The sequence below is a fragment of the Nocardia lasii genome (genome assembly GCF_042658545.1).
Lineage (GTDB): Bacteria > Actinomycetota > Actinomycetes > Mycobacteriales > Mycobacteriaceae > Nocardia > Nocardia lasii.
In genome coordinates, this window is the sequence record NZ_JBHSQN010000009.1 from 193,989 (window position 1) to 250,473 (window position 56,485).

Annotated in this window: 56 protein-coding genes (1 of these 56 running past the window's edge); 38 read left to right on the forward strand and 18 right to left on the reverse strand. The window is 70.0% G+C overall.

What is annotated here, in order from left to right; translation table 11 throughout:
• The first annotated feature begins 7 nt into the window (after positions 1–7).
• Together ACFP3H_RS14075 and ACFP3H_RS14080 are read left to right on the forward strand one after the other, a co-directional pair.
• Positions 8–364 (forward strand): arsenate reductase family protein, encoded by a 357-nt coding sequence (locus tag ACFP3H_RS14075; protein ID WP_378605536.1) that lies wholly within the window; start codon positions 8–10, stop codon positions 362–364.
• A gap of 166 nt (positions 365–530) precedes the next feature.
• The gene (locus ACFP3H_RS14080; protein WP_378605268.1) at positions 531–839 is read left to right on the forward strand and encodes a hypothetical protein; all 309 of its coding nucleotides are present in this window, start codon (positions 531–533) and stop codon (positions 837–839) included.
• Between the two features lie 120 nt (positions 840–959).
• Here ACFP3H_RS14080 and yidC read toward each other — a convergent pair whose 3' ends face one another.
• Together yidC and ACFP3H_RS14090 are read right to left on the reverse strand one after the other, a co-directional pair.
• Positions 960–1,844 carry a membrane protein insertase YidC gene (gene yidC, locus ACFP3H_RS14085; RefSeq protein ID WP_378605271.1) on the reverse strand — a complete coding sequence of 295 codons (885 nt, stop codon included), beginning with the start codon at positions 1,842–1,844 and terminating at the stop codon, positions 960–962.
• A gap of 93 nt (positions 1,845–1,937) precedes the next feature.
• Positions 1,938–2,237, reverse strand: coding sequence for a DUF6412 domain-containing protein (locus tag ACFP3H_RS14090; protein WP_378605274.1), 300 nt, complete (start codon positions 2,235–2,237; stop codon positions 1,938–1,940).
• A gap of 84 nt (positions 2,238–2,321) precedes the next feature.
• Here ACFP3H_RS14090 and ACFP3H_RS14095 point away from each other — a divergent pair, with 84 nt between their 5' ends.
• A complete protein-coding gene (locus tag ACFP3H_RS14095) occupies positions 2,322–3,053 on the forward strand; it encodes a TetR/AcrR family transcriptional regulator (protein ID WP_378605277.1) in 732 nt (243 codons plus the stop codon).
• Between the two features lies 1 nt (position 3,054).
• Here ACFP3H_RS14095 and ACFP3H_RS14100 read toward each other — a convergent pair whose 3' ends face one another.
• Positions 3,055–4,227 carry a DUF418 domain-containing protein gene (locus tag ACFP3H_RS14100; protein ID WP_378605280.1) on the reverse strand — a complete coding sequence of 391 codons (1,173 nt, stop codon included), beginning with the start codon at positions 4,225–4,227 and terminating at the stop codon, positions 3,055–3,057.
• A 138-nt stretch (positions 4,228–4,365) separates the two neighbouring features.
• Between ACFP3H_RS14100 and dop the strand changes: the two genes are divergently transcribed.
• The 5 genes from dop to pafA all read left to right on the forward strand — a co-directional run bounded on the left by dop (position 4,366) and on the right by pafA (position 9,310).
• Positions 4,366–5,865, forward strand: coding sequence for a depupylase/deamidase Dop (dop, locus tag ACFP3H_RS14105; protein ID WP_378605282.1), 1,500 nt, complete (start codon positions 4,366–4,368; stop codon positions 5,863–5,865).
• Positions 5,866–5,984: 119 nt separating this feature from the next.
• Positions 5,985–6,179, forward strand: a complete 195-nt coding sequence (locus tag ACFP3H_RS14110; RefSeq protein WP_019047503.1) for a ubiquitin-like protein Pup — start codon at positions 5,985–5,987, stop codon at positions 6,177–6,179.
• A gap of 65 nt (positions 6,180–6,244) precedes the next feature.
• Complete coding sequence (gene prcB / locus ACFP3H_RS14115) at positions 6,245–7,021, forward strand: proteasome subunit beta (RefSeq protein ID WP_378605287.1); 777 nt, start codon at positions 6,245–6,247, stop codon at positions 7,019–7,021.
• Positions 7,018–7,785 (forward strand): proteasome subunit alpha, encoded by a 768-nt coding sequence (gene prcA / locus ACFP3H_RS14120; RefSeq protein WP_378605290.1) that lies wholly within the window; start codon positions 7,018–7,020, stop codon positions 7,783–7,785. Before prcB ends, prcA begins: the two co-directional genes overlap by 4 nt.
• A 166-nt stretch (positions 7,786–7,951) precedes the next feature.
• Entirely contained in the window at positions 7,952–9,310 is a 1,359-nt protein-coding gene (gene pafA, locus ACFP3H_RS14125; protein ID WP_378605293.1) for a Pup--protein ligase, read from the forward strand.
• Between the two features lie 161 nt (positions 9,311–9,471).
• On the opposite strand, the gene ACFP3H_RS14130 is transcribed toward pafA, so the two are convergent.
• Positions 9,472–10,107: a TetR/AcrR family transcriptional regulator gene (locus tag ACFP3H_RS14130; RefSeq protein ID WP_378605296.1), complete on the reverse strand. Its 636-nt coding sequence runs from the start codon at positions 10,105–10,107 to the stop codon at positions 9,472–9,474.
• A gap of 127 nt (positions 10,108–10,234) precedes the next feature.
• On the opposite strand from ACFP3H_RS14130, the gene ACFP3H_RS14135 reads away from it, so the two are divergent.
• From ACFP3H_RS14135 to ACFP3H_RS14175, 9 genes are all read left to right on the forward strand, one after another.
• Positions 10,235–11,386, forward strand: coding sequence for an acyl-CoA dehydrogenase family protein (locus tag ACFP3H_RS14135; protein ID WP_378605299.1), 1,152 nt, complete (start codon positions 10,235–10,237; stop codon positions 11,384–11,386).
• A 24-nt stretch (positions 11,387–11,410) separates the two neighbouring features.
• A complete protein-coding gene (locus ACFP3H_RS14140) occupies positions 11,411–12,568 on the forward strand; it encodes an acyl-CoA dehydrogenase family protein (RefSeq protein ID WP_378605302.1) in 1,158 nt (385 codons plus the stop codon).
• Between the two features lie 47 nt (positions 12,569–12,615).
• Positions 12,616–13,611, forward strand: coding sequence for a helix-turn-helix transcriptional regulator (locus tag ACFP3H_RS14145; RefSeq protein WP_378605305.1), 996 nt, complete (start codon positions 12,616–12,618; stop codon positions 13,609–13,611).
• Positions 13,608–14,591 carry a helix-turn-helix transcriptional regulator gene (locus ACFP3H_RS14150; RefSeq protein WP_378605308.1) on the forward strand — a complete coding sequence of 328 codons (984 nt, stop codon included), beginning with the start codon at positions 13,608–13,610 and terminating at the stop codon, positions 14,589–14,591. The genes ACFP3H_RS14145 and ACFP3H_RS14150 overlap by 4 nt, the downstream gene beginning before the upstream one ends.
• Positions 14,588–15,616, forward strand: a complete 1,029-nt coding sequence (locus ACFP3H_RS14155; RefSeq protein ID WP_378605311.1) for a 2-dehydropantoate 2-reductase — start codon at positions 14,588–14,590, stop codon at positions 15,614–15,616. Before ACFP3H_RS14150 ends, ACFP3H_RS14155 begins: the two co-directional genes overlap by 4 nt.
• Positions 15,617–15,708: 92 nt before the next feature.
• Positions 15,709–15,981, forward strand: a complete 273-nt coding sequence (gene tatA / locus ACFP3H_RS14160; protein ID WP_378605314.1) for a Sec-independent protein translocase subunit TatA — start codon at positions 15,709–15,711, stop codon at positions 15,979–15,981.
• A gap of 105 nt (positions 15,982–16,086) precedes the next feature.
• On the forward strand, positions 16,087–17,040 hold the full coding sequence (gene tatC, locus ACFP3H_RS14165; RefSeq protein ID WP_378605317.1) for a twin-arginine translocase subunit TatC: 954 nt from the start codon (positions 16,087–16,089) through the stop codon (positions 17,038–17,040).
• Between the two features lie 3 nt (positions 17,041–17,043).
• Positions 17,044–19,743, forward strand: coding sequence for a DEAD/DEAH box helicase (locus tag ACFP3H_RS14170; RefSeq protein WP_378605320.1), 2,700 nt, complete (start codon positions 17,044–17,046; stop codon positions 19,741–19,743).
• A 120-nt stretch (positions 19,744–19,863) separates the two neighbouring features.
• The gene (locus tag ACFP3H_RS14175; RefSeq protein ID WP_378605323.1) at positions 19,864–20,616 is read left to right on the forward strand and encodes a DUF4333 domain-containing protein; all 753 of its coding nucleotides are present in this window, start codon (positions 19,864–19,866) and stop codon (positions 20,614–20,616) included.
• 239 nt (positions 20,617–20,855) lie between these two features.
• Here ACFP3H_RS14175 and ACFP3H_RS14180 read toward each other — a convergent pair whose 3' ends face one another.
• On the reverse strand, positions 20,856–21,830 hold the full coding sequence (locus ACFP3H_RS14180) for a 5'-3' exonuclease (protein WP_378605539.1): 975 nt from the start codon (positions 21,828–21,830) through the stop codon (positions 20,856–20,858).
• Positions 21,831–21,983: 153 nt separating this feature from the next.
• On the opposite strand from ACFP3H_RS14180, the gene ACFP3H_RS14185 reads away from it, so the two are divergent.
• On the forward strand, positions 21,984–23,111 hold the full coding sequence (locus tag ACFP3H_RS14185) for a M24 family metallopeptidase (protein ID WP_378605326.1): 1,128 nt from the start codon (positions 21,984–21,986) through the stop codon (positions 23,109–23,111).
• Between the two features lie 16 nt (positions 23,112–23,127).
• Here the strand turns inward: ACFP3H_RS14185 and ACFP3H_RS14190 are convergent, their stop codons facing one another.
• A complete protein-coding gene (locus tag ACFP3H_RS14190; protein WP_378605329.1) occupies positions 23,128–23,526 on the reverse strand; it encodes a TIGR03618 family F420-dependent PPOX class oxidoreductase in 399 nt (132 codons plus the stop codon).
• A gap of 140 nt (positions 23,527–23,666) precedes the next feature.
• Here ACFP3H_RS14190 and ACFP3H_RS14195 point away from each other — a divergent pair, with 140 nt between their 5' ends.
• The 3 genes from ACFP3H_RS14195 (at position 23,667) to ACFP3H_RS14205 (ending at position 26,700) form a co-directional block, all read left to right on the forward strand.
• Positions 23,667–24,419, forward strand: a complete 753-nt coding sequence (locus tag ACFP3H_RS14195; protein ID WP_378605332.1) for an SDR family NAD(P)-dependent oxidoreductase — start codon at positions 23,667–23,669, stop codon at positions 24,417–24,419.
• A 77-nt stretch (positions 24,420–24,496) separates the two neighbouring features.
• Positions 24,497–25,738 (forward strand): precorrin-6y C5,15-methyltransferase (decarboxylating) subunit CbiE, encoded by a 1,242-nt coding sequence (gene cbiE, locus ACFP3H_RS14200; protein WP_378605542.1) that lies wholly within the window; start codon positions 24,497–24,499, stop codon positions 25,736–25,738.
• A gap of 194 nt (positions 25,739–25,932) precedes the next feature.
• Positions 25,933–26,700 (forward strand): cobalt-precorrin-6A reductase, encoded by a 768-nt coding sequence (locus ACFP3H_RS14205; protein WP_378605335.1) that lies wholly within the window; start codon positions 25,933–25,935, stop codon positions 26,698–26,700.
• Positions 26,701–26,702: 2 nt separating this feature from the next.
• Here ACFP3H_RS14205 and ACFP3H_RS14210 read toward each other — a convergent pair whose 3' ends face one another.
• The 5 genes from ACFP3H_RS14210 to ACFP3H_RS14230 all read right to left on the reverse strand — a co-directional run bounded on the left by ACFP3H_RS14210 (position 26,703) and on the right by ACFP3H_RS14230 (position 30,928).
• On the reverse strand, positions 26,703–27,236 hold the full coding sequence (locus ACFP3H_RS14210) for a PadR family transcriptional regulator (protein WP_378605338.1): 534 nt from the start codon (positions 27,234–27,236) through the stop codon (positions 26,703–26,705).
• Between the two features lie 153 nt (positions 27,237–27,389).
• Positions 27,390–27,992 (reverse strand): ubiquitin-like domain-containing protein, encoded by a 603-nt coding sequence (locus tag ACFP3H_RS14215; protein WP_378605341.1) that lies wholly within the window; start codon positions 27,990–27,992, stop codon positions 27,390–27,392.
• A 248-nt stretch (positions 27,993–28,240) separates the two neighbouring features.
• Entirely contained in the window at positions 28,241–29,800 is a 1,560-nt protein-coding gene (cobJ, locus tag ACFP3H_RS14220; protein WP_378605545.1) for a precorrin-3B C(17)-methyltransferase, read from the reverse strand.
• Positions 29,801–29,805: 5 nt separating this feature from the next.
• Complete coding sequence (locus ACFP3H_RS14225) at positions 29,806–30,441, reverse strand: precorrin-8X methylmutase (RefSeq protein ID WP_378605344.1); 636 nt, start codon at positions 30,439–30,441, stop codon at positions 29,806–29,808.
• A gap of 49 nt (positions 30,442–30,490) precedes the next feature.
• The gene (locus ACFP3H_RS14230) at positions 30,491–30,928 is read right to left on the reverse strand and encodes an Lrp/AsnC family transcriptional regulator (RefSeq protein WP_378605347.1); all 438 of its coding nucleotides are present in this window, start codon (positions 30,926–30,928) and stop codon (positions 30,491–30,493) included.
• A 131-nt stretch (positions 30,929–31,059) separates the two neighbouring features.
• On the opposite strand from ACFP3H_RS14230, the gene ddaH reads away from it, so the two are divergent.
• Positions 31,060–31,923 (forward strand): dimethylargininase, encoded by an 864-nt coding sequence (gene ddaH / locus ACFP3H_RS14235; RefSeq protein ID WP_378605350.1) that lies wholly within the window; start codon positions 31,060–31,062, stop codon positions 31,921–31,923.
• Between the two features lie 36 nt (positions 31,924–31,959).
• Positions 31,960–33,150 carry a low temperature requirement protein A gene (locus ACFP3H_RS14240; protein WP_378605353.1) on the forward strand — a complete coding sequence of 397 codons (1,191 nt, stop codon included), beginning with the start codon at positions 31,960–31,962 and terminating at the stop codon, positions 33,148–33,150.
• A gap of 118 nt (positions 33,151–33,268) precedes the next feature.
• On the opposite strand, the gene ACFP3H_RS14245 is transcribed toward ACFP3H_RS14240, so the two are convergent.
• Together ACFP3H_RS14245 and cobG are read right to left on the reverse strand one after the other, a co-directional pair.
• Complete coding sequence (locus ACFP3H_RS14245) at positions 33,269–34,360, reverse strand: RNA ligase (ATP) (RefSeq protein WP_378605356.1); 1,092 nt, start codon at positions 34,358–34,360, stop codon at positions 33,269–33,271.
• Positions 34,361–34,629: 269 nt separating this feature from the next.
• Entirely contained in the window at positions 34,630–35,859 is a 1,230-nt protein-coding gene (cobG, locus tag ACFP3H_RS14250) for a precorrin-3B synthase (RefSeq protein ID WP_378605359.1), read from the reverse strand.
• Positions 35,860–36,156: 297 nt separating this feature from the next.
• Here cobG and ACFP3H_RS14255 point away from each other — a divergent pair, with 297 nt between their 5' ends.
• From ACFP3H_RS14255 to ACFP3H_RS14275, 5 genes are all read left to right on the forward strand, one after another.
• The gene (locus ACFP3H_RS14255; RefSeq protein ID WP_378605362.1) at positions 36,157–36,831 is read left to right on the forward strand and encodes a hypothetical protein; all 675 of its coding nucleotides are present in this window, start codon (positions 36,157–36,159) and stop codon (positions 36,829–36,831) included.
• Positions 36,832–36,864: 33 nt separating this feature from the next.
• Positions 36,865–38,223, forward strand: a complete 1,359-nt coding sequence (locus tag ACFP3H_RS14260; RefSeq protein WP_378605365.1) for a DNA polymerase III subunit beta family protein — start codon at positions 36,865–36,867, stop codon at positions 38,221–38,223.
• Positions 38,220–38,696: a hypothetical protein gene (locus tag ACFP3H_RS14265; RefSeq protein WP_378605368.1), complete on the forward strand. Its 477-nt coding sequence runs from the start codon at positions 38,220–38,222 to the stop codon at positions 38,694–38,696. Before ACFP3H_RS14260 ends, ACFP3H_RS14265 begins: the two co-directional genes overlap by 4 nt.
• A gap of 315 nt (positions 38,697–39,011) precedes the next feature.
• On the forward strand, positions 39,012–42,872 hold the full coding sequence (cobN, locus tag ACFP3H_RS14270; protein ID WP_378605371.1) for a cobaltochelatase subunit CobN: 3,861 nt from the start codon (positions 39,012–39,014) through the stop codon (positions 42,870–42,872).
• A 33-nt stretch (positions 42,873–42,905) separates the two neighbouring features.
• Positions 42,906–43,316 (forward strand): cupin domain-containing protein, encoded by a 411-nt coding sequence (locus ACFP3H_RS14275; protein ID WP_378605374.1) that lies wholly within the window; start codon positions 42,906–42,908, stop codon positions 43,314–43,316.
• Between the two features lie 12 nt (positions 43,317–43,328).
• Here ACFP3H_RS14275 and ACFP3H_RS14280 read toward each other — a convergent pair whose 3' ends face one another.
• Complete coding sequence (locus ACFP3H_RS14280; RefSeq protein WP_378605377.1) at positions 43,329–43,784, reverse strand: hypothetical protein; 456 nt, start codon at positions 43,782–43,784, stop codon at positions 43,329–43,331.
• A 239-nt stretch (positions 43,785–44,023) separates the two neighbouring features.
• Between ACFP3H_RS14280 and ACFP3H_RS14285 the strand changes: the two genes are divergently transcribed.
• The 3 genes from ACFP3H_RS14285 to ACFP3H_RS14295 all read left to right on the forward strand — a co-directional run bounded on the left by ACFP3H_RS14285 (position 44,024) and on the right by ACFP3H_RS14295 (position 48,282).
• Entirely contained in the window at positions 44,024–46,429 is a 2,406-nt protein-coding gene (locus ACFP3H_RS14285; RefSeq protein ID WP_378605380.1) for an MFS transporter, read from the forward strand.
• Between the two features lie 184 nt (positions 46,430–46,613).
• Positions 46,614–47,564 (forward strand): ParA family protein, encoded by a 951-nt coding sequence (locus ACFP3H_RS14290; RefSeq protein WP_378605383.1) that lies wholly within the window; start codon positions 46,614–46,616, stop codon positions 47,562–47,564.
• Positions 47,557–48,282 carry a hypothetical protein gene (locus ACFP3H_RS14295; RefSeq protein ID WP_378605386.1) on the forward strand — a complete coding sequence of 242 codons (726 nt, stop codon included), beginning with the start codon at positions 47,557–47,559 and terminating at the stop codon, positions 48,280–48,282. The genes ACFP3H_RS14290 and ACFP3H_RS14295 overlap by 8 nt, the downstream gene beginning before the upstream one ends.
• An 8-nt stretch (positions 48,283–48,290) precedes the next feature.
• On the opposite strand, the gene ACFP3H_RS14300 is transcribed toward ACFP3H_RS14295, so the two are convergent.
• Positions 48,291–48,554 carry a helix-turn-helix domain-containing protein gene (locus ACFP3H_RS14300; RefSeq protein ID WP_378605389.1) on the reverse strand — a complete coding sequence of 88 codons (264 nt, stop codon included), beginning with the start codon at positions 48,552–48,554 and terminating at the stop codon, positions 48,291–48,293.
• Between the two features lie 195 nt (positions 48,555–48,749).
• Between ACFP3H_RS14300 and ACFP3H_RS14305 the strand changes: the two genes are divergently transcribed.
• Together ACFP3H_RS14305 and map are read left to right on the forward strand one after the other, a co-directional pair.
• Complete coding sequence (locus ACFP3H_RS14305; RefSeq protein ID WP_378605392.1) at positions 48,750–49,559, forward strand: mycofactocin-coupled SDR family oxidoreductase; 810 nt, start codon at positions 48,750–48,752, stop codon at positions 49,557–49,559.
• A gap of 58 nt (positions 49,560–49,617) precedes the next feature.
• A complete protein-coding gene (gene map, locus ACFP3H_RS14310; protein ID WP_378605395.1) occupies positions 49,618–50,379 on the forward strand; it encodes a type I methionyl aminopeptidase in 762 nt (253 codons plus the stop codon).
• On the opposite strand, the gene ACFP3H_RS14315 is transcribed toward map, so the two are convergent.
• Both ACFP3H_RS14315 and ACFP3H_RS14320 read right to left on the reverse strand, forming a co-directional pair.
• Positions 50,369–51,151 carry a 2-phosphosulfolactate phosphatase gene (locus ACFP3H_RS14315; RefSeq protein WP_378605398.1) on the reverse strand — a complete coding sequence of 261 codons (783 nt, stop codon included), beginning with the start codon at positions 51,149–51,151 and terminating at the stop codon, positions 50,369–50,371. The two genes, map and ACFP3H_RS14315, sit on opposite strands and share 11 nt — an antisense overlap.
• 93 nt (positions 51,152–51,244) lie before the next feature.
• Positions 51,245–52,012: an AraC family transcriptional regulator gene (locus ACFP3H_RS14320; RefSeq protein WP_378605401.1), complete on the reverse strand. Its 768-nt coding sequence runs from the start codon at positions 52,010–52,012 to the stop codon at positions 51,245–51,247.
• Positions 52,013–52,067: 55 nt separating this feature from the next.
• On the opposite strand from ACFP3H_RS14320, the gene ACFP3H_RS14325 reads away from it, so the two are divergent.
• Positions 52,068–52,643, forward strand: a complete 576-nt coding sequence (locus ACFP3H_RS14325) for a class I SAM-dependent methyltransferase (RefSeq protein WP_378605404.1) — start codon at positions 52,068–52,070, stop codon at positions 52,641–52,643.
• A 271-nt stretch (positions 52,644–52,914) separates the two neighbouring features.
• Here ACFP3H_RS14325 and ACFP3H_RS14330 read toward each other — a convergent pair whose 3' ends face one another.
• Positions 52,915–53,523 (reverse strand): TetR/AcrR family transcriptional regulator, encoded by a 609-nt coding sequence (locus ACFP3H_RS14330; protein WP_378605407.1) that lies wholly within the window; start codon positions 53,521–53,523, stop codon positions 52,915–52,917.
• Between the two features lie 86 nt (positions 53,524–53,609).
• On the opposite strand from ACFP3H_RS14330, the gene ACFP3H_RS14335 reads away from it, so the two are divergent.
• The 4 genes from ACFP3H_RS14335 to ACFP3H_RS14350 all read left to right on the forward strand — a co-directional run.
• The gene (locus tag ACFP3H_RS14335) at positions 53,610–54,506 is read left to right on the forward strand and encodes a sterol desaturase family protein (protein WP_378605409.1); all 897 of its coding nucleotides are present in this window, start codon (positions 53,610–53,612) and stop codon (positions 54,504–54,506) included.
• The gene (locus ACFP3H_RS14340; RefSeq protein WP_378605412.1) at positions 54,503–55,006 is read left to right on the forward strand and encodes a DoxX family protein; all 504 of its coding nucleotides are present in this window, start codon (positions 54,503–54,505) and stop codon (positions 55,004–55,006) included. Before ACFP3H_RS14335 ends, ACFP3H_RS14340 begins: the two co-directional genes overlap by 4 nt.
• A gap of 9 nt (positions 55,007–55,015) precedes the next feature.
• A complete protein-coding gene (locus ACFP3H_RS14345) occupies positions 55,016–55,396 on the forward strand; it encodes a PPOX class F420-dependent oxidoreductase (protein ID WP_378605415.1) in 381 nt (126 codons plus the stop codon).
• A gap of 78 nt (positions 55,397–55,474) precedes the next feature.
• Positions 55,475–56,485, forward strand: the 5' portion of a protein-coding gene (locus ACFP3H_RS14350) for an acetyl-CoA C-acyltransferase (protein ID WP_378605418.1). The gene runs 279 nt beyond the window's last position; only the first 1,011 of its 1,290 coding nucleotides appear in the window; its start codon is at positions 55,475–55,477; its stop codon lies beyond the right edge, outside the window.

Here is a 56,485-nt window from a genome sequence, read left to right on the forward strand (position 1 = left end):
TGCCGTCATGACCGAGATCTGGCACAACCCGCGCTGCACCAAGAGTCGTGCGGCCACCGCCCGGCTGGACGCGACCGGCGTGGCATACACCGTGCGCCGCTACCTCGACGATCCGCCGACGGTCGAGGAACTGCGCACGGTCCTGACCCGCCTGGGCGCCGAACCGTGGGACATCACCCGCACCGGCGAACCGATCGCCAAGGAGCTCGGCCTGGCCGGGTGGGGACGCACCGCCGCCGATCGGGAGCAGTGGCTCGACGCCTTGGCGCGGCACCCGAAACTCATCCAGCGCCCGATCGTGCTCACCGCCGACGGGGGCGCGGTGCTCGCCCGCGACGAGGCCGCCCTGCGCTCGCTCGGCTGATTCGCACGTTTGCCCAGAGGTAACTATTCGGGCACGGGCGTAACATCGTGAGCCTTTCTCATGATGTAGCTCACATCAGCGGGACATCGCGTCCCGGCGTGAACATCGAACCGAGCGTGGTCAGCCGCGAGTTTCGGGAGCGGACAACCCACGCAGGGAGGTTGTCATGAGATCGCTTCGCAAAATCGCAGTCGGTGCCACGGCCGCCGGGTTGATCGGCGCGTCCACCCTGCTCGCCGTCCCGGCCGAGGCCACGCCACCGGGCCGCTGTTCGGTCAACCCGATCGCGGGCACCGGCGCGTTCTCCCAGTGCGGTGACCCCGTCTGGCATCAGGTGCGGGTGACCTGTTGGGCCTGGTGGAACTGGTTCGGCAGCTATGAGCGCTACGGCCAGCCCGCGCACGGCGGCTACCACTCCGAAACCGCCTGTGACCTGCCGTTCAGTATGCAGACCTGGTCTGTGGTCGTGTACTGATCGCGGCGTCGGGGGCCGTCGTCGGCCAGGAGTGACAACGACGGGCCATGCCGGATCACCCCGATCCACCGACAGCCGTCCGTGCGCGCGGGCGGCTGCCGGGTGCGCGGACCGGTCGAGTCACCGCTTGCGGCGCTGTGGTTTCACCCCCGGACGCGGTGCGGCGGCGCGGGCGGCGGTGACGGCCACGGACTTGCGGCGGTCGGCTTCGGCGTCGAGGGTTCGCCGGATCAGGACCTGTTGGCCGCAGGTCCACACCGCGTTGGTCGCGAAATAGGCGAGCACGACCACCGGCAGGATCGCGCCGCTGATCAGCGCGCCCGCCGGGAACACCCACAGCGACAGGTGCCGCATGATCGTGGCCGTGCTGTTGTCGGCGACGACCGGCGCGAACCGCGCGGTGAGGTGCGTCGCGAGCGCGGCGATCAGCACCAGCGGCACCGCGAGCACCGCCACCGCGACGAACACCTCGCCCGCCCCCGACAGCGTCGCCGCCAGCGGGGCGCCGAACAGGCGCGCCTCGAGGAACGCGCGCACCTCCGTGGCGCCGAACAGGTAGTTCGCGGTGGCGCTGTTGGCCTCGATCGAGAGCGGATGCGCCGTCGCGGTGAACGGGCCGACCGCGAAGGTGTCGGTGCGGTCGAACGAGCGCAGCACATGGAACAGACCGAGGAAGACCAGCGCCTGGGCGATCAGCGGGACGAACCCGGCGAACATGCTGACACCGTGTTCGCGGTGCAGTTGCCGGATCTGTTCGGCCTGGGCGCGAGGATCCTCGCGATGGGCGCGACGGATGCTGTCCATGCGGGGTTGCAGCGTGCGCAACACCGCCTGGGAACGGGCCTGGCGCAGGGCCGGGACCACCAGCAGCGCCCGAACGGTGACGACGAGGGCGATGACGGCGAGCAGCCAGGCGAGGCCGCTCGCGGGGCCGAGCGGGACGGCGAAGAGACGGTGCCAGCACCACAGCACCGCCGACACCGGGAAGTACACGAAATCGAGCATGACGGAACGACCTGTCCGTGAGCGTGCGCGAACGCACGAAAAGGGGGAGGGGATCACGAGATCCGACAGGCGGCGCCGAGGGCGCGGCACCCGTCAGACGTGATCGATCCCCGGTGCTCGTGGACGTGGCCGACCGGCGGAATCCGGATTGCTCTGCGGCAGGAAAGAACCCCGCAGGCGACGCTGCGCCGACCGCGGCGGCCCCGCGCTCGCCACCCGCACCGGCATCGGGGTGCGCCCGGTGACCGCGATGAGCGCGCACACCATGGTCGCGGCGACGGCACCGAAGGCGAGCACGCGCGCGGCCTCGCCGCCGGGGGTGGAGATGAGCACGAAGGCGGGCAGCACGCACGCGAGTACCGCGTACGCCATCACCATCGCCCGTGCCTGCATGCCGCCCAGCATACCGGCGCCCGGCCGAACCGTTTAGTGTTACTCCATGTCAGAGTCAATATCGGCGCGGGTATCGTGGGCGGGGTGACTGCCCCTTCCGCGCACGCCGAGCAGACCGCCGGCGATGGGCGTGCCACCCGCTGGCACGGCCACAAGGCGCGCCGCCGTGCGGAGATGATCGATGCCGCGATCGAGGTGATCGAGGAACACGGCCTCGAGATCTCGGTGCAGTTGATCGCCGAACATCTCTCGCTGCCCCGGCCCGTGGTGTACCGCCACGTCGGCGGGCGGGCCGAACTCGACGCACTGGCCCGGCAGCGGATCCTGGAACTGCTGCTCGCCGAACTGCTGCCCGCGCTGAACTCCGACGGCACCCTGAAGGAGGCCGTGCGCGGCGCCATCGGGACCTACCTCGGCTGGATCGACCGCCACCCCAACCTGCACCGCTTCCTCGGCGACGCCGCGCCCCAGGGCGGATCCTCGACCACGCTCAGCGAAGCGGGCCGCGCGGTGGGACGCCAGTTGGCCGATATCTTCGCCGCCACCCTGGCCCGGTTCGGTATCGATCCCGCGCGCGGGCGGCCGATGGCGTTCGGCATGATCGGCCTCGTCGACGGGGTGGTGGCCAGTTGGCGCTCCGACCCCACGCCGGCGCTCACCACCGAGCAGGTGCAGGGCATCCTGACCGAGTCGGTGCTGTCGCTGTTCGAGGGCAACGCGCGCAGTCTCGGCGTTCCGCTGCAACGGGATTCGCTGGTCTCGGATCTGCTCATCGCCCCCGACGCCGCCCCGCCGCCCGCCGAACGCCTGCACTGAGTCAGCCGCCCAGCGCCCGATAGGTGCGCTGCCACACCCACTCCACCGGACCGCGTTCGAACCGGCGCGTCCACAGGTGGGCGAAGGCGAGCACGGCCGCGGTGACGACCAGGTAGATCGCGACGGTGAAGGGCACCCGCGCCGACTCCGACACCCGCGCGGCCAGGCCGAAACCCCAGCCGTAGCACAGGATTCCGGCGATCAGGTTCTGCAGGATGTAGCAGCTCAGCGCGGTGCGACCGACCTCGCTCAGCCGCGCGCCCACGACTCCGACGCGGCCTACACGCAGGTAGAACTCCGCGACCAGCGCCAGGAGGGCGAGGGCGACGAACGGCGCCGTGCCGTAGCGGGTGAACAGCACGACGTCGCCACCGAAGCCGATTCCGGCGCCGAGATCCAGCGGCGCGGCCACACCGAACCCGATCACCATGAGCCACCGGCGAATTCGCGCGCCCGCCGGAGCGAACACCCCGGCGCGATACAGGCGCGCGCCGACCAGGAACAGCGCGATCGACATCGGGAGGATCAGGATCGTCTCGGTCCGGAAGGCGAGCACGTGGTCGAGGCGGAACCGCACCAGATCCCAGAACGAGCCGTCCGCATAGGGATTGGGGTCCAGGGTGCTCGGCGCGGTGTCGCGAGCCGGCGCGGCGGTGAGCGCGACGGCGATCAGGGTCAGCAGCAGAACGTGGACGGCGGCGGCACCGATCAGCCAACGGCGTTGTGCCCGTCGGCTCGTCGCCAGCAGGTAGGCGACCACCAGACCGGTCAGCGCGTACCCCATCAGCACGTCGAATTCGGCGACGAGCACGAAATTCAGCAGCCCGTCGAGGAACAGCAGACCCGCCCGCACGGGATAGCGCCCCGGCCAACGGCGACCACCGCGGTGCGCCGAATCCTGCTGGATGGCCAGGCCGATGCCGAACATCAGCGTGAGCAGGCCAAGGAATTTGCCCTGCGCGAGCTGCTGGAGCGCCCGTTCGGTCCACATCCAGGCGTTCTCGGGGGTCGCGCCGAGCTCGTCGAGGTAGCCGACCATGCCCGCCGGGTTCGTGAAGATCCAGATATTGGTGGCCAGGGTGCCCAGAATCGCGATGCCGCGCAACACATCGAGGGCGAGCAGCCGCGCGGGACGTGGGGCGACGGGTACGGCGGTGGTGCTGATTTCGGTCACGTGTCGAGTATCAGCGCGGGGACGGGTCCACCGGATCGGTCGCGAGGACCATCTCGTATCCGTCTCTCGGGGGACCCCGGCGGCCCCGCTGGGCCGAGATGCGGGTGCACCCCCGGCGCGTCGCCTAGGCTCGACAGCATGCAGCGCATCATCGGAATCGAGGTCGAATACGGCATCTCGACCCCCACGGAGCCGACGGCCAACCCGATCCTCACCTCCACCCAGGCCGTTCTCGCCTACGCCGCGGCGGCGGGGGTCCCGCGAGCCAAACGGACCCGGTGGGACTACGAGGTGGAATCCCCGCTGCGTGACGCGCGTGGATTCGACCTGAGCCGGATGAGCGGGCCCGCCCCGGTCATCGACGCCGACGAGGTCGGCGCGGCCAATATGATCCTCACCAACGGCGCCCGGCTCTACGTCGACCACGCCCACCCCGAGTACTCCGCGCCCGAGGTCGTCGACCCCCTCGACGCGGTCATCTGGGACAAAGCGGGCGAACGGGTGATGGAGGCCGCCGCCCGGCATGCCTCGAGCGTGCCGGGAGCGCCGCGACTACAGCTGTACAAGAACAATGTCGACGGCAAGGGCGCCTCCTACGGCACCCACGAGAACTACCTCATGAGCCGCGACACCCCGTTCAGTCAGATCATCGCCGGGCTGACCCCGTTCTTCGTGTCCCGGCAGGTCATCTGCGGCGCGGGCCGGGTCGGCATCGGCCAGTCCGGCGACCACGCCGGATTCCAGCTGTCCCAGCGCGCCGACTACATCGAGGTCGAGGTCGGGCTCGAGACCACGCTCAAGCGCGGCATCATCAACACCCGCGACGAACCGCACGCCGACGCCGACAAGTACCGGCGCCTGCATGTGATCATCGGCGACGCCAACCTGGCCGAGATGTCGACCTACCTCAAGGTCGGCTCCACCGCGCTCGTACTCGACCTGATCGAGGCGGGCGAGGACCTCTCGGAGTTCCAGCTCGCCCGCCCGGTCACCGCGGTGCACCAGATCAGCCACGACCCCACGCTGCGCGCCACCGTCGCCCTGGCCGACGGCCGCGAGCTGACCGGCCTTGCGCTGCAACGGCTCTACCACGAACGCGTCGCCAAGTTCGTCCAGCGCGAAGGCAACGAGGACCCGCGCGTGCTCGACATCATCGACAACTGGGCGATGGTCCTCGACCTGCTCGAGCGCGACCCGCTCGACGCCGCCCACCTGCTCGACTGGCCCGCCAAACTGCGCCTGCTCGAAGGCATGCGCAGCCGCGAGGGCCTTGGCTGGGCCGCGCCGAAACTGCACCTGATGGACCTGCAGTACTCCGATGTGCGCCTGGACAAGGGCCTCTACAACCGCCTGGTCGCGCGCGGCTCGATGAAGCGCCTCGTCACCGAACAGCAGGTGCTCGACGCGATGACCAATCCGCCCACCGACACCCGCGCCTACTTCCGCGGTGAGTGTCTGCGTCGCTTCGGCGCCGATATCGCCGCCGCCAGTTGGGATTCGGTGATCTTCGATCTGGGCGGCGACTCCCTGGTGCGGATTCCGACCCTCGAACCCCGCCGAGGCACGAAAGCGCACGTCGGGAAGCTGCTCGACGCCTCGCGCACCGCCGCGGAGCTGGTCGACCAGCTCACCCACTGACCAGCAATTCACACCCACCGCGCGACAATCCGATCGCTATCGACCACCTTGTCGGATCCGCTCGGTAGGGTTGTGGGACACACACGATCATCGTGATGAGGAAGAGGAGGTCGGCTGCCATGGCACAAGAGCAGACCAAGCGCGCCGGGGGTGGCGACGAGGACGAGGGCCCCGAGGGCGTAGACGCGGCAGGGCAGGAACGCCGCGAGAAGCTCGCGGAGGAAACCGACGACTTGCTCGACGAGATCGATGACGTGCTCGAGGAGAACGCCGAGGACTTCGTGCGGGCATATGTGCAGAAGGGCGGCCAGTGACCCCAGGTGACCCCTTGCGCCTCCACGCGGGGCGGGCTCTCTCCTCGTTCACCGAACATCTCCGCATGCACGCGCCGGACCTGTTGCCCGCCAACAGGTTCCCGGCCTCGGATCTGACCGCGACGAAGGACCTGGCGCCACACGGCACCACCATCGTCGCGGTCACCTACCGGGGCGGCGTGCTGATCGCGGGCGACCGCAGGGCCACCATGGGCAACCTGCTCGCCAGCCGCGACACCGAGAAGGTCTACATCACCGACACCTACTCGGCGGCGGGCATCGCGGGCACCGCGGGCATCGCCATCGAGATGGTGCGGTTGTTCGCGGTGGAGCTGGAGTACTACGAGAAAATCGAAGGCGTACCGCTCACCTTCGACGGTAAGGCCAACAAACTGTCGAAGATGGTTCGCGACAACCTCCCCGCCGCCATGCAGGGACTCGCCGCGATCCCGCTGCTGGTCGGCTACGACGACCAGATCCTCGACCTCGATCGGTCCGGGCGCATCGTGTCCTACGACGTGGTCGGCGGTCGCAGCGAGGAGCGGTTCGGCTACACCGCGGTCGGTTCCGGTTCGCTGTTCGCCAAGTCCTCGCTCAAGAAGCTCTACCGGCGTGGACTCGACCAGGACCGGGCGTTGCGGATCGCGGTGGAGTCGCTGTTCGACGCCGCCGACGACGACACCGCCACCGGCGGTCCCGACCTGCTGCGCGGGATCTTCCCGACCGCGGTGGTGATCGACGCCGACGGTGCCGACGAGGTCGGCGAGGATCGTCTCGCCGAGATCGCCGCCGCCGTGATCGCCGACCGGGAAGCCGCCGAAGAAGGGGGCGCCGTCCTATGACGCTGCCGTATTACGCCTCGGCCGAGCAGATCATGCGCGACAAGACCGAGCTCGCCCGCAAGGGCATCGGTCGCGGTCGCAGTGTGATCGTGCTCGTCTACGCCGACGGGGTGCTGTTCGTCGCCGAGAACCCCTCGGCGACCCTGCACAAGGTCAGCGAGCTCTACGACCGCGTCGGCTTCGCCGCGGTCGGCAAGTACAACGAGTTCGAGGCCCTGCGTCGGGGCGGCATCCTGCAGGCCGATCTCAAGGGTTACCAGTACGACCGGCGCGATGTCACCGGGCGTGGGCTGGCCAACCTCTACGCGCAGACGCTCGGGTCGATCTTCACCGATCAGCTCAAGCCCTACGAGGTGGAGATCTGCGTCGCCGAAGTGGGCTATCCGGAACAGTCACCGACCTCGGTGCTGTACCGGATCACCTTCGACGGGTCCATCGTCGACGAACGCGAGTACGTCGTCATGGGCGGCACCACCGAGCCGATCCTGACCGAGCTCAAATCCACCTACAAGCCCGGACTGTCCCTCGACGACGCGCTGAAGGTGGCGATCGGCGCGCTCAAGGCCGGACAGCCCGAGGCCGACAAGGACAAGCGCGCCCTGGGCGAGGCTTCCCTCGAGGTCGCCACGCTCGAGCAGCAGCGTCCGCGTCGGGCCTTCCGCAGGCTGCAGGGTCCCGCCCTGCAGTCGGCGCTGGCCGCCTCCACACCCAAGCCGGTGACCGAGGCGACCCTGCCCGAACCCGACGACGGCTCGGGAGCGTAACCCGCCGTCACGATCACCATCGGGCCTGCGAACCGCATCGGGTTCGCAGGCCCGATATCGTCGTGTTCGCCGCCGTCACGGCGGTGTCGAATCGTTGTGAACACGTAGGCGAATGGGATGTCGGGAGCGCCGCGCGCGCACTGGTCATGGCTGTACTGTCGAAAGGGTGCAGCGACGAATCATGGGGATCGAGACCGAGTTCGGTGTGACATGCACCTTCCACGGTCACCGTCGGCTGTCCCCCGACGAGGTAGCCCGGTACTTGTTCCGCCGGGTGGTGTCCTGGGGCCGCAGCTCCAATGTCTTCCTTCGCAACGGTGCCAGGTTGTACCTCGACGTCGGATCGCATCCGGAGTACGCGACCGCCGAATGCGACAGCCTGGTGCAGTTGGTCACCCACGACCGGGCCGGTGAGCGCGTCCTCGAGGACCTGCTCATCGACGCCGAACAGCGGTTGGCCGAAGAGGGCATCGGCGGCGACATCTACCTGTTCAAGAACAACACCGACTCCGCGGGCAACTCCTACGGCTGCCACGAGAACTTCCTGGTGGTGCGCGCGGGCGAGTTCTCCCGGATCTCCGATGTGCTGCTGCCGTTCCTGGTGACCCGCCAGCTCATCTGCGGTGCGGGCAAGGTGCTCCAGACGCCCAAGGCCGCCACGTTCTGCCTCTCGCAGCGTGCCGAGCACATCTGGGAGGGCGTCTCCTCGGCGACCACCCGCTCGCGCCCGATCATCAACACCCGCGACGAACCGCACGCCGACGCCGAGAAGTACCGGCGCCTGCACGTGATCGTCGGCGACTCCAACATGGCCGAGCCCACCACCATGCTCAAGGTGGGCACCGCCTCGCTGGTGCTCGAGATGATCGAGGCCGGGGTCTCGTTCCGCGACTTCGCCCTCGACAACCCGATCCGGGCCATCCGCGAGGTCAGCCACGACCTCACCGGCCGTCGTCCGGTGCGCCTGGCCGGTGGTCGACAGGCCAGCGCGCTCGAGATCCAGCGCGAGTACTACGCGCGCGCCGTCGAGCACCTGCGCAATCGCGATCGCGATCCGCAGGTCGACGCCGTGGTGGACCTGTGGGGTCGCACGCTCGACGCGGTCGAGGCCCAGGACTTCGCCAAGGTCGACACCGAGATCGACTGGGTGATCAAGCGCAAGCTGTTCCAGCGCTACCAGGATCGCTACAGCATGGAGATGTCCGATCCCAAGATCGCCCAGCTGGATCTGGCCTACCACGACATCAAGCGCGGACGCGGGGTCTTCGACCTGCTCCAGCGCAAGGGTCTGGCCAAGCGGATCACCGAGGACGACGCCGTGGACGCCGCGGTCGACACCCCGCCGCAGACCACCCGCGCCAAGCTGCGCGGCGACTTCATCACCGCCGCCCAGGACGCCGGCCGCGACTTCACCGTCGACTGGGTCCATCTCAAGCTCAACGATCAGGCGCAGCGCACCGTGCTGTGCAAGGATCCGTTCCGGTCGGTCGACGAGCGCGTCGACCGATTGATCGCCTCGATGTAGGCGAACCCCTCAGACGGGGGGCGTGACAGAACCGGTGGCGCATGGGAGCGATTGCGTAGGCGCCACCGGTTCTGTTTTTTGGAGCGCTGGCGCGCTCGAGTCGCGGCCCCGAGGGGCCGCCCTTCGGGCCGCTGCTCCCCAGGGGTCGCAGGTGGTGGCCGTCAGTTCGCGGTGACTACTTGGGCGTAGGTGGCGTGTAGGCCCGCGATGAAGGCTGTGAGGGCCAATTCGAAACTGTCGGTGTCGATTTCGTCGGCGACGGCGGCCAGGCGGTGGGCCTGGTTGAGGTGGGGGTAGCGGTCGCGGTAGACCTGGATGTCGTCGGCGAAGCCGCCGGCGAACGAGCCGACCGTGGATCCCATGACCAGGTAGCGGGTGGCGGCGCCGATCATGGTGGCGTAGCGCGGGGGCCAGCCCGCGCCGACCAGGCCGCCGTGGACGGCGTCGGCGGCGCGCAGGTTCTCGGCGCGGTGGCCGGGGCCGGTGGCCAGGTAGGGCACGAAATTGGGGTGGGTGGACAGGGCGGTGCGGTAGCTGCGCGCCCAGGCGGCCAGGGCCAGGTCCCATGCCGCGGTGTCGAAGGCGGAGGTGTCGACCGCGGCCATGATGCCGGCGGCGATGTCGTCGAACAGTTCGTCCTTGTTCGGGTAGTGGCCGTAGAGGGACGCGGCCCGCACGCCGAGTTCGGCGGCCAGTTTGCGCATGGAGACCTCGGCCAGGCCGTCGCGGTCGACCAGGACCAGCGCGGCGTCGCGGATGCGTTCGCGGCTCAACAGCGGTACGCGTGGGCGCGCCATGCACCTTCCCCTTCTCGTCGGACACCGAACCGTATCACCGATGGCGAAGCACCCTCTTGAATAACCGAACGCTGTTAGGCTACGGTGCCCGAGTAAACCTAACGCCGTTCGGTTCAGGAGTTGTCCCGTGGATTTCCAGCTCACGCCCGCCCAGTCCGACCTGCGCGAACTCGCCCGCACCTGGGTGGACAGGGAGGTCGTGCCGCACGCCGCGCAGTGGGATCGCGACGAGTCGGTGGACCCGGCGATCGTCGGCAAGCTCGGCGCGCTGGGCTTCCTCGGCATCGGGATTCCCGAGCAGTACGGCGGCTCCGGCGGCGACACGGTCGACTACTGCCTGCTGCTCGAGGAGCTCGGGCGCGGCGACAGCGCGGTGCGCGGGATCGTGTCGGTCTCGCTGGGCCTGTTCGGCAAGTCGATCGCCGCCTACGGCACCGAAGAACAGAAGCAGCGCTACCTGCCGGGGATCTGCGACGGCTCGCAACTGGGCTGCTTCGCGCTGACCGAGCCCGGCACCGGTTCGGACGCGGCGAATCTGGACACCCGGGCGATCCGCGAGGGGGCGGACTGGGTCTTGTCCGGCACCAAGGTCTTCATCACCAACGGCACCTGGGCCGATCACGCGCTGGTGTTCGCGCGCACCGGCGGACCGGGGCCCAAGGGCGTCACCGCGTTCGTAGTGCCCACGGACGCACCGGGTTTCGGTCGCACCGAGATCACGGGCAAGCTCGGCCTGCGCGGCCAGGCCACCGCCGAACTCGTCCTCGACGGAGTCCGCGTGCCCGACGACGCGCGTCTGGGCGAGCTGGGGCAGGGCTTCCGGATCGCGATGTCGGCACTGGACAAGGGGCGCATCGGGGTCGCGTCCGGGTGCGTCGGGGTGGCCCGCGCCTGCCTCGAGGCCGCGGTGCGCTACGCCGGTGAACGCACCCAGTTCGGCAAACCCATCGCCGGGTATCAGCTGGTCCAGGAGCTGCTGTCCGATATCGCCGTCGAGACCGACGCCGCGCGCCTGCTCGCCTGGCGCGCCGCCGATCTGGCCGATCGCGGCGAATCCTTCGGCACGGCCGCGTCGATGGCGAAGCTGTTCGCCTCCGAGGCCGCGGTCAAGGCCGCCAACAACGCCATCCAGGTGTTCGGCGGCTACGGCTACATCGACGAGTACCCCGTCGCCAAGTACCTGCGCGACGCGCGCGTACTGACCCTCTACGAGGGCACCACCCAGATCCAGAAGCTGCTCATCGGCCGCGCCCTCACCGGCGTCAACGCCATCGTCTGACCCCTACCGAAGTGTGAGATCACCATGCAGCGAACCATTTTCACCGACGAGCACGAGGCGTTCCGCAAGACCGTGCGCGCGTTCATCGAGGCGCAGGTCGTGCCCGTGTACGACCAGTGGTACGAGGCGGGCATCGTGCCGCGCGAGTTCTACCGAACCCTCGCGGAATTGGGCGTGTTCGGGATCGAGGTGCCCGAGGAATTCGGGGGCGCCGGGATCGACTCGTTCAAGTTCCAGGCGATCCTGATCGAGGAAACCGCCCGCGCCGGAGTCTCTTTCGGCGGTTCGGGGGTGCACGTCGGACTCTGCCTGCCCTATCTCAAAGCCCTCGCCACCCCGGAGCAGAAGCAGCGCTGGCTGCCGGGCTTCGTCTCCGGCGACCTCATGTTCGCCATCGCGATGACCGAACCCGGCACCGGCTCGGACCTGGCCGGAATGCGCACCACCGCACAGCTTTCCGCCGACGGCACCCACTACGTGCTCAACGGAGCCAAGACCTTCATCACCGGCGGTGTGCAGGCCGACCGCGTGATCGTGTGCGCGCGCACGGCACCGCCGTCGGACACCGATCGCCGCCACGGCATCTCGCTGCTCGTCGTCGACACGACCTCGCCCGGCTACACGGTCGGGCGCAAGCTCGACAAGCTCGGCCTCAAAGTCTCCGACACCGCCGAACTCTCGTTCACCGACGTGCGCGTCCCTGTCGCGGACCTGCTCGGCGAACAGCACCGCGGCTTCGCCTACCTCGGCCAGAACCTCCCGCAGGAACGCCTCTCGATCGCCGTCGGCTCCTACGCCCAGGCCCGCGCGGCCATCCGCTTCGCCCTGGACTACACCAGGGACCGCACCGTCTTCGGCCAGGCCGTGGCCCAGTTCCAGAACACCAAGTTCGAACTGGCCGCCTGCCGCGCCGAGGTCGACGCCGCCGAAGCCGTCGTCGACCGCGCGCTGGAAGCCCTCGACGCGGGCGAGCTCACCCCCGCCGACGCCGCCTCGGCCAAACTCTTCTGCACCGAGGTCGCCGCCCGCGTCATCGACCGCTGCCTGCAACTGCACGGCGGCTACGGCTACATCACCGAGTACCCGGTGGCCCGCCTCTACGCCGACAATCGCGTCAACCGCATCTACGGCGGCACCAGCGAGGTGATGAAGCTGATCATCGCCAAGGACATGGGGATGTGAGCCTGCCGACGCGCGCGGGCACGGGCTCGCCCATTACCCTCTAACGGGTGGCGATATCCAAGGTCGAGCGGCTGATGAATCTGGTCATCGCGCTGCTGTCGACCCGGCAGTTCCTGAGTGCCGAACGCATTCGCACCAGCGTGGCCGGTTACGAGGACTCGGTGACCGATGACGCGTTCAGCCGGATGTTCGAACGCGACAAGAACGAACTGCGCGATCTGGGCATCCCGCTCGAAGTGGGTCCGGTGGGGCGGTTCTCGACGCTCGAGGGGTACCGGATCAACCGGGACGCCTACGAACTGCCCGATATCGACCTGTCGAGCGAGGAGGCCGCGGCCGTCGCCGTGGCGGTGCAGATGTGGGCCTCGCCGGAGTTGGCGGGCGCCGCCGAGGGCGCGCTGTTGAAGCTGCGCGCGGCCGGGGTCACCGTCGAGACCGAGAACGTGGGGGTGTCGGTGCCCGCGGTGCCCGCTCGTACCCGTGGCTCGGAACCGGTGCTGCGCGAGCTGCTCGCGGCGATCGACGCGGGCCAGGCGGTGCGCTTCGGGCACCACAGCGCGGTCACCGACCCGTTCGTCACCCGCGACGTGGAACCGTGGGGGGTGGTGACCCGCCACGGGCGCTGGTACCTCGTCGGCCACGATCGCGAACGCGACGCCGTGCGCACTTTCCGGCTCTCGCGCATCGGCGGCCAGGTCACGGCCTACGGTCCACTCAACGCCGTGCGCAAACCCGAACACACCGACCTGCGCGCCATCGTCGACCGCGTCACCGGCGACGCCCCCGTCACCGGCACCGCGCTGGTCTGGGTGGCCAAGGGGCGCGGTCGCGAACTGCGCCGCATCGGCACCGAGATCGACACCCGTGACCTGGGCGGACGCCCCGGTTCGGTGCTCGACGTGCCGGTCCGCTCGCGCGACTGGATCGCCCGACTGATCACGGGCCTCGGACCCGACGTGCTCGTGCTCGAACCGCCGCCACTGCGCGCCGACGTGATGAACCGGCTACGGTCGGTACTCGACCACACGGAGGTCTCGTCGTGAGTTCGCGTCTGTCGCTACGTCTTTCGCGCCTGTTGAACATGGTGCCCTACCTGCTCGCGCATCCGGGGATCAGCGCGGCCGAGGCCGCCGCCGAACTGGGCGTCACCACCAAACAGCTGATGAGCGACCTCAACCAACTGTGGATGTGCGGGCTGCCCGGTTACGGCCCCGGCGACCTGATCGACCTGTCGTTCTCCGAGGAGAGCATCGAGGTCACCTTCTCCGCCGGCATCGAACGACCGCTGCGCCTGACCTCCACCGAGGCCACCGCGCTGCTGGTGGCGCTGCGCTCGATCGTGGAGATGCCCGGCATGGTCGACCCGACCGCCGCGCACGCCGCCATCGCCAAGATCGAATCGGCCATCGCCAGCACCGACGCCGTCGGCACCGCCACCCCGGTGCAGGTCCCCGTCGAGCAGCCGGCGGTGGCCACCGTGCGCGCCGCCCTGGCCGACGTGCGCGCCCTGCGCCTGGTCTACTACTCGGCCAGCCGCGACGAGGTCTCCGAGCGCATCGTCGACCCCATCCGGGTGGTGCTCGTCGACAACAACAGCTACCTGCAGGCCTGGTGCAGGCAGGCCGAGGGTGTTCGCCTGTTCCGGTTCGACCGGATCGAGGACGCCACCGAACTCGACGAACCCGCCCAGGCCCCCAGCCACGCCGCCGCCGACGCCGCCGCGCTCGACCTGTTCCAGGACGACCCCGCCGTGCCGCTGGCCCGGCTGCGCATCCGCGCCGACTACGCGTGGGTGCTCGACCAGTACCCGATGCACCGCATCCAGTCGCGTGCCGACGGCAGCATCGAAGCGGGCATGCGCTTCGCCTCACCGGACTGGATGGCCCGACTGCTGCTGGGCTTCGGCACCGGCGTCAGCGTGCTCGGCCCGCCCGAACTCGTCGCGGCCGTGCGTGACCGCGCCGACGCCGCCCTGGCCGCCTACGCGGCCGCCGGCCTGGTGGGGGAGATCGAACCCGCGTGAGTCAGCGTGTACTGGTCCTCGGCGCGGGCAGTGTCGGGGTGTTCATCGGTGGTCACCTGGCCGCCGCGGGCATGGACGTGATCTTCGTCGGCCGCCAGCGGATCCTCGACGACATCGCCGAGCACGGGCTGCGGCTGACCGACCTGGACGGCGGCTCCGCCGAGGTCGCCCCCGACCGCTTCGGGCTGGCGCTCGAACCCGACGAACCCGAACTGGCCGACCTGGTCCTGGTCACCGTGAAATCGGCCGACACCGCCGCGGCCGTGCGCGCAGTGGCGGGCCGATTACGCCCCGGCACGCCGGTGGTGAGCCTGCAGAACGGCATCGGCAACGCCGGATTGATCCGCGACATCCTGCCCACCAGCGTGGCACTGGCGGGCATGGTGATGTTCAACGTGGTGCACCGCGGCCGCGGGCGGTTCCACCGCGCCAGCGACGGCGTGCTCGCCATCCAGGACGACCGGGTGGTCGACCGTTTCGCCGACCGATTCCTGGCCGCGGGGCTGCCGCTGCGCCGCCACCGCGACCTGCGCCCGGTCCAGTGGGCCAAACTGCTGCTCAACCTGAACAACCCCGTCAACGCCCTGTCCGGCAGGCCGCTGCGCGAACAGCTGGCCGAGCGCGACTACCGCCGCTGCCTCGCGCTGGCCCAGTCCGAGGCGCTGTCGGTGATGAACACTGCGCGAATTCGGCCCGCCCGCCTGACCCCCGTTCCGCCGGAATTGATGGTGCGGTTGCTGCGCGTTCCCGACCCCGTGTTCCGCCGGGTGTTCGGTCGCGTGCTCGCCATCGACCCGCTCGCGCGTTCGTCGATGGCCGACGATCTGGCCCTTGGCCGACGCACCGAAATCGCTTGGCTGTGTGGGGAAATCGTGCGACTGGGGGAGATGGTCGGACGGCCGACACCGGTCAACCGGCGCCTCACCGAACTGATCAGGATCGCCGAAGCGGGCGACCCCGCGCGCTACACCGGAAGCCGGTTGTTCGCCGAGCTGTCCGCCGCCGCGACCACCGCCGGTGATTGAACACGTGGCGAACACCGCTGCGGCTGGGCGTTCACCACGGTCACAACACAGGTAGCATCGGTAATCACCACAGTCTTTGGAGGTATCTGATAATGGGCACGTTCAGCTGGACGCACCTGCTGATCATCGCGTTGCTGTTCGTTCTGCTCTTCGGCGCGAAGCGACTTCCCGATGCCGCCCGCGGTCTGGGCCGCTCGCTGCGCATCTTCAAGAGCGAGGTCGGACAGATGCAGGCCGAGTCGGCGACCACCGCCGCGCAGCCCGCCACCCCGGCCGCGCCGGCACCGCAGCAGCAGTTGTCCGCGTCGGCACCGCAGGCGCAGACCCCGATCGTCGAACCGCAGCAGGGACACAAGACCCTCTGACCTCGGCATCGGCCCCGGAGCGGTAGCGACCGCTCCGGGGCGAAGTGCTGCTGTCACGAGATGTCGTCGAGCATCCGAACCGAGGGTTAGAGGCCACCACCCACCATGCGCATTCCGTTCGATCCCCGGCGCGCCAAGCGCAGGACGAATCCCGACGGCACCATGTCGTTGGTCGAGCACCTGCAGGAACTGCGCACCCGGCTGCTGTTGGCGCTGGCCGCGATCTTCGTCGCCACCCTGATCGGGTTCTTCTGGTACGCGCACACCCTGTTCGGGATCGAGAGTCTCGGCGAGATCCTGCGCGGCCCCTACTGCGCGCTGCCCGAGTCGGCGCGCGCCACCCTGAGCCCCGACGGCGCCTGCCGACTGCTGGCCACCGGGCCCTTCGACCAGTTCATGCTCCGGTTGAAGGTGGGCTTCACCGCCGGTGTGGTGATCGCGACCCCGTTCTGGCTGTATCAGCTGTGGGCGTTCATCACCCCGGGGCTGTACGCGAAGGAACGCAAGCTCGCGGTCGGGTTCGTGGTGACCGGCACCGTGCTGTTCGTGACCGGCGCCGTGCTGGCCTACGTGGTGGTCTCGCACGCGTTGTCGTTCCTGTTGACCATCGGCGACAACGTCCAGATCACCGCGCTCAGCGGTAACCAGTACTTCGGTTTCATCATCCAGCTGCTGATCATCTTCGGCGTCAGCTTCGAGACCCCGCTGATCATCATCGGGCTCAACCTGGTGGGCGTGCTGCCCTACGCCAAGCTCAAGGCCTGGCGTCGCGGCATCATCTTCGGCCTGTTCGTCTTCGCCGCGATCGTGACCCCGCAGGACCCGTTCTCGATGCTCGCGCTGGCGATCGCGCTGACGGTGCTGTTCGAGCTGGCCGTGCAATTCTCCCGGGTGAGCGACGGTCGCAAGGCCCGGCGCGAGGCCAAGCAGGGCTGGGGCCCGCTCGACGACGAGCAGGCCTCGCCCCTGGACACCCCGGAGCCGGTCGCCTCGGCCGATCCGGTGGCCGAGCCGCAGAAATCCACGCGCCCGGTGTCGGACTACTCCGATACGCTCTGACGGGTGACCGATTCTCCCGGGCTGCCCAGCGAACTGGCGAAATTCGCCGGTGACATCTCCTTCGATCTGGACCCCTTCCAGCGCACCGCGTGCGAGGCCCTGGAAGACGGGCACAGCGTGCTGGTCTGCGCCCCCACCGGCGCCGGCAAGACCATCGTCGGCGAGTTCGCCGTGCACATGGCGCTGGCCTCGGGCGGCAAGTGCTTCTACACCACCCCGATCAAGGCACTGTCGAACCAGAAGTTCGCCGACCTGACCGCCCGCTACGGCCGCGACAGCGTCGGCCTGCTCACCGGCGACCAGTCGATCAACCCCGACGCCTCGGTGGTCGTGATGACCACCGAGGTGCTGCGCAACATGCTCTACGCGTCCTCGGACTCGCTGCGCGGCCTGTCCTATGTGGTGATGGACGAGGTGCACTACCTGGCCGACCGGTTCCGCGGGGCGGTGTGGGAGGAAGTGATCCTGCACCTGTCGCCCGATGTGCGCCTGGTGAGCCTGTCGGCGACGGTGTCCAACGCCGAGGAGTTCGGCGCGTGGATGGAGACCGTGCGCGGCGACACCGCGGTGGTGGTCGACGAGACCAGGCCGGTGCCGCTGTGGCAGCACGTGATGGTCGGCAGGCGGATGTTCGACCTGTTCGACACCAAGTCCAGCGACCAGAAGGTCGTGGTCGACTCCGACCTGGTGCGGTTCATCCGCCAGCGCGAGAGCGCCGATCGGATGCACGGCTACGGCGGTCCGCGCGGACGCGGTGGCCGTGGCGGCAACTTCCGGCCGCTGCCGCGCCCGGAGGTGCTTGCCCGGCTCGACGAGGAGAACCTGCTCCCCGCGATCACCTTCATCTTCAGTCGCGCCGGCTGCGACGGCGCACTGGCCCAGTGCCTGCGCGCCCGGCTGGATCTGAGCCGCCCCGGCGAGGCCGAGCGGATCGACGCGATCATCGACAAGCACACCGGCGACCTGCCCAAGGACGACCTCGAGGTGCTCGGCTACTGGGAGTGGCGCGAGGCACTGCACCGCGGCCTTGCCGCCCATCACGCCGGGATGCTGCCCGCGTTCCGACACACCGTCGAGGAACTGTTCGTCCAGGGGCTGGTGCGCGCGGTGTTCGCCACCGAGACCTTGGCACTGGGCATCAACATGCCCGCTCGCACGGTGGTGCTCGAGCGACTGGTGAAGTTCAACGGCGAGACCCACGCCGAACTGACCCCGGGGGAGTACACCCAGCTCACCGGTCGCGCGGGCCGACGCGGGATCGACGTCGAGGGTCACGCGGTGGTGCTGTGGCAGCCCGAGGTCGACACGAGCGCGGTCGCCGGCCTGGCCTCCACCCGCACCTACCCGCTGCGCAGTTCGTTCCGGCCCGGCTACAACATGTCGATCAACCTGATCGACCGCATGGGCGCCAAGGACGCGCGGACCCTGCTGGAACGGTCCTTCGCCCAGTTCCAGGCCGACCGGTCGGTCGTCGGCCTGGTGCGCGGCATCGAACGCAACGAGGGCGCGCTGCGCAAGCTGGAGAGCCAACTCGGCGGCGTCGACGGCGATTTCATGGAGTACCTGTCGCTGCGGGACCGAATCAAGCAGCGCGAGCGCGATATTCAACAGCAGGGTCGCTCGGATCGGCGCGGGGCCGCGGTGAAGGCGTTGATCGCGCTGCGCCGCGGCGACGTGGTGGCGATCCCGGTGGGCAAGCGCACCGGGCTCGCGGTGATCCTCGAACCCGACCAGACGCCCGGCGATCCGCGTCCACTGGTCTTGACCGAGGATCACTGGGCCGGGCGGGTCTCGGCGGCCGATTTCCCCGAGCCCGCCGAGACGCTCGGGCGCATGGATCTGCCGCGTCGGGTCGACCATCGGACCGCGCGCGTGCGACGTGACCTGGCCTCCGCCCTGCGCGGGACCGGGATCTCCGCGCCGCGTCGGCGCGGGCGCAACGATCGCGTGCGCGGCGGCGAGGACCGTCAGCTCTCGACCCTGCGGCGCAGCCTGCGCTCCCACCCCGCCCACGATCGTCCCGATCGGGAGCAACTGAGCCGGGTCGGCGAACGGTATTCGCGGTTGCTGCGCGAGACCCAGACGATGCGCCAGAAGGTTGCCACGACCACGAATTCGTTGGCGCGCACCTTCGATCGGATCGTCGGGCTGCTCGAGGAACGCGGTTTCGTCGCCGACGGTGAGGTGACCGCCGACGGCAGGCGCCTGGCCCGGATCTACGCCGAGAGCGACCTGGTGGTCGCCGAGGCGTTGCGCCAGGAGATCTGGCGTGGTCTCGGGCCCGCCGAACTCGCCGCGGTGGTGTCGACGCTGGTCTACGAGTCGCGGCAGGAGGCCGGGCTGCTCACCCCCTCGGGTCCGACCGACCCGATCCGCCGGGCCGTCGCGGCCACCATCGACGTGTGGACCCATGTGCGTGCCGACGAGGCACGACACAAGCTGCCGCCCACGCGCGAACCCGACCTCGGATTCGTCACCGGGGTGTACAAGTGGGCGCGCGGTGACGCGTTGGCCGAGTCGTTGCTGGCCAGTGGTGACCAGGGCACGACGATGTCGGCGGGCGACTTCGTGCGGTGGTGTCGACAGGTCATCGACCTGCTCGATCAGATCCACAACACCGCCGACGATCCCGAGGTCGCCGCCACCGCCGCCAAGGCGGTGCGGGCCGTGCGCAGAGGTGTCGTCGCGGTGGACGCCGCGTAGTCGTGACGTCTGTGATTTGATTTCTTCGCGTACCGACCGTGAGGCGGATGTCGTGTGGATGCGGCAGGCCCGGCGCGGGGGGCTACCGTATGGACTAAAGATGCGAGTGGAGGCGAGTGGATGAGCGGCCCTTACGGACCGAACAACCCCGGGGAGGGGAATAACGATCCCACCCAGCACTGGGGGGGACAGCAGGGGGTCGGCGGCGCCGGACCCACCCAGCACTGGGGTGGCGCGGCGCAACCGCCGCAGCAGGGCGCTCAGCCCACCCAGCAGTGGGGTGACCCGAATCAGCCGCCGCAGCAGCCACAGTGGGGCCAGCAGCCCCAGCAGCCGCAGCAGCAGTGGGGTCAGCCGCAGCAGGCCGTGCCGCCGCAGCAGCCGACCGGACCGCAGCAGCAGTGGGGCCAGACCCAGCCGCCGCCGCAGGACTGGAACAACCAGGCCGCGGGTGCCCAGCAGTGGGGCCAGCAGGCCGCGCCGCAGCAGCCGCAGCAGCAGTGGGGGCAGCAGCCCGCGCCGCAGCAGCAGTGGGGCCAGCAGCCGCAGCAGAGCTCCGGTGGCAAGAGCAAGGGCCTGATCATTCTTCTCGCCGTCGCCGGCGCGCTCGTGGTCGCCGCGCTGATCGGTCTGCTGCTGGTCGTGTTCTCCTCCGACGAACTCGACAATGCCGCTGTGCAGGACGGTGTCTCACGCGTGCTGAAGGAGTCCTACGGCATCGCCGACGTCTCCGATGTGAGCTGCCCGTCGGGTCAGACCGTGGAGGTCGACGCGACCTTCACCTGTGACCTGAAGGTGAGCGGCGAGGCCAAGAAGGTCAGCATCAAGATCACCAAGGAAGACGGCACCTACGAGGTCGGTCGCCCGAACTAGGGTGCCGCAGTAGGTTTTCCGGGCCGTCCGCGACTACGCGGGCGGCCCGGTGTCGTTGGCGGCCGCGCGGAACCAGGGTGGGCCGGGTGGTGCGGTCGGCGTCGCGGAAGCGTTGATGTGGTGGGTGATCGGTGTCGCGCCCGTCGTCGCCGCGCCGTCGGCGTGCGGGCCGGTCGGCTTCGACGGCGGCTGTCGGTACCGGTGCTGTGACCGGAGGCGTCGGAGGGCGTGGTCCGAGGTCAGTTGTCGTGGGCCGCGGTGAGGGCCTTGACCAGGCGGGTGATCGGGCTCTCGGCGTTGTAGGCGGTGGCAAGGGCCAGCAGGCGGTCGGGGTCGACCGGGGTGTCGGGCAGGATGTCGGGGCGGGACAGGACCACGTCGGCGTCGCGGACCACGCGCACGACCGGGGCCGCGACCTTCAGATAGTCCTGGGCGGCAACGAGTTTGGCGCGCAGGCCCTTGGCCAGGTCGGACGCCGGATCGTCCACCGCGGCCATCAGCGCGTCGAGCGAACCGAATTTCGTGATCAGCTGGGCGGCGGATTTGTCGCCGATGCCCGCGACGCCGGGCAGCCCGTCGGAGGCGTCGCCGCGCAGGGTGGCCATGTCGGCGTAGGCGGGGCCCGCGTTGCGTTCGGGCACACCGTATTTCGCCGACAGCTCGGCGGGACCGAACAGTTCGGCCTTGGCCAGACCGCGACCGACGTAGAGCACGCGCACCGGCGGCGCCGGGTCGTCGCGGACCAGTTGCAGCAGATCGCGGTCGCCGCTGACCACGATCACCGGGTCGGTGCGTTCCCGGTCGGCCAGGGTGCCGAGCACATCGTCGGCCTCGAGGCCGGCCGCGCCGCCGGTGGCGATTCCGGTCGCTTCGAGAACCTCGAGGATCATCTCGACCTGCGGGGTGAGGGTGTCGGGCACCTCCTCGGCGCCGGGGGCCGCGTCGGCGGCGGTGTCGAGCCGGTGGGCCTTGTACGAGGGGACCAGCGCGACCCGGAAGGGCGGGCGCCAGTCCAGGTCCAGGCCGACGACGAGTCGGCTCGGGCGATGCTTGGTGACCAGCGAGGCCACCATGTCGGTGAAACCGCGCAGGGCGTTCACCGAGCGCCCGTCGGCCCCGCGCAGCTTGTCGGGGATGGCGTAGTAGGCGCGGAACCAGAGACTGGCGCCGTCGAGGATCAGCAAGGGCCCACGGGTGCTCTCGTCGAAGGTCACCCCGCTGATTGTGCCCGCAACCACCGACAGATCGCCGCCGGGCTCCACCGCGCCCGTGCTCGACCCGTCGTAGCGGCTCGTGATGCCCGCGCCGCCGCCCGCTGTCGCGGCGGCTCTGTTCGCGGGTGCGGGCGGACGGGTACCGTCGGATCCATGAGTGCGCACACCGATGCCAGGTTCGATGCGAAGGTCTACGGACAGCGGTTGGAGCGGGCGGTCGAGTTCATGCGGGCGGCGCATCTGGACGCCCTGCTGATCACCCCGGGCCCCGATCTGCGGTATCTGATCGGTTCGGCCGCGGAATCGTTCGAGCGGCTCACCTGCCTGGTGATCCCGGCCGACGGCGCCACCCCGTCGGTGATCATCCCGAAACTCGAGCTCGCCTCCCTCGACGACTCGGCCGCGGGCGAACTGGGCCTGCGGATCGTGGACTGGGTCGACGGCGTCGACCCCTACCAGCTGGTCCGCTCGACCCTGCACGCCGGTTCGCGCATCGCGGTGGCCGACGCGATGCCCGCGCTGCACCTGATCCCGCTCGCCGAGTCGACCACCGGCCTGCCCGCCTCGGCGACCCCGGTGCTGCGGCAGGCGCGGATGATCAAGGACGAGGCCGAGATCGAGGCGCTGCGCCGCGCGGGCGCGGCCATCGACCGCGTGCACGCGCGGATGGGCGAGTTCCTGCGCCCGGGTCGCACCGAGGCCGAGGTGGGCGCCGACATCACCGCCGCGATCCTCGAGGAAGGCCACACCGAGGCCGCGTTCGTCATCGTCGGCAGCGGCCCCAACGGCGCCGACCCGCACCACGGCATGTCGAATCGGGTCATCGAGCAGGGCGATGTGGTCGTCATCGACATCGGTGGCCCGGTCGAGCCCGGCTACTACTCCGATTCGACCCGCACCTACGTGCTCGGCACCCCGAGCCCGGAGATCGTCGAGAAGCTGGCTGTACTCGAGGCCGCCCAGGCCGCCGCCGTGGCCGCCGTGCGCCCCGGGGTCACCGCCGAGTCCATCGACGCCGCCGCCCGCACCGTGCTCGCCGACGCGGGCCTGGCCGACGCCTTCATCCACCGCACCGGCCACGGCATCGGCCTGTCGGTGCACGAGGAGCCCTACATCGTGGCGGGCAACGACCTCGTGCTCGAGCCGGGCATGGCGTTCAGCATCGAACCGGGAATCTACTTCCGGGGCGAGTGGGGCGCGCGGATCGAGGACATCGTGGTGGTCACCGAGGACGGCGTGGAGTCGATGAACAACCGCCCGCACGGCCTGACGGTGCTGTGAGCTGTTGGCGCGCAGCCTATTTCAGGGTGCTCGACGACAGCACGCGCCGCACCTGGATGGCGACCACGACGCGGGTCGGGTTCTCGCGCGGCACCCGGTAGCGCCGGGTGTAGCGGCGCACGGCCTCGGCGACGTCGGCGGGGTCGTCGAGCACCGTCGCCGGGCCCTCGAGGGTGAGCCAGCGCGGCCCCTCGACCTGGCTCACCGCCGCGTAACCCCCGCGCCGGGCGTTGCGGGCCTTCACCGAGCCGCCGTCGGTGATCACGCGCGCGATCCCGCTCTCGGGATCCCAGGTGAAGCCCACCGCGACCACGTGCGGGGTGCCGTCGGCGCGCACGGTGGTCAGGGTCGCCAGGTGTCGTTCGGTGACGAACTCGAGCGCGGCGGGGGAGAGCTGTGCGGTGGCGGTCGACATGCCCGAAACGGTAGCCGCAGGCGTGCCCGCGCAGGTTCGCGGGTTCGGCGCGGCCGCGCTCGGCGGCCTACTCCGATCCCGGCGGCCGTGAACCCGGCACGTCGATGCGGGTGCGTTCGCTCGGATGACACACTGGCCCTATGGGAACGCAGCAGAACGACGGGCCGGTGCTGGTCCTGGGTGGCCGCAGTGAGATCGGCCTGGAGGTGGCGCGGCGACTGGCGCCGGGCCGGGTGGTGATCCTGGCCGCCCGCCGACCCGACGCCCTCGACGCCGAGATCGAGCAGTTGCGCGCGGCCGGCGCCGCCGCCGTGCACACCGCCGAGTTCGACGCCGACGAGACCGCCACGCACGCACCGCTGCTGGAGAAGATCGCCGCCGAGCACGGCGGCATCGGCACCGCGGTCCTGGCCTTCGGCATCCTGGGCAATCAGGAACGCGCCGAACAGGATCCGGCCCACGCGGTCGCCATCGTGCAGACCGATTTCGTCGCCCAGGTCAGCGTCCTGACCACCCTGGCCACCCTGATGCGCGCGCAGGGCACCGGCCGGATCGTGGTGTTCGGTTCCATCGCGGGCGTGCGGGTGCGCCGGGCGAACTACGTCTACGGATCGGCCAAGGCGGGCCTCGAGGGTTTCGCGAGCGGCCTCGGCGACGCCCTGCACGGCACCGGCGTCCACCTGCTGCTGGTGCGCCCCGGTTTCGTGATCGGTCGCATGACCACCGGCATGGACCCCGCCCCGATGGCCAGCACCCCCGACCAGGTCGCCGACGCCGTCGTGCGCGCCCTGGACAAGGGCGCCACCCGCGTCGCGGTCCCCGGTCGGCTGGCTCTGGCTTTCGTCGTGATGCGCCTGCTTCCGCAATCGGTCTGGCGCCGGATGCCCCGGTGACCGGCCCGCGCCCCGGTGCCGACGACGCCCGCGCCGGATCGAGTCCAGGTGTCGCAGCGGCTTTCGAATCGGCCGAGATCGGCGCGAAAGAAGCAGCCTGGTCCGGTCATCCGATCGTGGTGGCCGGGATCGGCGCCGACGGCTGGGACGGCCTCGGCGAGACGGCGCGCCGCGCGGTGCGCGAGTGCGAGGTCGTCTTCGGCTCCCCGCGCCAGCTGACCCTGCTGCCCGCAGGCGAGGCCGAGCACCTCGCGTGGCCGAGTCCGCTGCTGCCCGCGCTGGCGGAGTTGTTCGCGCGCAACGCCGATCGCCGCATCGGCGTGCTCGCCAGCGGCGACCCCATGTTCTACGGCATCGGCGTCACCCTGGCCCGCCGCTTCGGCGCGGCCGCCCTGCGGGTGTTCCCGCAACCGTCCTCGGCCTCGCTGGCGTGCGCCCGCCTCGGCTGGCCGCTGGCCGAGACGCCGGTGGTGAGCGTGGTTGCCCGACCGTTGCCCACCGTCGTGCCGGAATTGTCCGACAACCGCCGAATTCTCGTGCTCAGCGAAAACGAGCACACCCCGGCCGAACTCGCGAAACTGCTCTGCGACAACGGTTTCAGCGCCTCGACCCTGACCGTGCTCGAACAACTCGGCGGCCCCGCCGAGCACCGGCACACCGGCACCGCCGCCACCTGGTCGCACCCGCCCGGCGACGCGCTCAACCTCGTCGCCCTCGACTGCCGCGCCGACCCCGACACCCGCCGCGACACCCGCCTGCCGGGCCTGGCCGACGCCGCCTTCGCCGGCGACGGCCAGCTCACCAAGACCGAGGTCCGCGCCCTCACCGTCACCGCGCTGGCCCCCGCACCGGGCGAGACGCTGTGGGATGTGGGCGGCGGCTCGGGCAGTATCGCGATCGAATGGTGCCGCACGCATCCGCTGTGTCGCGCGGTCACCTTCGAACGATTGCCTGCCCGGCGCGCGCAGATCGCCACCAATATCGTCGCGCTGGGCGTTCCGGGAATAACAATCCGCGGGGAAGTGAGCTCGGAGTTAGCCGGAGCCGAAATTCCGGCGCCCGACGCCATATTTCTCGGTGGCGGACTCACCCAGGACGGATTGTTCGATCGCTGTTGGCAACGTCTGCGCCCCGGCGGTCGACTCGTCGCCAACGCCGTCACGGCGGAATCGGAAGCGCTGCTGCTCGACTGGTCGGCCCGGCACGGGGGTTTGTTGCGTAAATTTCAGATCTATCGGGGCGAACCGCTCGGTGGGTTCACCGCCTGGCGCCCGCACTTGCCGGTCGCCCAGTGGATTGTCCGAAAATCCGCTGGTTGACAGATCAACGACCCGAACGAACGATCACGATCAGATCACGCGCAGATCACGATGATTTCGTTACCGCAGGACTCGCGGACATGAAGAATTTCGGACCGGGCGTGTAGAAGGTTCGGCTCAGGGGTAGGGTCGTTGCCGTTCCGGGTAATCCCCCGGTGCGTTTTTCCATCGGTGACCGAGCCGGTGGGTGATGATTGCGGAGGGCTGTCCTGAGAGTTCTGATTCTCGGCGGCACCGGAGAAGCCAGGGAGTTGGCGCGCGCGGCGTCGGAGGAGCGCGGACTCGACATCGTGTCCTCGCTGGCCGGTCGGGTCGCCAATCCCCGACTTCCGGTCGGTGCGGTGCGTGTGGGCGGGTTCGGTGGCGTCGAGGGCCTCCGAACCTGGCTGCGCGAGAACGCCATCGACGCCGTCGTCGACGCCACCCACCCCTTCGCCGCGCAGGTGAGCGCGCACGCCGCCACCGCCGCGGCCGAACTGGACCTGCCCGTGCTGCACCTGCGCCGCCCGGAATGGGTGCGGCGCGGCGGCGATCTGTGGACGCGGGTGCCCGATCTGGCCGCGGCGGCCGCGGCCCTGTCCCCGCGCGACCACAATGTCCTGCTCACCATCGGCAGGCAGGGCGTCGGCGCGTTCGTCGGTCGCACCGGCCACCGGTTCGTGATCCGCTCCATCGACGCGCCCACGGTGCCGCTGCCGCCGCGCTCCACGCTGTTGCTCGCGCGGGGCCCGTTCACCTTCGACGAGGAACTCGTGCTGATGTCGCGGCACCGCATCGACGTGCTGGTCACCAAGAACAGCGGCGGCGAGCAGACCGAGGCCAAGATTTTCGCCGCCCGTACCGCCGGGCTGCCGGTGATCATGATCGACCGGCCGCCGCTGCCCGCGGGCGCGGTCACCGTTGCCGAGGTCGCCGCGGCGATCGACTGGCTGCGCGCGGCCGCCGGGCACCGCGTGCGCTGAGCTCAGCGCGGGGTGAAGATCGTGGGCAGCTGGTCGAACCAGTGCAGGACCGCGCGCTCGTAGGCGATGCCGAATTCGAGGGTGGCGCGCTGGTGCGGCGCCAGGGCCGAGGCGTCCTCGTCGAGGTAGCGGTCGAGGCGGTCCTGGTGGATGTTCTTGTTGGCGGCGATGATTCGATCGCGGTGCGCCGGTTCGAGGTGCTCGCCGAACGAGAGCGTGAGCAGCAGCGGCACCCGGATGGTCTCGGCGCCGGGATCGCGGGTGATCCACTCGGCGAAGGCTTCGCGGCCGATCTCGGTGATCCGGTAGGGGGTGCGTTCCCTGGCGCCGCGCTCGCCCTTGGTCACCAGGCCCGCGGCGTCCATGGTGGACAGTTCGCGATAGACCTGGCTCTGGGTGATGGTCCAGAAGTCGCCGATGCGTTGCTGGGCCTGGGTGGCCAGATCCCAACCCGACTTCGGGCCCTCGTGCAGGAACCCGAGTAGCGAGGCCGCGGTGGAGTTCAGCGGTCGGCGTCGAGTCGCGGTGTCGGTCAACGGTCAACTCCCTTCGCACTACATTCCTCAGTGGAATGTTACGCCCCGGTGGACGGTGCTCCCATAGTGCCGGGTTGCGGTGCGTTCGCCGGAGTCGGGGTACGGCGGTGGTGCTCGCGCGCTGAGCACCACCGCCGCGTCGATCCGTTCGGGTCAGACCAGGGCGAGGTTCACGTCGTCGCCCTCGGCCAGATCGTAGGACGCCACGGTGTGGGAGTCCACGAGCTCGACCTCGCTGTCGGTGACGAGCTGCTGGTCCGCGGCCGGCACGCCGGTGTGCTCCTCGAGGAACGCCTTGAGATCGGCGACCGTGGCCGTGGGGTCGAGTTCGATGGCCAGCGGCTGTCCGTCGAGGCCGTTGACCACGATCGACAGGATGGTGGCCGCCTCGGGCGCGGTGGGGTCACCGGGCGCCGTCGCGTCACCGGGCGCCTCGGTCGGGTCCGTCGCCTCGGCCTCGGGTGCGGTCGGCTCGGTGTCGGTCTCCTGCGCCTCCCCGTCCGGGTCCGCCGCCGGCGCGGGCGCGGCGGGCTCGGTGGCGCCCGGCTCGGCCTCGGCCTCCGGTGCCGCCTCGAGGATCACCGGCGCGCTCGGGTCCTGCTCCGGCGCTTCGGTGGCGGTCGTGGGATCCGCCGCGGCGGTGACGGTGAACGCTCCGGTGACTGGTACCGCCAGGGCCAGCGACAGCAGGCCGACCGTGAGGCCGCGGCGAACTCCGGAACCGAGGGTGCGTGATGCGTGGTGCTGAACTCTCATCGTGGTGAATCCTTTCATCGTCCTCGAAGGGACGCGGTGGGGAATCGAACCAGGAAACGAGATGTCACGCTCGCGGGGCAGCCCCGCGAACCCAGTGTGCCACCGTGTCGAGCACGCGCAGCAACCCCAGTCAGTGAGGGAACCGGTGGAGGCGGGGTCGATCCCCGCCGGAGTCCGGTGCACCGACTAGGGCGACATGCGTACCGATCGCGCGGTTTCGGGCGGTTTCCGGGGCCTCCGGTCGACTTCTACCCCAGCCCGTACCGGCGTGAGGTGAAAACTCGGGGACCTTCCGGCGTGTCGAAGGCGGTGGTGGTCGAGGAGCCGATGATCAGCAGGGTGCGCATATCGACCTGGTCGGGATCGAGTTCGCCCAGGGTGGTCACCCGCACCGACTCGGTCGGCCCGCCCACGTCGCGACCGAGCACCACCGGGGTCTGCGGCGGACGGTGCTCGAGCAGGACCTCGCGCATGGCGCCGACCTGCCAGCGCCGCTGCGAGGACGCCGGATTGTAGATCGCGATCGCCATGTCGGCGGCGGCCACGGCCGACAGGCGCTGGGCGACAACATCCCACGGCTTGAGTCGGTCCGACAGCGAGATCATCGCGTAGTCGTGGCCCAGCGGTGCGCCGACCCGGCTCGCCACGGCATTGGCGGCGGTCAGACCCGGCAGGACCCGCACGGGAACCTCTTTGAACTGCGGTTCGGCCGAGACCTCGAGGACGGCCGCGGCCATCGCGAACACGCCGGGATCGCCGGAGGACACGACCGCCACCCGCGCGCCCCGCTTGGCCAGGTCGAGAGCCATGGCGGCCCGCTCGGATTCGACCTTGTTGTCGCTGGCGTGCCTACGCTGGCCGGCCTGTTCGGGCACACGGTTGATGTAGGTGGTGTAGCCGACGAGGTCGGTCGCCTCGGCCAGGGCGGCGGTCACCTCGGGAGTCGTCCAGGCGGTGTCGCCGGGGCCGAGGCCGACGACGACGACTTCGCCTGGAGGAAGGGACGATTCGGTACTGGCGCTCGTGCGGGCCGTCGTCGGTGCGGCCCGTTCGGACAGGCGCGGACCGTCGGTGGGAATCGACGTGGTGGGGGTCGGGCCGGGAACCAGCGTGATCGAGAAGTACGGCACCTCGGCCTCGTCCACGTCCGCGGCGGCGAGAACCCGCTGGCGGGTGCTGCTGGCCCGCTCCACGTAGTAGGCGTCGGCCAGTCGGCCGGAATCCGAAAGAGCTTGGCGCACACCGGGGAACGTGCGCCCCAGCTTCATGATCGCCGCCGCGTCGGTTTCGCGCAGTCGCTCGGTCAGCTCCGCCACGTCCATCGTGCCGGGCAGCACCGTCAGTACCTGCTCGCCTTCGACCAGCGGAGTGCCCAGTGCCGCCGAGGCCGCGCTCACCGAGGTGATGCCGGGCACGATCTCGGTGTCGAACCGGTCGGCCAGGCGCCGGTGCATGTGCATATAGGAGGAGTAGAACAGCGGATCACCGGCGGCGAGCAGGGCGACATTGCGCCCGGCGGCCAGGTGCGCGGCGAGCCGTTCGGCGGCCTGCTCGTAGAACTCGTCGATCGCGCCCTGGTACCCGCCGGGATGATCGGTGGTCTCCACCGTCACCGGATAGACCAGGTGCTCCTCGAGCTGTCCCGCGCGCAGATACGGCGCCGCGATGGCGCGCGAGATGCTGCGCCCGTGCTTGGCGCTGTGGAACGCGACCACGTCCGCGGCGGTGATGAGTCGGGCCGCCTTCACCGTCACCAGTTCCGGATCGCCCGGTCCCAGTCCGATACCCCACAGTGTGCCGGTGCTGATCTCACTCACTCCTGTTCGCTCGCAATGGCATTGAGGGCCGAGGCGGTGATCGCGCTGCCGCCGCGTCGACCGCGCACGGTGAGGTACTCGATCCCGCCGTAGTCGATCAGTGCCTGCTTGGATTCGGCCGCGCCGATGAAACCCACCGGGATGCCGATGATCGCGGCGGGGCGCGGTGCTCCGGCATCGAGCATGTCGAGCAGGTGGAACAGCGCCGTCGGGGCATTGCCGATGGCCACCACCGCGCCGTCGAGCTGGTCGCGCAACAGGTCCAGCGCCGCCACCGAGCGGGTATTGCCCAGGCGCGCGGCCAGTTCGGGCACGCGCGGGTCGGTGAGGTTGCACAGCACCGCGTTGTCGGCGGGCAGCCGCTTGCGGGTCACCCCCGAAGCGACCATGTTCGCGTCGCAGATGATCGGCTTGCCCGCGGCCAGCGCGGCGCGCGCGGCGGCGACCACGCCGGGGGACCAGGCGATATCGGCGGCGAGGTCGACCTGGCCGCACCCGTGGATCATGCGCACCGCCACCCGCTCGACATCGGCGCCGAAACCGGACAGGTCGGCTTCGGCGCGGATCGTCGCGAACGAGCGCCGATAGATCTCGGCCCCGTCGGTGAGGTAGCTGGCACGCACGTCGGACATGCCGACAACCCTAGAACCTGGCTCCGACGTGCTCCGCGCCGCGGTCGGCTCAGGTGCGCGGGCGTTCCAGAATGCGTGACATCACCAGCGAACTGCGGGTGCGGCCCACGCGCGTGTTCTCCCTGATCCGCTCGACCGTCACCTCGATCTCGGCCATGTCGGTGGCCATCACGTGCACGAGCGCGTCGGCCTCGCCCGCGATCGTGCACACCCCGACCACCTGCGGAATCGGTTCCAGGGTGCGGCGCAACTCGGCCGGGGAGATGTTGTCGCGGTAGTAGACCTCGACGTAGGCCTCGGTCGTCCAACCCAGCGCGGCCGGGTTGACCTGCGCGGTGAACCCGGTGATCTGCCCGCTGGCGACCATCTTGTCCACCCGCCGTTTCACCGCGGGCGCCGAGAGCCCCACCGTCGAGCCGATCTCCTGGAACGAGGCGCGGGCCCGGACCAGCAACTCCGCGAGAATCAGCCGATCGATGTCGTCCATATCACTCTTTCTCTTCTTGGCGCAATGATTCTCCATTCTGACATCCGAATGCACAACGAATCGGTGTTACCGGTGCAACGCACCGGCGAATACGGTCGTAGCAACCTTTCCGCACACCTCCGGGAGTTCTGATGACCGCCGCCGCCCCCCTTCGCGTCCACGCCCCCGTGCGGACCGCCACCCCGCGTCGCTATGTGCTGTGCCGACCCGACCACTTCGAGGTCACCTACGCGATCAACCCGTGGATGGATCCGGCCGAGCCGGTGGACCGGGCGCGGGCGGTGGCGCAGTGGGACATCCTGCGCGCGACCCTCGAGGCACACGGGCACACCGTGGACACGGTGCCCGGCGAACCCGGCCTGCCCGACATGGTGTTCGCGGCCAACAGCGGCATCGTGATCGGCGGACTGGCCATGTCGGCCCGGTTCCACCACCCCGAGCGTTCCGCCGAGGGCCCGCACTTCCACCGGTGGTTCGCCGGGCGGGACCTGCGCGAGCTGCGGGGCGCGGCCGAGATCAACGAGGGTGAGGGCGATTTCGCGTACGCGGGGGAGCGGATCCTGGGCGGGGTCGGGTTCCGCTGTTCGCTCTCGGCCCACGACGAGGTGGCGCGGTACTTCGATCTGCCGGTGGTGTCGCTCGAGCTGATCGACCCGCGCTTCTACCACCTCGACACCGCGCTGATGGTGCTCGACGCGACCACGGTCGCCTACTACCCGGCCGCGTTCAGCCCGGCCGCGCGCGCGGTGCTCGCCGAGCTCTACCCCGACGCCATCCTCGCCGACGAGGCCGACGCGGTGTCGTTCGGTCTCAACGGGCTCAGCGACGGCCGCCACGTCTTCGTCGACCCCGGCGCCACCGGCCTCATCGCGCAGCTGCGCGAGCGCGGTTTCGAGCCCGTTCCGGTCGATGTGTCCGAACTGCGCAAGGGCGGCGGCGGCGTGAAGTGCTGCGTGCTCGAGCAGCACACCCGCCGCGACACGACCGCGGGCTAGCCCGGCGGCCACCGGCCGCCACCACATACTGGGCGGGTGGCTACCCCAGAGCACCCCACCGAGGAACGGCGCGCGAGCTGGACCGAGTTGTTCTTCGACCTGGTCGCGGTCGCGGGCATCGGCCAGCTCACCCACATCCTGCACCGGGGTCCCTCCCTCGGTGAGTTCGGGCTGTATGTGGTGCTCTACCTGGCGTTCTGGGTGGTGTGGGCGTGCGTGACCGTGTACAGCAATGTCGCGGGCGCGCAGGCCCGCACCACGCTGGTGTTCGCGTGCATGTTCGGGCTGTGCGTGATGATGGCCGCGGTGGACGGGGTGCCCGACGAGCACGCGAACGTCTTCGCCGCGATCTATGTGCTGGTGCGGGTGGGTTCGTCGCTGGGGTGGCGGCGCGGGCAGGTGGTGGTGGACTGGCCGGTCGCGCAGATCGGCTCGGGCACGGTGCCGTGGGTGGTGTCGCTGTGGGTGCCCGCGCCGTGGAAGTTCGTGCTGTGGGGTGTGGGGTTGGCGATCGACCTGTGGGTGATGTTCGCGGTCGACGCCGAACGATTGATGGTCGACGCCGAGCGACGGGTGCGGGCCCGGTTGCGCTTGGATCGCGGCGGCAAGAAGTCCGCTACCGAGACACCGAAACTGCAAGCGCTGCGCGCTGATCCGGCCCATCTGGGCGAGCGGCTCGGGCAGTACCTGATCATCGTGCTCGGGGAGGGCGTGATCTCGGTGATCGCGGCGGTCTCGGCGGAGGAGTGGACGGTGCCGGTCGCGGTGATCGGGGTGTGCGCGTTCGGGTGCCTGCTGGGCATGTGGGGTCTGACGCTGCACTACGGGTTCGTGCCGCGGATGATGGGCGAGTCGCCGGTCGCGTTCACCACCCCGCCGCAGCGGGTGATGGCGATCCACTGCGCGCTCAGCGGCGCGGTGGCCACGGTGGCGGCGGGCCTCGGCCTGGTCGCCGCGCATCCGTCGGGGCATCTGCCCGTCGGGATCGGGTGGGTCCTCGGCGGCGGGGCGGCGGCGTTCTTCCTGATCTGCGGGTTGTCGGGCCTGGCCAGTGCCGGCCCGCGCTGGCTGTGGCGCTGGCCGTTGCCGTGCCTGGTGGTGGCGGCCGTATTGGCGTGGGCGGCACCGCATATCGGCGGAATGTGGTTGACGGTGGGAGTGATGGTGACGCTGATCGCGGCGGTCGTGTCGGAGACCGCGCGAGCGCGGGACGTGCGCGTGGCCTGAGTGGTCGATCGGCCCGCGCGATCCGAGTCGGTGGGCACGTCGACGGCCGAGCTGCCCGGTCGCGTCGGGCGGAGGGGATTGCGCGTGCGTGGCGGCGTCCGCGCAACCCCCTTGTCGCTCACTCGTATTCGGTGCCACCGTCGCGCAACAGGTACGCGGCCGAGACGAGCTTGCCGATCGCCCGGCCGCCGAGGATCGGCGAGTGCCGCTCGGTGACGGGCCGAACGACCAGCCCCTCCCGAATATTGGTGCCCTCGCCGCTGACCGTCTCGGTGCCCTCGGCCAGCGCCATCAGCATCTCGGCGTCGTAGGCGCCCTCGTACAGCACCGGCACCCGAGGCACGCCGAGGCCGAGATCGGCCAGCAGCGTGGTGATCTCGTGGTGGCCGAGCCAGCGCACCGGCTGCCCGCCGACCGCCACCGCGACGTCGAAGAGCCCGAACCCGAGCGACTCGTCGTGCGCGGCGGAGGCGCCGTAGTGCAGGTCCTGCACGCCCGCGCCGTACACCTCGCCGAAGAACCCGACCCGGTCGGCGTCGAGCGCGGCGGCGATCTTGCGGGCGGCCTCGTCGAGCCCGTGCGCCCGGATGGCGCGCCAGTACAGGTTGGTCTCCGAGGCCGTTAGCGACAGCGACCGCCCGCCGACGCCCTTGGACGACACCAGGATTCGATCACCGTCGCGCACATGGGTGAGCAGGCACGCGGTCCCGTGGATCTTCTCGGTGGCCACCACCGGCTCCCCGGCGGTGAAGATCTCGGGCAGCCGCCGGATGTTCTCGATGTCGACCCACCGCAGCAGATCCGGCGCCGACTCGACCTGCCCCGACATCGACACCGGCACGGGCGGAACCCATTTCACGATCCCCAACGCCGCGGCGAAGTCGGTCCGCGCATCAGCGGCCGCGACCAGGTCCACCCCGGCCAGCGCGCTCGGCGTGCACACGATGCCCTGCGACACCTCACCGCGCAACCGCACCGCCTTCACCCGATTGCGCAGCAAACCGGCCAGTTTCCCGGTCAGCCCGAGTTCGGCGATCAGCTCGTCGGGCAGCACGGACTGCTCCGGGATGTAGACCGCGTGCTCGCCGGTCGTGTACTGACCCTTGGCGACCACCGCCCGGTACAACCCGACCTGGGCCAGCTCGAGCCGATCGGCGTTCGGATGGGGAAGGACGACGAGCCGCTCGGCCGTCACCCGCAGTGTGGACATGGAAACCCCCTCGTAGTGAGAAGGTCAGCGTACGAGGCGATCTCGCACAGGTCGATCCAATTTCGCGGGCCGATCGAGGCACCGAGCGTCCGTGAGCCCGTGTCGTTCGCCGATTCGGCTCGTCCGCAGCCGCAGCCGCAGCCGCAGCCGCAGCCGCAGCCGCAGCCGCAGCCGCAGCCGCAGCCGCAGCCGGGCTGCGGCCTCGCTGACGACTGGGGAGCCCCATTCGGCGGCAGCCTGTCGCGGGCCGCGCGCGGGTAGACAGATGGTCAGTTCGCGGCGGTGCCCGGCTCGGTGGCCTCGTCGGCGCGATCGATCCGGTAGCCGTGTTCGGTGGCGACCACTTCGGTGACGGGCCCGTGGGGGCGCCCGCAGCGGCGCTCGCACCCGGACCAGTGTTGGCGACCCGCCTCGGCGACCTCCTCGGCGGGAATCAGCTGGTTGTCGGTGGGCGGCAGGGTGTCGGTCGGGGGCAGGATCCGGTCGGAGTCGACGGCGGCGGTGAGGTCGGCGCGCACATCGGTGTGTGATTTGGCGCAGCCGGGGCGACCCGCGCAGGCACTGACCCGCAACCAGGGCGAGTTCGCGTCGAAGATCAAACCCATCGGCGCGAGCACCCGCACCACGGTCTCGGCGGGGCCCTCGTCGAGGTCGGTGATCACCAGGCTGCGCCACGGGGTGACGAACACCGGGCGTTCGATCGCGGCGAGGAACTCGGTGGTCCTGGCCGACAGCGTGCCCAGCGGCACCCCGGCGCCGAGGGTGACCAGGCCGTCGTCCTGATCGAGCCACCCGATCGGAATATCGTGTGCCGCACCGAGTTCGAGCGGTTCACCGGCGGGGGAGCGCCGCAGGGTCTCCACGACCGATTCGACGCCGCCCGCGATCTCGTGCAGCCGCCACTGCCCGGTCTCGCTGGTGCCGCGCAGATCGAGGAAGCCGCGCGCCGCCGCGAGCATGACCCCCACCGCCTCATCCGCGCCGACCCGGATCCCGGTGTCGGCGCCGGCCAGCAGCAGCGCGAACTCCGTGCCCACGGCCTGGATGCCGATATCGCCGCGCAGGGTGGTCACGTCGCCGCGCCCGTCGTCGAGGGTGAACAGCACCCGGCCCGGCAGCTCGCTCAGCCGCGGGTCGGCGCGCAACCCGGCATCGAGATCGACCGCCAGCCCCCGCACATCCGCGAAACCACCGATCCGCCCCGACAGCGGCGAGGCGACGATATTGCGCACCCGCTCGTGCGTCTCGCTGGGCAGCAACCCCGCCTCACCCAGCCGCAACGCCAGCTCCGAGGCGTCGCGCACCTGCCGCAACTGGATATTGCCGCGCGAGGTCAGCTCGAGATTGCCGTTGCCCAGATCGCGGGCCGCGTCCGCCAACACCTGCAACTGCGCGGACTCGAGCCGCCCACCGGGCACCCTTATCCGCGCCAACGGCCCGTCGGCCGCCTGATGCAACCGCAGAACCCCTGGGCACGAATCGGGAGCACTCCTGGTCATGATCGTCCAGCCTACGACCACCCGCCCGACCCCGAGCAACGTGCTCGCGCCACCGCGATCGTTTCCTCGCGAGTGCCCGGCGAAGGGCGGTGCATCGGCGACCCTCACCGAGGAAACCCAGGCCCCCGACAAATCAACCGATGTCGACCGGATCGAGCTGCAACGGCGCATCCGACCGGTCCTCGGCCGCGCCGACGCGGTGACGGAGGCGACGTGCGTCACGTGGCCGGATGGGGGTAGTCGCCTAGGGTGAGGGGCGGATCGTCGCCGCCCGAGTACCGACAGGAGAATCGCCGCATGCTGCGTGAATTCGTGGACAAGCGTGTAGTCCCCGCCCTCGACCGGGCCGCCAAGGCGCAGGTCCCGGTGGTGAACCGATATGTGGACTGGTTGGCGGCGCGCCACCCCGAGGACGCTCCGGTGGAGGTCGTGCAGCGCCTGTCGAAGCAGTACCTGGTCGTGGTGACGGCCAGCGGTGTCGCGGTGGGGTTGACCGCGGCGGTGCCCGGTGTCGGCACGCTGATCGGCCTGGCCGCCACCGGTGTCGACACGCTGGTGTTCCTCGAGGCGTCCTCGGTGCTGTCGGTCGGTGCCGCCGCCGCGTACGGCATCGATGTCGACGATCCCCGGCAGGCGCGACTGGTGTCGAAGGTGGTGCTCGGCAACGCGGGCACCAAGGTCCTCGACGAGACCGCCGGGCACAAGACCGGCCAGTGGCTCTCGGTCGTCACCGACCACATTCCGGTGCTGTCGAGCATGCCGGACTCCCCGGCCAAACGGTTCCTGGTGAACTACCTGGTCAAACGCACGCTGCTGCTGTTCGGCACGCTGATCCCCGCCGGGGTCGGCGCGATCATCGGCGGCGTCGGCAACAACGCGCTGGGCCGCCAGGTCGTCGCCAACGTCTACCGCAATCTCGACACCGGCTCCCCGGACATGGTCGTGGCGGGCACCACGCCCGCGCGGTCTTGACCTTCGAGTCGCTCGAACCCCGATGATGAGCCGGTGCCCGACACCGAGCTCATCACCATCGGAGCGTTCGCCCGCGCCTGCGGCCTGAGCGCCAGCGCCCTGCGCTTCTACGCCGACGCGGGCGTGCTCACCCCCGCCGTCGTCGACGAGGCCACCGGCTACCGCTACTACACCCCCGACCAGTCCGACACCGCCCGCCTCATCCGCCACCTCCGCGCCGTCGACATGCCACTGCCCGCCGTCGCGGCCGTCCTCGCCGAACCCGACCCCGCCCGCGCCGCCGCCCTGGTCGACGACCACCTCGCAGCCCTGGACCGCCACCTGAGCGAGGTCCGCGCCGCCGCCACCTCCGCCCGTGCCGCCCTCCACCCCGAACCCCCTGGCTCGCCCGACGAACACGATCGCGACGCACCCATCTCGACACGTCACCCGGCCCACGACGGTCGTACCGAACATCACCGGGCATCTGCCGACCATCGCCGCGGTGTCGCCGCGAGTCGCTCGCACGAGGTCAACGCGCACGAGGATGAGGCCCCGGCCGTCGATCGCGGTGTGCGCCTGAGCGGCCCCCTGCTCGCCGCCGCACTCGACCAGGTCGCCACCGCCACCCTCACCGACCCGACCATGCCGGTCCTCGACACGATCCTGTTCGAAGCCGACCCGCACGGCTTGATCCTGACCGCCACGGACCGCTACCGCCTGGCAACGAGAACCTTGCGCCCCCAACGCCTTTCCGTCACCCCCTGGTCGGCCACCATCGACGCCGCCGACCTCCGCACCACCGCGCCCTGGCTGCGCCGACAACACTGCGTCACCCTCCACCCGACCCCGGCGGGCATCGAATTCAGCACTGAACCTTTCGCTCCCACGAGCCCTTCCGTCGAGCGAGAGAAGAAAGACCTCGCGCGAGCATCCGCCGATCCCGGCCGGGTGGCCGCCGACTCCACGCCCCGCCTGTGTCGTCGCTCGACCGAGGACTTCCCCGACTACCGAGCGATGCTCGCCGCGCTGCCCCCGGTCCGCACGAGAGTTGTCCTGGCGCGCACAGACCTGCTCGACGCGCTGGAAACCGCTGGTACACCGACGATCTCGTTGCGGGTGCGGCCGCCGAACGCCATGACCGTCCTGCCGTGCGGCACCACCAGCCCCGAGGGCGCTCGGTCGCCCGATGTCGAAAACTCCCTGCCCGCCACTGTCACCGGTCCCCCGATGACCCTCCACTTCACCGTCACCACCCTCTACCCGGCCGTCGTGGGCGCCGTCGGCCCGGACGTGATGCTCGACCTCCTCGCCCCCGACCTCCCCGTCCGGGTCCGCTCCGCCGACGACGGCGATCTGTCGACCCTGACCATGCCCCGCGAACCCGTACCGACCCAGGAGCCCACCCGATGACCGACACCGTCATGGCCCGAATCACCCAGGGCGTCACCGACTTCCGTGCCGGCGAACACGACCGCGCCCGCACCGACCTCCTCGACATCTGGACCGAACTCGGCCCCGCGGGCGACCCCCTGCACCGCTGCACCCTCGCCCACTACCTCGCCGACGCCTACGACGATCCGGCCGAAGCCCTCGTCTGGGACATCCGCGCCCTCGACGCCGCCGACGCCCTCACCGACGCGCGCCTCGGCGACTACCACGCGGGCCTGCGGGTCGCGGGCTTCTACCCGTCCCTGCACCTCAACCTCGCCGACAACTTCCGCCGCCTCGGTTCCTTCCCCGCCGCCACCCGCCACCTCGACGCCGCCCGCGCCCGCCTCGACACCCTCCCCGACAATGACTACGGTGCGCTGATCCGGCGTGTCGTTCCCGAGATCGAACTCGCTATCGCGGCCAACGACACCACCCGCCGCCCCCGCCCGTGAGGGCCGCGACCGGCCGTCTCGCCATCGCCCGGCACCGCCGCGCATCGCGATCGCCACGCCGTGACGCCCAGGATCACCGGGCCGCCGGACGGGAAGAGCCGCAGCCGCTCGCCACCGCGCGCTGATCAGCGGTCCAGCGGTGGGGGCGGGCTGGAAAGTTGCGGGTCGGGTGGGGCCAGTAGCATCGTCTTGCTCGGCGGGCGTCGAGGAAACCGGTGGAAATCCGGTGCGGTCGCGCCACTGTGAACAGCCAGACCCTCTCCGGCGAGCACCACACCCACCGTTGGGCGCGTCACCCGAGGAAGGTCTCACCCTGTGATCCTGCTGCTGTCCACCTCCGATACCGATCTGCTGAGCGCGCGCGCGAGCGGCGCGGACTACCGGTGGGGCAACCCGTCGCGCCTGCTGGTCGAGGATCTGCCGGAGCTGCTCGACGGCGCCGACCTGGTGATCGTGCGCATCCTCGGCGGCAAACGCGCCTGGGAGGACGGCCTCGACGCGATCCGCGCGAGCGGGGTGCCGATGGTGGCGCTGGGCGGCGAGATCGCGCCCGATGCCGAACTGATGGAGACCTCGACGGTCCCGGTCGGTGTCGCCGCCGACGCCCACAACTACCTCGCCGCCGGTGGCGCCGAGAATCTGGCGCAACTGCACCACTTCCTCTCCGACACCGTGCTGCTCACCGGCCACGGCTTCGAACCCCCCGCGCAACTGCCGAGCTGGGGCGAACTCGAACGTTCCGCGCGCATCCTCGAACCGCACGCACCCACGGTCGCGGTGGTCTACTACCGCGCCCAGCACCTGGCCGGCAACACCGCGTACATCGAGGCCCTGTGCAAGGCGATCGAGGCCAAGGGCGCGCGCCCGCTGCCGGTCTACGCGGCCTCGCTGCGCACCGCCGAACCCGAACTGCTCACCCTGCTCGGCCGCGCCGACGCCCTGGTCGTGACCGTGCTGGCCGCGGGCGGCAGCAAGCCCGCCACGGCTTCGGCCGGTGGCGACGACGAAGCCTGGGATGTCGCCGCACTGGCCGCCCTGGACGTGCCGATCCTGCAGGGCCTGTGCCTGACCAGCGGCCGCGCGCAGTGGGCGGCCAACGACGACGGCCTGTCCCCGCTGGACGTGGCGACCCAGGTCGCGGTGCCGGAATTCGACGGCCGCATCATCACGGTCCCGTTCTCGTTCAAGGAGTTCGACGCCGACGGCCTGTCCGCCTACGTCCCCGATCCCGAACGCGCTGCCCGCGTGGCGGGCATCGCCGTGCGGCACGCGCGCCTGCGTCACATCCCGGCCGCCGACAAGCGGATCGCGATCATGCTCTCGGCCTACCCGACCAAGCACGCCCGCATCGGCAACGCCGTCGGCCTCGACACCCCCGCCAGCGCCATCCGCCTGCTCACCGAACTGCGCACCGCCGGTTACGATCTCGGCGACATCACCGAGATCCCCGGCCTGGTCGAACGCGACGGCGACGCGCTGATCCACGCCCTGATCGCCGCGGGCGGCCAGGACCCGGAGTGGTTGAGCGCCGAACAGTTGGAGGGCAACCCGATTCGCATCGGCGCCGCCACCTACACCCGCTGGTTCGAGTCCCTGCCCGAGGACCTGCGCGAAGCCGTCATCGAGGCGTGGGGCCCGCCGCCGGGCGAACTCTACGTAGACCGCTCGGCCGACCCGCAGGGCGAGATCGTCATCGCCGCACTGCGTTTCGGCAATGTGGTGCTCATGGTGCAGCCGCCCCGCGGCTTCGGCGAGAACCCCGTCGCGATCTACCACGACCCCGACCTGCCGCCGAGCCACCACTACCTCGCCGCCTACCGCTGGCTGTCCGCGCCCGACGGCTTCGGCGCCGACGCCATGGTGCACCTGGGCAAGCACGGCAACCTGGAATGGTTGCCCGGCAAGACCCTCGGCATGTCCGCCTCCTGCGGCACCGACGCCGCCCTGGGCGACCTGCCGCTGATCTACCCCTTCCTGGTCAACGACCCCGGCGAGGGCACCCAGGCCAAGCGCCGCGCCCACGCCACCCTGGTCGACCACCTCATCCCGCCGATGGCGCGCGCCGAAACCTACGGCGACATCTCGCGTCTGGAGCAGCTGCTCGACGAGCACGCCAACATCTCGGCGCTGGACCCGGCCAAACTGCCCGCCATCCGCCAGCAGATCTGGACCCTGATGCGCGCGGCCAAGATGGACCACGACCTCGGCCTGGCCGAACGCCCCGAGGAAGATGTCTTCGACGACATGCTCCTGCACGTCGACGGCTGGCTGTGCGAGATCAAGGACGTCCAGATCCGCGACGGCCTGCACATCCTCGGCCAGGCGCCTGAAGGCGAGATGGAACTCGACCTGGTCCTGGCGATGTTGCGCGCCCGCCAGCTGTGGGGCGGGGAGCAGAACGTGCCCGGCCTGCGAGAAGCGTTGGGGCTCAGCGAAGCCGGGGACGAATCGCGTGAACGCGTCGACGTGGTGGAATCACGCGCCCGCGAACTGCTCGGCGCGCTCCAAGCGACGGACTGGTCGGCCGATGCCGTCGACACACTGGTCGACGACTACGCCACCGCGATTCTCGCTGGGGGAGTAGACGATTCGGCCACCACGTCGACGGATGCCGACGAATCCGTGACCGGTGTCGCCGAGACAACCTCGGCGACGATCGGAGTCGACGCGCCCGCAGCGCCCGTTGCGGCTTCCCCGGCCACGGTCGGCGCGGCGTCCACGAACGGGCCGGTCGGGGTTGTCGCGAACTCGGCCGTAGCCCCAACGGATTCCGGCGTCGTGACCGACCCCAGTGCGCTGACGACGGCGGGCAGTGTTGCTGTGAGCGGGCGCCTGGCAGCGGTGAAGACCGTCCTGCGTTTCGCCGCCACCGAAGTCGTTCCCCGCCTGCGTGAGACCAGCATCGAGATCGCCCGCGTCCTGCACGCCCTCGACGGCGGTTTCATCCCGGCGGGCCCCAGCGGCTCCCCGCTGCGCGGACTGATCAACGTGCTGCCCACCGGCCGCAACTTCTACTCCGTCGACCCCAAGGCCGTCCCCTCGCGCCTGGCCTGGGAGACCGGCCAGGCCATGGCCGAATCGCTGCTGGCCCGCTACCTGGCCGACCACGGCGAGTACCCGAAGTCGGTCGGCCTGTCGATCTGGGGCACCTCGGCCATGCGCACCTCCGGCGACGACATCGCCGAAGTCTTCGCCCTGCTGGGTGTTCGGCCCGTCTGGGACGAGGCGAGCCGGCGCGTCACCTCGCTCGCGGTGATCTCCCTGGCGGAACTGGGCCGCCCCCGCATCGACGTCACCGTCCGTATCTCCGGCTTCTTCCGTGACGCTTTCCCGCACGTGCTCGCCCTGCTCGACGACGCGGTCCGCCTCGTCGCCGACCTCGACGAACCCGCCGAGTCCAATTACGTTCGCGCACATGCCCAGTCGGACCTGGCCGAACACGGCGACACCCGCCGCGCCACCACCCGCATCTTCGGCTCCAAGCCCGGCACCTACGGCGCGGGCCTGCTCCAACTCATCGACTCCAAGAGCTGGCGCACCGACGACGACCTCGCGCAGGTCTACACCACCTGGGGTGGCTACGCCTACGGCCGCGACCTCGACGGCGCCCCCGCCGCCGACGACATGCGCACCGCCTACAAGCGGATCGCGGTGGCCGCCAAGAACACCGACACCCGCGAACACGACATCGCCGACTCCGACGACTACTTCCAGTACCACGGCGGCATGGTCGCCACCGTGCGCGCGCTGACCGGCCGCAACCCCGAGGCGTACATCGGCGACTCCACCCGTCCGGATGCCGTGCGCACCCGCACGCTCTCGGAGGAGACCGCCCGTGTCTTCCGCGCCCGCGTGGTCAACCCGCGCTGGCTCGAGGCGATGCGCCGCCACGGCTACAAGGGCGCCTTCGAAATGGCCGCCACCGTCGACTACCTGTTCGGCTACGACGCCACCACCAATGTGGTCGCCGACTGGATGTACGAAAAGCTCTCCGAGAGCTACGTTTTCGACGACGTGAACCGCAAGTTCATGGAGCAGTCCAACCCGTGGGCCCTGCACGGCATCGCCGAACGCCTCCTGGAGGCCGCCGAACGCAAACTCTGGGAACACCCCGAACAGGAAACCCTCGACAAACTGCGCCAGGTCTACCTCGAAACCGAGGGCGAACTGGAGTAGCCCCGCTCCGGGCGGGTGAAATAGGCTGAGCGCATGAGCGAGAACCGCCCAGCGTTGGCCGTGGAACTGGACCTCCAGCCGCATCCCGAAGGCGGCTGGTTCCGGGAAACCTGGCGCAGCCCAGTCGAATTCGAGCCCACCGGCTACCCCGGCCCGCGCGCGGCCGCGACAGCGATCTACTACCTGCTGCTCCCCGGCGAGCACTCCGCACCCCACACCGTGACCTCCGACGAGATCTGGCTGTGGCATCGCGGCGGCCCCCTGCTGCTGACGATCGGGGGCGAGGACATCGTCCTCGGCCCCGACGTCGAACAGGGCCAACGCCCACAGGCGGTCGTCCCGGGCGGCGTCAGCCAGGCCGCGCGCCCCGCGGGCGAGGACTACACCCTGGTCAGCTGCGTCGTCGCCCCCGGCTTCGACTTCGCCGACTTCCGCCTCGACTGACCCCGCCGAACGCTAGGCCGAGATCAGCGTGACGATCAGTTCGTCGGCGATCGACTCGGCCTTCACCATGCCCGCGCCCAGGTACAGCGTCGCCGCGCGGGGGCGGCCGTCGGCCAGGGGCACCACCGAGACCGCGTCGACCCGGCGCCCGGCCAATGCGCGGTAGGGCTCCTCGTCGGTGACGTCGAAAGCGGTGTATTTGCCGGAATGGGCGACATATTCGATATTCACCGGATCGACCAGCGGCTCGAACGGATCGCGCCACGGATTCGCGCCGATGCGCAATTCCGCGCCGTCGACACCGGCGTCGAAGAGCAGGGTCGAGCCGTCGGTGAAGGTGAATTCGATCGGGCCCTCGGTGCGGTCGATCTCGTCGCCGAGAACGTAGAACATCCGGCGGACGGCGACGATGGTCGCGTCGACCGCGGCATTGAGGGCGGACCGGCCGTGCTCGGCGGAGTCGGACATGCGACTTATCATGTCGCCGTGAGCCGACGGCCCGCAACTCGGCCCGCCGTGCCACGAAAATGAACGGTAACTTGATCCCTCGGTGACGGCGGCGAATCCGACGTGGGTAAGCTCGGCGGACCAGTGCATGAAGAGTTCCACCCGCGGCGCAAAGTTTTCCTCGCAGCGGGGTTGTCGGCCCTCGTGTGGGCCGAATGATCGACCCCCACTTGCCAGCCGATCAGAACCAGGGCTTCTCCATGACCGATACCGTCGTTGCCGAATCACGCCTCACGCACCGCCAGACGCTCACGATTCTGTCCGGCCTGCTATTGGGGGTGTTCCTCGCCGCGCTCGACCAGAATATCGTCAGCGTCGCGATCGTGCGGATCTCCAACAGCCTCGACGGGTTCGACGAACAGGCATGGGCGACAACGGCATACCTGATCACCGCCACGGTCACCACCCCGCTCTACGGCAAACTCGCCGACATCTACGGTCGCAAACCGCTCTACCTGATCGCGATCGCGCTGTTCGTCCTCGGTTCGGCGGCCTGCTGTTTCGCCACCACCATGTACGAACTCGCCGCCTGCCGGGCCTTCCAGGGCCTGGGCGCCGGTGGGCTGATGTCGTTGGCGTTCACCATCGTCGGCGATCTCGTGCCCGCCCGCGAACGGGTGCGCTACCAGGGCTATTTCCTGATGGTGTTCGGCATCGCGACCGTGCTCGGCCCGGTGGTCGGCGGATTCCTGTCCGGCTTCGACACTCTCGGCGGCGTGGAGGGCTGGCGCTGGGTGTTCCTGGTGAACGTGCCGGTCGGGGTGCTGGCGTTCGTGGTGGTCGCGCGGGTGCTCAACCTCGCGCACACCCGCACGCGCAGCCGCATCGACTGGCTAGGCGCGCTCACCCTGATCGTCGGTGTGGTGCCGCTGCTGATCGTGGCCGAACAGGGCCGCGTGTGGGGGTGGACCGAGCCGAAGTCGCTGTACTGCTACGGAATCGGCGCCGGCGGGCTGCTGCTGTTCGTGCTCGTGGAATTCCTGATGAAGGACGCCGCGCTGATCCCGCTGCGTCTGTTCCGCAACTCCACCTTCAGCATCGCGATCATCGGCGGCTTCCTCATCGGGGTGGCCATGTTCGGGGCGATCACGATGGTGCCGCAGTACCTGCAGGTCGTGCGCGGTTACTCGCCGACCGAAGCCGGACTGCTGATGCTGCCGCTGGTGGTGGGCATCATGGTCGGCGCGCAACTGTCCGGGCTGATCACCAAACTCACCGGCCACTACAAGGTCCTGCCCGTGCTCGGCGCGCTGATCCTGGCGATCGGATGCGCCCTGTTCGCCCGGATCGGCTACACCGGGCCGATGTGGCAGCCGCTGGTCTACAGCGCGATCATGGGTTTCGGACTCGGCGGCTGCATGCAGACGCTGATCATCGCCGCCCAGAACGCGGTGAGCCGCACCGAGATGGGCGTCTCGACCGCGGCGGCGACCTTCTTCCGCCAGCTCGGCGGCACCCTCGGGGTCGCGGTCTTCCTCACCGTGCTGTTCGACCGGCTGCCCGGTTCGATCCTGGACGCGTTCGGCGGCACCCTGCCACCGGGCTTCGACGCCGAACGCCTCGCCGCCCTGCAACGCGACACCAGCACCATCGCCACCCTGCCCGACGAGTGGCGCATTCCGATCCTCGAGGGCTTCACGAACTCGATGCACAGCGTGTTCTTCCTCGCCGCCGACCTCGCGATCGTGGCCTGCCTGGTGCTCATCTTCATGAAAGAGATTCCGCTGCACGATGATCGGGTCGCCGAACCGGCCGCCGACCCGACCCTGCTGCGCGATGTGAGCCTGCACGACGCGCACGAGATGGCGGGCCGGTCGCGCCCGGTCGGCCCCCGGGTGATCGCGGGCCTGCTGCGTCGCGACGACGACCGCCCCGTGCCCGCCGCCACCCTCACCCTGATCGACCAGCACGGCCACCAGGTCGCCCGGGGCAACGGCGACGCCGACGGCGCCTACGCGATCGAGGCGCCGCGGGCGGGCAACTACGTGCTCATCGCCGCCGCGGCCGGCCACCAACCCGAGGCGGTGAGCGTGTCGATCGCCGAGCGTGCCCACCACGTCGACCTGGTACTGGTCGGGGCGGGGGAACTCACCGGGATCGTGCGGTCCGCGCGCCGCGGCGAACCGCTGTGGGGGGCGGCGGTCACGCTGACCGACCCCGAGGGCGAGGTGGTGGGCGCGGCGATCACCGGCGAGGACGGCGCCTACGTATGCCGCGACGTGGTGAGCGGCACCTACACCCTGGTCGCGGTGGCCGACCACATGCGCCCCACCGCCCTCGCGCTGGTCGTGCCCGAGACCGGCTCGCTGGTGCGCGACATCGACCTCGAACCGATGGCGATCCTGCACGGCTCGGCCTGGGTGCAGGGCGACCGCCCCGTCCCCGACGTGCAGATCACCGTCCTGGACTCCGGCGGCGACCCCGCCGCCACCGCCCGCACCGACGAGAACGGCCGCTACCTCGTCCCCGACCTGCCTTCCGGCGAGTACACGGTGGTCGCGCGCGGCTACCCGCCGGTCGCGAGCCAGGTATCGGTGACGCGCGGCGAGATCACCCACGACGTGACCCTCGGCTTCGAGAACGAGGAGTCGATGCACTCGCAGTGAGCGTGGCCGGATCCCCGACGATCCGATCGTCCAAAGGTGGTGCGAATAGACCGATTTCGGTCGACGGCCGAGCCGCATGGTGGCACTATCGACTCCGGTTCGTCACTCGCCGCGCTCGATCGCGCGTGACATCCATCGGTGGGCGCCGACCGTCGGGCGGTGCACGAATCACGGGGAGCGGATCATGCGGGTCGTGTCGGTCATGAACTACAAGGGCGGCGTGGGGAAGACGACGCTCACCGCGAACCTCGGCGCCGCCGCTGCGGCCAGGGGCCTACGCGTCCTGGTGATCGACCTGGACCCGCAGACGAATCTGACCTTCTCGTTCTTCTCGGTCGAGGAGTGGCATTCCCAGCTCAAAGACGGCCGCACCATCCGGCAGTGGTACCAGGGCGACATGCCGGGACGCGACATGGGATTGGCCGATCTCGTGGTCACCCCGGAACGAGTGAACGCGGTCATCGATGCCGAGGCCGGACGACTCGACCTGATCTCCTCGCACCTGGGCCTGATCGATATCGATCTCGAACTGGCCGCCCTGCTCGGTGGCGCCACCACCCTCGAAGGGTCGAAACGCCGCTACCTCGACCTCCACGGGTGCCTGCGACAAGCGTTGGCGGACAGTCATTTCCAGGAGAACTACGATCTGGTGCTGATCGACTGCGCGCCGAACTTCGGGCTGGTCACCAAGACCGCCATCGTGGCCAGCGAACTCATCCTGGTACCGGCCAAGGCCGACTACCTCTCGACACTGGGACTGGACTATCTGGTCGGCAACTGCGCCGGCCTGGTCGAGGAGTTCAACGACTACGTCAACCACGGGACCGGGTCCACGAACCACGCGACCATCCACCCCAGCTTCCTCGGCGTCGTCTTCACCATGGTCCAGATCTACTCGCAACAGGTGACATTGGCTCAGCAGTCCTATATCGATGAGGTGCGCGACGGATCGCGCGTGCCGGTCTTGAAGAGCGTGATTCGCAACAGCCCCAAGCACTTCGGTAGCGCGGGCGAGGACGGCGTACCGGCGATGCTGCGCGCCGCTCGCGCCGACGAGGTCGTCAAGGAATTCGATCAGTTGGTCAACGAGATTCTCGGCGCGCTGACCGAAGCCCGCGGAGCGCACGGTGGCTGACCTGGACGATCTGGGCGCCCTGAACGTCAGGTTCGCCGAATTCCTGCGCGAGGTGGACCCCGCCACGGCGCGGGCGCTCATCGCGGGGACGATGAAGTTCGCCGCCGTACCGGTCGATGCCACGGTGTCGGATCCGCCGACCCGCACGGCGCCGGTGGTCCACTTGCCGTCGTCCACACCCCGGGCGTGGGAACCTGATCGGGTGGCGCGAGAGCTTCAGGAAATGACGCCGGGTTCGCAACGAAGCCGCTACCTGAACGGGTCGGGTCTGACGGTGGCAGCGTTGCGGCAGGTGGCCACACTGCTCGGCATCAGCGGCTACTCGCGATTGGCCAAGGCCGACCTCGTCGCCCTGCTCGCCGGACACCCGACCGACCACGGTGCCGGTGCGTTCACGCCTGTCCCGGCCGAGGCGGTCGTCGACAGCGCGTCGAACGGGTCCGCGGCACCCGAGGCGACCCCGGCGGCGTCGAGACCCGCCACCGCAGCGAACCCGGACGGCCCGTCGATCGCCGCCCACCTTCGCGCCACCGACACGGTCGACGCGGGCGCCGCCTATCTCCGCGCACACAATCTCGACCGCGCGGACCTGCTCGCGGTGGCCGCCGCATTGCAACTGACTCGCGTCGACCGGCTCAGCCGCGCCGACCTGGAAAAGCGGGTGCTCAAACAGGCGATCACCGCGCGCCGGAAATTCGCGGGGCTGCGGCAGTGGTGAGCGGTCGATCAGGCTGATTCGGCGACCGGGTCGGAGCGGTAGGACTCGGCCAGTTCGGCAAGGGGGATCGACAGGGCTTCGGCGAGGCCGACGACGGTGCCGAACGCGGGGGAGGGCAGGCGGCCCGATTCGATCTTGCGCAGGGTTTCGGGGGAGATGCCGGCGCGCACGGCGACCTCGGTGAGATCGCGGTCACCACGGGCCGTGCGCAGGCGACGGCCCAGGCGACGACCCGCTTCGACCTGCGCGGGGCTGAGGGGAAGACGGACCATGGAACCGATGGTAGGTGCTCGCGGACGCCCTCGCCACGGCGCGTGCGCCGGGCGCACCGACCCGGTGGCGAGGATCGGCGACCACGGGCGATCGCGCTCGCGCGGGAACGATTCGGCGATCGCGGTTTTCGCATCGCCGCCCCGCTGTCGGTGGTAGGTGTCAGGGGAAGACATCGAGGTTCGGAGGATTTCACCATGGCACGACGGTTCGAGGGCAAAGTCGCTTTCGTCACGGGCGCGGCCCGCGGACAGGGCAGGGCCGAGGCGGTGCGATTCGCCGAGGAGGGCGCCGCGGTGATCGCGATCGACGCCTGCGCGGAGTTCGCCAGCACCTCCTACCCGGGCGCGACCGAGGCCGACCTGGCCGAGACGGTGCGCCTGGTCGAGGCCGCGGGCGGCAAGATCGCCGCGAGCAAGGTCGACGTGCGCGACTTCGATGCCCTCTCGGCGGCGCTGGCGGCGGGCGTCGAGCAGTTCGGCAGGCTCGACGCGGTGGTGGCCAACGCCGGGATCTGCTCGGCGGCGATGTCGTGGGAGATCACCGCCGAGCAGTGGCGCGAGACCATCGACGTGAACCTCACCGGGGTCTTCCACACCGCGAAAGCCGCGGTGCCGCACCTGATCGCGCAGGGCGAGGGCGGTGCGATGGTGTTCACCAGTTCGGTCGCCGGCATCAAGGGCATCCCCTTCACCGCCCACTATGTCGCGTCGAAACACGCGGTCACCGGGCTGGCCAAGACCATGGCCAACGAGCTGGGCTCCTACCGGATCCGGGTCAACACCGTGCACCCCGCGGGCGTGGACACCGGCATGCAGGTCACCGAGATGGGTCCGCTGTTCGAGGAGTACGGCGCCACGCTGGCCCCCATCTTCATGAACGCGCTGCCCAGCTACATCTGTCAGCCCGAGGAGATCGCCGCGGCCGTGGTGTGGCTGTGCTCGGACGAGGCGAGCCAGATCACCGGGGCGCAGATCCCGATCGACATGGGCAACCTCAACCGCTGAGTTGGTATTTTTATACCGTCGCCGCTAGGGTGGTATGAAAATACCGAGTGGAGGCACGATGGTGGAGTTGAAATCACCCGCGGAGATCGAGCGCATGCGGGTGACCGGCCGGTTCGTCGCCGACGTGCTGGCCGGGGTGCGCGACCGGGCGGCGGTCGGGGTGAACCTGCTCGAGCTGGAAGCGTATGTGCGCGAACGGATTCGCGAGCGTGGCGCGGTGTCGTGCTACTGGGACTACTCGCCCTCCTTCGGGCGCGGACCGTTCCGCAACACGATCTGCCTGGCCGTGAACGACGCTGTGCTGCACGGACTCCCGCACGACTACGTGCTGCGCGACGGCGACCTGCTCACCGCCGACCTGGCCGTGTCCATCGACGGCTGGGTCGCCGACGCGGCGATCTCGTTCATCGTCGGCACCCCCGCGCCCGCCGACGAACGCCTGATCGCCGCCACCGAGGAAGCCCTGGCCGCCGGGATCGCCGCCGCCCAGCCCGGCAACCGCATCGGCGACATCTCCGCCGCCATCGCGAACGTCGCGCACGGATACGGATACCCGGTGAACAACGAGTACGGCGGGCACGGACTGGGCCGCACCATGCACGAGGACCCGCACATCGCCAACAACGGCCGCCCCGGCCGCGGCTTCCGCCTGCGACCCGGCCTCACCGTGGCGATCGAACCGTGGTTCGCGGCGAGCACCGACAAGATCTACACCGACGACGACGGCTGGACCATCCGATCCGCCGACGGCTCGCGCTGCGCCCACAGCGAGCACACCATCGCCGTCACCGCCGACGGACCGGTCGTCCTCACCGTGTGACACCCCCGAGCTGACCGGCTCGGTCGACGAACGCGCCGTCGGTGAGCACCGGCACGGTGGAATCCGCGTTCACCTCGACCGCGATCGCCACATCGTCGGCGAACCCGTTCGCGGCGAGTTCGCGACCCGAGGCACTCTCGGTGATCAATGCCGCGACATCCGACTTCGCGTCGAATGCGCTTGCCGCCGTGCGTGCTTCGGGCGACGGCGTCGCGAGGCCGCGATCGATCAGCGCGGCCACCAGCGCGCCCGCGCCGAGCCAATCCTCGAGCGCGGGTCGCACGGTCTCGGTGCCCGGCCACTGCTCACCCGCCGCGACGATCGCGATCGGCTGCTCGGGCGTACCCCACCCCGCGGCCACGAGCCGGTCCGCGACCGCGTCGACATTGCGCAGACAGGCCGCCACCACCGGCGTCCCCGACACCGACGCGGCGATCGCCGACCCGTTCGGCGAAGGCAGCACCAGCCGCTCGGTGAACGGCGCCCGCCGAATCGCGGCGGGCGAGAGCGACCACGGCCCGGATTCCCTGCGCCCCACGGCCAATGCGGCACCGTGCTCGTCGGCGAACGCCCGCGCCGAACCATCACGCCACCGATACGGAAACACCGCCGTCCCCGCCCCGGTCGCCACCGACACCGAGGTCGTGAACGACAACACATCGATCACCACCAGACACCCCGCATCGCCCCCGAGCGCCGCCGCCCCCGCCCGCCCCCACTCGACCCGGATCCCGAACCCCCGCTGCCGCGACCACTCCGGTACTACCGCCATCTCGAACCGACCTCCTCCTGCGCGAATCCTCCAGTCCACCACAGTGATCGACACCGAACCAGCCCTGAACTCGCACTGCGCGAAACCTCCCGACTACCGGGCGAAGTACCGGCCCGGTGACGTGCCGACCGCCCGCCGGAACGCCGCCACATACGCGCTCGCGCTGCGATAGCCGACGCGGTCGGCGATGCGCGTCACCGGCACTCCGTCGGCCAGCGGGGTGAGCGAGGCCGCCAGCCGGATCTGGGTTCGCCACTGCGCGAAGGTCAGGCCGGTCTCGTCCCGGAACGCACGGGCCACCGTGCGGGAACTCGCGGCGGCGTAGGCGCCGAGTTCGGTGAGGGTGCGGTCGTCGGCGGGGTTGTCCAGCAGGACCTCGGCGACCGCGCGCGCCCGCGGATCGGTCGGCATCGGGGCGCCGACCGGGATGACATCGACCGGCTCGAGCAGGTCGAACACCATCGCCTCGGCCCGCGCGCGGCGATCATCGCGCAACTCTCGCGAGGTCATGTGCTCGAAGAGTTCGCGCAGGAGCGGGGACACGCTCAGCAGGGTCGGTCGCGAGTAGTCGACGGGGCACCGGTCGGGTTCGACGAAGATGCCGCGCATATCGGCCCCGGCGGTGGATCCGGTGCGATGGACGACGCCGCCCGGAATCCACAGGGCCCGGGTCGGCGGCAGCACCCAGTGGCTCGCGCCGATCTCGATCCCGATGACTCCCGTTCCCGCCCAAGCGATCTGATGCTGCGGGTGGCGGTGCTCGGCGAACCAGAACCCGGGCGCGAGCACGCCGGCGCCGAACACCATCGCCGTCGGTCCCGGCTGCGCGGCCAGCTCGAATCCCTGTCCGTTTCGCGACATGATCTGTCAGCGTAGCGACTATCGGCCACTGCTACGGGCTTCTACCGTCGAAGACATGACGATGAACTACTGGCACCGGGTGGCCTGCCGCTCGGCGGTGTGGGAATGGTTGACCGCGACGAAGGTCGTGCCGTGGGTGTTGCGCGACGTCCGACTCGGCGCGTCCACCCTCGAGATCGGACCCGGTTTCGGCGCGAACGTGGCGCCGCTGTGCGAGCGCACGCCCTCGCTCGCCGGGCTCGAGATCGACCCGGCCCTGGCCGCGCGCCTGCGCGCCCGATTCGACACCCGACTGCGCGTCATCGATGGCGACGCGACCGCGATGCCGCTGCCCGACAACGAATTCGACTCCGTGGTCAGCTTCACCATGCTGCACCACGTCCCCACCCCCGCCCAGCAGGACGACCTGTTCGCCGAAGCTCACCGCGTCCTGCGCCCCGGCGGCGTCTTCGCCGGATCCGACGGCCTCGACAACCCGCTGTTCCGCCTCCAACACCTCGGCGACACCTGCGTCCCCGTCCCACCCCACACCCTCGCCGACCGCCTCACCACGGCCGGTTTCACCGATATCGACATCCGAACCGGCCGCGGCATGTTCCGCTTCCGAGCCGAACGTCCCCGGCACGACTAGGGCGTGCGATCCATCGTCGCCGGTGGGCGTAGGCGGTGCGGGGTGCCGTCGATCGTGGTGACGAGCGAACGCCAGTCCTGTTGCGGTGCAATGAATCAACGGTGAATCGGGTCGACCCATGATGGGAGCCTGGCATCACTCCGTCAGTGCGTCGCGCTGTTCCGGTGTCAGGTCCAGCGCGTCGAGCTCGGCGCTCCGGACCGGGCGCGAGATCAGTCACTGTCCGAGCCTACGAACGTTCGCGCGCCGGCGCCCGTACCGATTTCGCGGCTCAGGAGGACGCGGCGGCGGCGCCGAGGGCGTCGATGAGGCGGCGGCTGCGGGCGCTCATCTGGGCGGCGGTCTGGTCGGGATGGCGGAGCCACCACAGCACCAGCGAGCTCACCGTGCCCATCCACACGTCGGTCAGCGCGGACAGGTCGTTCGGGTCGGTCAGCTCGACCGTGCTCAGCGCGCCGGCGACACCGCGCGCGGCCTGGGCGGCGATGCGGCGCCGAGCGGTGCGCACCGCGTCGGCGACGGGCCCCTGTTCGGGGTGGGAGCGGTCGAAGACCACCGTCCAGTCGTGCGGGCGCGGTTCCAGGGCGACGAACAGGGCCTCGACGGTCCGCTGCGCCATCGACAGGTTGTCCCCGGCGGTGATCGCGGACTCGATCGCGTCGTAGAGGATCGCCGCCGCCCGGTCCACACAGGCGATGTACAGCCGATCCTTGGACTGGAAATAGGTGTAGACCAGCGGCTTGGACACCTCGGCGCGTTCGGCCACCGCGGCGGGGGAGAGTCCGGCGTACCCGGTGCGGCCGATCTCGGCCACGGCGGCGTCGAGGATCAGCTGTTCACGCTCGGCGCGGGGGACGCCCTTGGTTCCGGCAGTACTCACCGCTCCATCCAACCACTGTTCCTGTGACGATTGACAATGAATTGACTATTTCGTAAATTACTTTCAAGTCTATATAAGGAGTCCCGATGCTGTCCGAGTTGTGGGAGCACATCAACAACCCGCTGTTGTACGCGCTCCCGTTCTTCGCGGTGTTCATCACGGTCGAGGCGCTGAGCCTGCGCCATCACGACGACGACCAGACGCCGCGGCCGTACTCGAAGATCGACAGCCGCACCAGCATCAGCATGGGGATGGGCGCCCTCGTGGCGATGCTCATCTTCAAGGCGCTGACGCTGCTGGTCTTCGTGATCCTCTACGCCGAGCTGGCGCCGTGGCACCTGCCCACCGGGGCCTGGTGGTACTGGCCGGTGTTGCTGGTGGTCGTCGACGTCGCGTGGTACTGCAACCACCGGTTCTCCCATCGGGTCCGCATCGGCTGGGCCGCGCACCAGGCCCACCACTCGAGCGAGTACTTCAACTTCGGCACCGCGCTGCGTCAGAAGTGGAACCCGTGGTCGGAGGCCATTTTCTGGGCACCGCTGCCGCTGCTGGGCTTCGCGCCCTGGACGATCTACGTGGCGTTCGCGCTCAACCTGATCTACCAGTTCTTCACCCACACCGAGACCATCGACAAGATGTGGCGCCCGATCGAGTTCGTGTTCAACACCCCCTCGCACCACCGTGTGCACCACGGCAGCGATCAGATCTACCTGGACCGCAACTACGGCGGCGTGCTGATCATCTGGGACCGCATGTTCGGCACCTTCCAGGCCGAGCTGCACACGCCGACCTACGGCCTGACCACGCCGGTCGGCACCTACAACATCCTGAAGTTGCAGTACCGCGAGTACGGCAACATCATCCGCGACGTGCGCGGCGCCCGTCGCCTGCGTGACCGGCTCGGCTACATCTTCGCCCCGCCGGGCTGGAAGCCCGCCGACAAGGCCGTCGAAACCGCCGGACTCGAGAAGCAGGCGGCGTGAGCTCTGTCGATACCGCTGCGCTCATCCTGCGTCTGACCCTGGGTAGCGTCGTGCTCGCGCACGGCGTCAACCACGCCTGGGGTGGCGGCAAGCTCGCGGGCACCGCGAGTTGGTTCGCCTCGATCGGGCTGCGGCCCGGTCGGCTGCACGCCGTGCTCGCCACGGTCACCGAGATCGTGGCGGGTGTGCTGCTCATTGTCGGTCTGCTGACCCCGTTCGCGGCGGCCGCGGTCGTCTCGACGATGGTCGTGGCGCTGATCACCGCCCACCGCACCAACGGGTTCTTCATCTTCCGCCCCGGTCAGGGCTGGGAGTACACCGCCGTCCTCGCCGCTACCGCGGTGGCCGCGGCGACGCTGGGCCCCGGGCGCTGGTCGCTGGACCACCTGCTCGACATCGCGTGGTCGGGAACCTGGCCGCTGCTGATCGCGGCCGGTCTCGGCACGTTGTCGGCGGCGCTGCTGCTCGTTGTGTTCTGGCGGCCCGCCCGACAGAACTAGGCTGCGGGCATGACCAACAGCCTCGGCGAACTGGCAACGGCGGATTACGTCCTGCTCACCACCTTCCGCAAGGACGGCACCCCCGTCGGCACCCCCATCTGGGCGGTGGCACGCGAGGACAAGCTCTTCGTGTGGACGGTCACCGACAGCTGGAAGGTCAAGCGGATCCGGCGCAATCCCGCGGTGACCATGCAACCGTGCAGTGTGCGCGGCGATGCACACGGTGCCGTTGTCGCGGGCACCGCGCGGTTGCTCGACGGCGCCGAGACCGAGCAGGTGCGCTCGGCGCTGCGGCGCAAGTACTGGCTGACCGGGTGGTTCGTCATCCTGGGCAGCAATCTGCGCCGCGGCAAGGCGGGCACGATCGGGATCGAGATCACCCCGTCCTGATCGCTTTCGCCGAACAAGTACCTAGTACTACTGGTATCGGATACCGTGGGAGTCCTATCGCTCGTCGAGAGGACTCCCATGGCTTCCCAGCGCCGTCGTGCCGTCGTTGTCGCGGGGGCGCGCACCCCGTTCGTGCGCGCGTTCACCGATTTCACCCGACTCGACAGCATCGCGTTGGCAGGTGCGGCGGTGCGCGGGCTGATCGAACGCAGCGGGATCGAACCTGCGCGGATCCAGTCGATCGTCTGGGGCGGGGTCGTGCTGCCCAGCCACGCGCCGAACATCGCCCGTGAGGTCGCGCTGGATCTGAATCTCGATTTCGGGTGCGAGGGGTACACGGTCACCCGGGCGTGCGCGTCGGGGTTGCAGGCGGTGACCTCGGCGGCCGCGGCGATCGAACGCGGCGAGTACGACATCATGATCGCCGGTGGCAGCGATTCCACCAGCAACGCCGAGATCAAGCTCCCGCAGAAGGTGGTGCACGCGGTCGCGCCGGTCGCGCTGGGCAAGCCCAAGCCGATGGACTACCTCGAGGTGGTCCGCCAACTGGCGCCGTTCACCGACATTCTGCCGCGTCAGCCCAAGATCGCCGAGCGCACCACCGGCGAGGTGATGGGCGAATCCGCGGAGAAGATGGCCCGGATCAACGGCATCTCGCGCGCCGATCAGGACGAATTCGCGGCGCGCTCGCACCACCGGGCCGCGGCCGCGATCGCCTCGGGGCGCTTCGACGACGAGGTCGTGCCGGTCACCACGCCCTCGGGCACGCTGATCGACACCGACACCATCGTGCGCGCGAACACCAGCGTCGACAAGCTCGCCACCCTGCGCCCGGTCTTCGAACGCGACGGCACCGTCACCGCGGGCAATGCCAGCCCGCTCACCGACGGCGCCTCGGCCGTGCTGCTCATGAGCGAGGAGACCGCGCGCGCCATGGGCTTCACCCCGCTGGCCGCCTTCCGCTCCTGGAGTTTCGTCAGCGTCGACCCCGCCGATCAGGTGCTCATCGGCCCCGCGATCTCGATGCCGCGCGCCCTGGACAAGGCGGGCATGACCCTGGCCGACATCGACCTCGTCGACATCCACGAA

Coding starts and splice junctions, on each gene's coding strand:
- ACFP3H_RS14290 (WP_378605383.1), top strand. CDS start 46,614: ATGCGGGTCGTGTCGGTCATGAACTACAAGGGCGGCGTGGGGAAGACG.
- ACFP3H_RS14255 (WP_378605362.1), top strand. CDS start 36,157: ATGCTGCGTGAATTCGTGGACAAGCGTGTAGTCCCCGCCCTCGACCGG.
- yidC (WP_378605271.1), bottom strand. CDS start 1,844: ATGCTCGATTTCGTGTACTTCCCGGTGTCGGCGGTGCTGTGGTGCTGG.
- ACFP3H_RS14345 (WP_378605415.1), top strand. CDS start 55,016: ATGACCAACAGCCTCGGCGAACTGGCAACGGCGGATTACGTCCTGCTC.
- ddaH (WP_378605350.1), top strand. CDS start 31,060: ATGACCGCCGCCGCCCCCCTTCGCGTCCACGCCCCCGTGCGGACCGCC.
- ACFP3H_RS14305 (WP_378605392.1), top strand. CDS start 48,750: ATGGCACGACGGTTCGAGGGCAAAGTCGCTTTCGTCACGGGCGCGGCC.
- ACFP3H_RS14225 (WP_378605344.1), bottom strand. CDS start 30,441: ATGTCCGACGTGCGTGCCAGCTACCTCACCGACGGGGCCGAGATCTAT.
- ACFP3H_RS14335 (WP_378605409.1), top strand. CDS start 53,610: ATGCTGTCCGAGTTGTGGGAGCACATCAACAACCCGCTGTTGTACGCG.
- tatA (WP_378605314.1), top strand. CDS start 15,709: ATGGGCACGTTCAGCTGGACGCACCTGCTGATCATCGCGTTGCTGTTC.
- ACFP3H_RS14265 (WP_378605368.1), top strand. CDS start 38,220: ATGACCGACACCGTCATGGCCCGAATCACCCAGGGCGTCACCGACTTC.
- cobG (WP_378605359.1), bottom strand. CDS start 35,859: ATGACCAGGAGTGCTCCCGATTCGTGCCCAGGGGTTCTGCGGTTGCAT.
- ACFP3H_RS14315 (WP_378605398.1), bottom strand. CDS start 51,151: ATGGCGGTAGTACCGGAGTGGTCGCGGCAGCGGGGGTTCGGGATCCGG.
- ACFP3H_RS14130 (WP_378605296.1), bottom strand. CDS start 10,107: ATGGCGCGCCCACGCGTACCGCTGTTGAGCCGCGAACGCATCCGCGAC.
- ACFP3H_RS14110 (WP_019047503.1), top strand. CDS start 5,985: ATGGCACAAGAGCAGACCAAGCGCGCCGGGGGTGGCGACGAGGACGAG.
- ACFP3H_RS14185 (WP_378605326.1), top strand. CDS start 21,984: ATGAGTGCGCACACCGATGCCAGGTTCGATGCGAAGGTCTACGGACAG.
- tatC (WP_378605317.1), top strand. CDS start 16,087: ATGCGCATTCCGTTCGATCCCCGGCGCGCCAAGCGCAGGACGAATCCC.
- ACFP3H_RS14075 (WP_378605536.1), top strand. CDS start 8: ATGACCGAGATCTGGCACAACCCGCGCTGCACCAAGAGTCGTGCGGCC.
- ACFP3H_RS14325 (WP_378605404.1), top strand. CDS start 52,068: ATGACGATGAACTACTGGCACCGGGTGGCCTGCCGCTCGGCGGTGTGG.
- ACFP3H_RS14195 (WP_378605332.1), top strand. CDS start 23,667: ATGGGAACGCAGCAGAACGACGGGCCGGTGCTGGTCCTGGGTGGCCGC.
- prcA (WP_378605290.1), top strand. CDS start 7,018: ATGACGCTGCCGTATTACGCCTCGGCCGAGCAGATCATGCGCGACAAG.
- map (WP_378605395.1), top strand. CDS start 49,618: ATGGTGGAGTTGAAATCACCCGCGGAGATCGAGCGCATGCGGGTGACC.
- ACFP3H_RS14230 (WP_378605347.1), bottom strand. CDS start 30,928: ATGGACGACATCGATCGGCTGATTCTCGCGGAGTTGCTGGTCCGGGCC.
- ACFP3H_RS14285 (WP_378605380.1), top strand. CDS start 44,024: ATGACCGATACCGTCGTTGCCGAATCACGCCTCACGCACCGCCAGACG.
- dop (WP_378605282.1), top strand. CDS start 4,366: ATGCAGCGCATCATCGGAATCGAGGTCGAATACGGCATCTCGACCCCC.
- ACFP3H_RS14175 (WP_378605323.1), top strand. CDS start 19,864: ATGAGCGGCCCTTACGGACCGAACAACCCCGGGGAGGGGAATAACGAT.
- ACFP3H_RS14275 (WP_378605374.1), top strand. CDS start 42,906: ATGAGCGAGAACCGCCCAGCGTTGGCCGTGGAACTGGACCTCCAGCCG.
- ACFP3H_RS14080 (WP_378605268.1), top strand. CDS start 531: ATGAGATCGCTTCGCAAAATCGCAGTCGGTGCCACGGCCGCCGGGTTG.
- ACFP3H_RS14300 (WP_378605389.1), bottom strand. CDS start 48,554: ATGGTCCGTCTTCCCCTCAGCCCCGCGCAGGTCGAAGCGGGTCGTCGC.
- ACFP3H_RS14320 (WP_378605401.1), bottom strand. CDS start 52,012: ATGTCGCGAAACGGACAGGGATTCGAGCTGGCCGCGCAGCCGGGACCG.
- ACFP3H_RS14245 (WP_378605356.1), bottom strand. CDS start 34,360: ATGTCCACACTGCGGGTGACGGCCGAGCGGCTCGTCGTCCTTCCCCAT.
- prcB (WP_378605287.1), top strand. CDS start 6,245: ATGCACGCGCCGGACCTGTTGCCCGCCAACAGGTTCCCGGCCTCGGAT.
- ACFP3H_RS14140 (WP_378605302.1), top strand. CDS start 11,411: ATGCAGCGAACCATTTTCACCGACGAGCACGAGGCGTTCCGCAAGACC.
- ACFP3H_RS14090 (WP_378605274.1), bottom strand. CDS start 2,237: ATGCAGGCACGGGCGATGGTGATGGCGTACGCGGTACTCGCGTGCGTG.
- ACFP3H_RS14215 (WP_378605341.1), bottom strand. CDS start 27,992: ATGAGAGTTCAGCACCACGCATCACGCACCCTCGGTTCCGGAGTTCGC.
- ACFP3H_RS14280 (WP_378605377.1), bottom strand. CDS start 43,784: ATGTCCGACTCCGCCGAGCACGGCCGGTCCGCCCTCAATGCCGCGGTC.
- ACFP3H_RS14190 (WP_378605329.1), bottom strand. CDS start 23,526: ATGTCGACCGCCACCGCACAGCTCTCCCCCGCCGCGCTCGAGTTCGTC.